59 protein-coding genes and 2 tRNA genes (2 of these 61 cut by a window edge) are annotated in these 55,246 nt (G+C 59.5%); 24 read left to right on the forward strand and 37 right to left on the reverse strand.

All coding sequences use genetic code 11. The annotated features are described in order from the left end of the window. Positions 1-1,181, forward strand: partial view of an ATP-binding protein gene (locus tag F2S13_RS12445; RefSeq protein ID WP_166361112.1) — the 3' portion only. The gene continues 133 nt to the left of window position 1, outside the view; 1,181 of the gene's 1,314 nt are visible here — the last part of the coding sequence; its start codon lies beyond the left edge, outside the window; its stop codon occupies positions 1,179-1,181. 66 nt (positions 1,182-1,247) lie between these two features. Here F2S13_RS12445 and rimK read toward each other — a convergent pair whose 3' ends face one another. Next, positions 1,248-2,153, reverse strand: coding sequence for a 30S ribosomal protein S6--L-glutamate ligase (gene rimK, locus F2S13_RS12450; protein ID WP_166361114.1), 906 nt, complete (start codon positions 2,151-2,153; stop codon positions 1,248-1,250). Beyond that, entirely contained in the window at positions 2,150-2,632 is a 483-nt protein-coding gene (gene rimB / locus F2S13_RS12455) for a retropepsin-like aspartic endopeptidase RimB (protein WP_166361116.1), read from the reverse strand. Before rimB ends, rimK begins: the two co-directional genes overlap by 4 nt. A gap of 335 nt (positions 2,633-2,967) precedes the next feature. On the opposite strand from rimB, the gene F2S13_RS12460 reads away from it, so the two are divergent. From F2S13_RS12460 to F2S13_RS12470, 3 genes are all read left to right on the forward strand, one after another. Then, positions 2,968-3,372 carry a S4 domain-containing protein gene (locus F2S13_RS12460; RefSeq protein WP_166361118.1) on the forward strand — a complete coding sequence of 135 codons (405 nt, stop codon included), beginning with the start codon at positions 2,968-2,970 and terminating at the stop codon, positions 3,370-3,372. Positions 3,373-3,504: 132 nt separating this feature from the next. Next, complete coding sequence (gene hslO, locus F2S13_RS12465) at positions 3,505-4,407, forward strand: Hsp33 family molecular chaperone HslO (protein ID WP_166361120.1); 903 nt, start codon at positions 3,505-3,507, stop codon at positions 4,405-4,407. Between the two features lie 178 nt (positions 4,408-4,585). Further along, complete coding sequence (locus F2S13_RS12470) at positions 4,586-6,127, forward strand: phosphoenolpyruvate carboxykinase (RefSeq protein ID WP_166361122.1); 1,542 nt, start codon at positions 4,586-4,588, stop codon at positions 6,125-6,127. A gap of 88 nt (positions 6,128-6,215) precedes the next feature. Here F2S13_RS12470 and F2S13_RS12475 read toward each other — a convergent pair whose 3' ends face one another. Further along, positions 6,216-6,488 (reverse strand): type II toxin-antitoxin system RelE/ParE family toxin, encoded by a 273-nt coding sequence (locus F2S13_RS12475; RefSeq protein WP_166361124.1) that lies wholly within the window; start codon positions 6,486-6,488, stop codon positions 6,216-6,218. Beyond that, entirely contained in the window at positions 6,488-6,931 is a 444-nt protein-coding gene (locus F2S13_RS12480) for an antitoxin PaaA2 family protein (protein WP_166361126.1), read from the reverse strand. The genes F2S13_RS12475 and F2S13_RS12480 overlap by 1 nt, the downstream gene beginning before the upstream one ends. A gap of 125 nt (positions 6,932-7,056) precedes the next feature. Between F2S13_RS12480 and F2S13_RS12485 the strand changes: the two genes are divergently transcribed. Then, positions 7,057-7,485, forward strand: a complete 429-nt coding sequence (locus F2S13_RS12485; RefSeq protein WP_166361128.1) for an acyl-CoA thioesterase — start codon at positions 7,057-7,059, stop codon at positions 7,483-7,485. A 51-nt stretch (positions 7,486-7,536) separates the two neighbouring features. Here F2S13_RS12485 and F2S13_RS12490 read toward each other — a convergent pair whose 3' ends face one another. The 4 genes from F2S13_RS12490 to F2S13_RS12505 all read right to left on the reverse strand — a co-directional run bounded on the left by F2S13_RS12490 (position 7,537) and on the right by F2S13_RS12505 (position 12,443). After that, positions 7,537-8,028 (reverse strand): glycine zipper domain-containing protein, encoded by a 492-nt coding sequence (locus F2S13_RS12490; RefSeq protein WP_166361130.1) that lies wholly within the window; start codon positions 8,026-8,028, stop codon positions 7,537-7,539. Positions 8,029-8,288: 260 nt separating this feature from the next. Then, complete coding sequence (locus F2S13_RS12495) at positions 8,289-10,625, reverse strand: FdhF/YdeP family oxidoreductase (protein WP_166361132.1); 2,337 nt, start codon at positions 10,623-10,625, stop codon at positions 8,289-8,291. After that, positions 10,622-11,461 carry a formate dehydrogenase accessory sulfurtransferase FdhD gene (gene fdhD / locus F2S13_RS12500; protein ID WP_166361134.1) on the reverse strand — a complete coding sequence of 280 codons (840 nt, stop codon included), beginning with the start codon at positions 11,459-11,461 and terminating at the stop codon, positions 10,622-10,624. Before fdhD ends, F2S13_RS12495 begins: the two co-directional genes overlap by 4 nt. A 94-nt stretch (positions 11,462-11,555) precedes the next feature. Continuing rightward, a complete protein-coding gene (locus F2S13_RS12505) occupies positions 11,556-12,443 on the reverse strand; it encodes a LysR family transcriptional regulator (RefSeq protein WP_166361136.1) in 888 nt (295 codons plus the stop codon). Between the two features lie 146 nt (positions 12,444-12,589). On the opposite strand from F2S13_RS12505, the gene lysM reads away from it, so the two are divergent. Next, positions 12,590-13,030, forward strand: a complete 441-nt coding sequence (gene lysM / locus F2S13_RS12510; RefSeq protein ID WP_166361138.1) for a peptidoglycan-binding protein LysM — start codon at positions 12,590-12,592, stop codon at positions 13,028-13,030. Between the two features lie 97 nt (positions 13,031-13,127). Here the strand turns inward: lysM and yrfG are convergent, their stop codons facing one another. After that, the gene (yrfG, locus tag F2S13_RS12515; protein WP_166361140.1) at positions 13,128-13,790 is read right to left on the reverse strand and encodes a GMP/IMP nucleotidase; all 663 of its coding nucleotides are present in this window, start codon (positions 13,788-13,790) and stop codon (positions 13,128-13,130) included. Positions 13,791-13,881: 91 nt separating this feature from the next. Here yrfG and nudE point away from each other — a divergent pair, with 91 nt between their 5' ends. Next, on the forward strand, positions 13,882-14,448 hold the full coding sequence (gene nudE, locus F2S13_RS12520) for an ADP compounds hydrolase NudE (protein ID WP_166361142.1): 567 nt from the start codon (positions 13,882-13,884) through the stop codon (positions 14,446-14,448). After that, the gene (gene cysQ, locus F2S13_RS12525) at positions 14,445-15,278 is read left to right on the forward strand and encodes a 3'(2'),5'-bisphosphate nucleotidase CysQ (RefSeq protein WP_166361144.1); all 834 of its coding nucleotides are present in this window, start codon (positions 14,445-14,447) and stop codon (positions 15,276-15,278) included. Before nudE ends, cysQ begins: the two co-directional genes overlap by 4 nt. A 7-nt stretch (positions 15,279-15,285) precedes the next feature. On the opposite strand, the gene F2S13_RS12530 is transcribed toward cysQ, so the two are convergent. From F2S13_RS12530 to rfbB, 7 genes are read right to left on the reverse strand one after another with little or no spacing between them, the layout of a single operon-like run. Next, the gene (locus F2S13_RS12530) at positions 15,286-15,741 is read right to left on the reverse strand and encodes a YiiD C-terminal domain-containing protein (protein ID WP_166361146.1); all 456 of its coding nucleotides are present in this window, start codon (positions 15,739-15,741) and stop codon (positions 15,286-15,288) included. 18 nt (positions 15,742-15,759) lie between these two features. Continuing rightward, the gene (locus F2S13_RS12535; RefSeq protein ID WP_166361148.1) at positions 15,760-17,148 is read right to left on the reverse strand and encodes a sigma-54-dependent transcriptional regulator; all 1,389 of its coding nucleotides are present in this window, start codon (positions 17,146-17,148) and stop codon (positions 15,760-15,762) included. After that, complete coding sequence (locus tag F2S13_RS12540) at positions 17,145-18,953, reverse strand: sensor histidine kinase (RefSeq protein ID WP_166361532.1); 1,809 nt, start codon at positions 18,951-18,953, stop codon at positions 17,145-17,147. Before F2S13_RS12540 ends, F2S13_RS12535 begins: the two co-directional genes overlap by 4 nt. 41 nt (positions 18,954-18,994) lie before the next feature. Continuing rightward, positions 18,995-19,870, reverse strand: coding sequence for a dTDP-4-dehydrorhamnose reductase (rfbD, locus tag F2S13_RS12545; protein WP_166361150.1), 876 nt, complete (start codon positions 19,868-19,870; stop codon positions 18,995-18,997). Then, positions 19,867-20,412: a dTDP-4-dehydrorhamnose 3,5-epimerase gene (gene rfbC / locus F2S13_RS12550; protein ID WP_166361152.1), complete on the reverse strand. Its 546-nt coding sequence runs from the start codon at positions 20,410-20,412 to the stop codon at positions 19,867-19,869. Before rfbC ends, rfbD begins: the two co-directional genes overlap by 4 nt. Next, positions 20,409-21,284 (reverse strand): glucose-1-phosphate thymidylyltransferase RfbA, encoded by an 876-nt coding sequence (rfbA, locus tag F2S13_RS12555; RefSeq protein WP_166361154.1) that lies wholly within the window; start codon positions 21,282-21,284, stop codon positions 20,409-20,411. Before rfbA ends, rfbC begins: the two co-directional genes overlap by 4 nt. Further along, entirely contained in the window at positions 21,281-22,363 is a 1,083-nt protein-coding gene (gene rfbB / locus F2S13_RS12560) for a dTDP-glucose 4,6-dehydratase (protein ID WP_166361156.1), read from the reverse strand. Before rfbB ends, rfbA begins: the two co-directional genes overlap by 4 nt. Positions 22,364-22,609: 246 nt before the next feature. Here rfbB and F2S13_RS12565 point away from each other — a divergent pair, with 246 nt between their 5' ends. The 9 genes from F2S13_RS12565 (at position 22,610) to F2S13_RS12605 (ending at position 31,807) form a co-directional block, all read left to right on the forward strand. Then, positions 22,610-25,519 carry an aminotransferase gene (locus F2S13_RS12565; protein ID WP_166361158.1) on the forward strand — a complete coding sequence of 970 codons (2,910 nt, stop codon included), beginning with the start codon at positions 22,610-22,612 and terminating at the stop codon, positions 25,517-25,519. Positions 25,520-25,732: 213 nt separating this feature from the next. Then, positions 25,733-26,611, forward strand: coding sequence for an N-carbamoylputrescine amidase (gene aguB / locus F2S13_RS12570; RefSeq protein WP_166361160.1), 879 nt, complete (start codon positions 25,733-25,735; stop codon positions 26,609-26,611). 89 nt (positions 26,612-26,700) lie between these two features. Next, positions 26,701-27,807 carry an agmatine deiminase gene (gene aguA / locus F2S13_RS12575; RefSeq protein ID WP_166361162.1) on the forward strand — a complete coding sequence of 369 codons (1,107 nt, stop codon included), beginning with the start codon at positions 26,701-26,703 and terminating at the stop codon, positions 27,805-27,807. Positions 27,808-27,995: 188 nt separating this feature from the next. Beyond that, entirely contained in the window at positions 27,996-28,196 is a 201-nt protein-coding gene (locus F2S13_RS12580; RefSeq protein WP_166361164.1) for a hypothetical protein, read from the forward strand. Positions 28,197-28,490: 294 nt separating this feature from the next. Then, complete coding sequence (locus tag F2S13_RS12585; protein WP_166361166.1) at positions 28,491-29,381, forward strand: glycosyltransferase family 2 protein; 891 nt, start codon at positions 28,491-28,493, stop codon at positions 29,379-29,381. Positions 29,382-29,430: 49 nt separating this feature from the next. Beyond that, positions 29,431-30,060, forward strand: coding sequence for an LbetaH domain-containing protein (locus F2S13_RS12590; protein WP_166361168.1), 630 nt, complete (start codon positions 29,431-29,433; stop codon positions 30,058-30,060). 139 nt (positions 30,061-30,199) lie between these two features. After that, on the forward strand, positions 30,200-30,418 hold the full coding sequence (locus F2S13_RS12595; protein ID WP_166361170.1) for a tautomerase family protein: 219 nt from the start codon (positions 30,200-30,202) through the stop codon (positions 30,416-30,418). After that, the gene (locus F2S13_RS12600) at positions 30,415-31,071 is read left to right on the forward strand and encodes a DsbA family oxidoreductase (RefSeq protein ID WP_166361172.1); all 657 of its coding nucleotides are present in this window, start codon (positions 30,415-30,417) and stop codon (positions 31,069-31,071) included. The genes F2S13_RS12595 and F2S13_RS12600 overlap by 4 nt, the downstream gene beginning before the upstream one ends. A gap of 424 nt (positions 31,072-31,495) precedes the next feature. Then, the gene (locus F2S13_RS12605) at positions 31,496-31,807 is read left to right on the forward strand and encodes a DUF6124 family protein (protein ID WP_166361174.1); all 312 of its coding nucleotides are present in this window, start codon (positions 31,496-31,498) and stop codon (positions 31,805-31,807) included. A 247-nt stretch (positions 31,808-32,054) separates the two neighbouring features. On the opposite strand, the gene F2S13_RS12610 is transcribed toward F2S13_RS12605, so the two are convergent. The 7 genes from F2S13_RS12610 to F2S13_RS12640 form a co-directional block, all read right to left on the reverse strand. Further along, positions 32,055-32,130 (reverse strand) — tRNA-Thr (locus F2S13_RS12610). Between the two features lie 69 nt (positions 32,131-32,199). Then, complete coding sequence (locus F2S13_RS12615; RefSeq protein WP_166361176.1) at positions 32,200-32,430, reverse strand: hypothetical protein; 231 nt, start codon at positions 32,428-32,430, stop codon at positions 32,200-32,202. Beyond that, positions 32,431-33,645, reverse strand: a complete 1,215-nt coding sequence (locus tag F2S13_RS12620) for a methyltransferase (RefSeq protein ID WP_166361178.1) — start codon at positions 33,643-33,645, stop codon at positions 32,431-32,433. 58 nt (positions 33,646-33,703) lie between these two features. Continuing rightward, positions 33,704-34,393, reverse strand: coding sequence for an ABC transporter permease (locus tag F2S13_RS12625; protein WP_166361180.1), 690 nt, complete (start codon positions 34,391-34,393; stop codon positions 33,704-33,706). Then, positions 34,390-35,085 (reverse strand): ABC transporter permease, encoded by a 696-nt coding sequence (locus tag F2S13_RS12630; RefSeq protein WP_166361182.1) that lies wholly within the window; start codon positions 35,083-35,085, stop codon positions 34,390-34,392. Before F2S13_RS12630 ends, F2S13_RS12625 begins: the two co-directional genes overlap by 4 nt. Before the next feature lie 54 nt (positions 35,086-35,139). Continuing rightward, positions 35,140-35,889, reverse strand: a complete 750-nt coding sequence (locus tag F2S13_RS12635) for an ABC transporter substrate-binding protein (protein ID WP_166361184.1) — start codon at positions 35,887-35,889, stop codon at positions 35,140-35,142. Positions 35,890-35,902: 13 nt separating this feature from the next. Further along, positions 35,903-36,676, reverse strand: a complete 774-nt coding sequence (locus tag F2S13_RS12640; protein ID WP_166361186.1) for an ABC transporter ATP-binding protein — start codon at positions 36,674-36,676, stop codon at positions 35,903-35,905. A gap of 613 nt (positions 36,677-37,289) precedes the next feature. On the opposite strand from F2S13_RS12640, the gene gabP reads away from it, so the two are divergent. Further along, positions 37,290-38,681, forward strand: coding sequence for a GABA permease (gabP, locus tag F2S13_RS12645; protein WP_166361188.1), 1,392 nt, complete (start codon positions 37,290-37,292; stop codon positions 38,679-38,681). Between the two features lie 60 nt (positions 38,682-38,741). On the opposite strand, the gene F2S13_RS12650 is transcribed toward gabP, so the two are convergent. The 10 genes from F2S13_RS12650 to panM form a co-directional block, all read right to left on the reverse strand. Then, complete coding sequence (locus tag F2S13_RS12650) at positions 38,742-39,299, reverse strand: helix-turn-helix domain-containing protein (protein WP_166361190.1); 558 nt, start codon at positions 39,297-39,299, stop codon at positions 38,742-38,744. Between the two features lie 18 nt (positions 39,300-39,317). After that, complete coding sequence (locus tag F2S13_RS12655; protein WP_166361192.1) at positions 39,318-40,607, reverse strand: NAD(P)/FAD-dependent oxidoreductase; 1,290 nt, start codon at positions 40,605-40,607, stop codon at positions 39,318-39,320. Between the two features lie 219 nt (positions 40,608-40,826). After that, positions 40,827-41,672, reverse strand: a complete 846-nt coding sequence (locus tag F2S13_RS12660) for an Abi family protein (protein ID WP_166361194.1) — start codon at positions 41,670-41,672, stop codon at positions 40,827-40,829. Positions 41,673-41,999: 327 nt separating this feature from the next. After that, positions 42,000-42,284 carry a DUF3077 domain-containing protein gene (locus F2S13_RS12665; RefSeq protein ID WP_166361196.1) on the reverse strand — a complete coding sequence of 95 codons (285 nt, stop codon included), beginning with the start codon at positions 42,282-42,284 and terminating at the stop codon, positions 42,000-42,002. A 185-nt stretch (positions 42,285-42,469) separates the two neighbouring features. Next, entirely contained in the window at positions 42,470-42,910 is a 441-nt protein-coding gene (locus tag F2S13_RS12670) for a hypothetical protein (protein WP_166361198.1), read from the reverse strand. A 104-nt stretch (positions 42,911-43,014) separates the two neighbouring features. Next, positions 43,015-43,090: transfer RNA gene (locus tag F2S13_RS12675), tRNA-Phe, on the reverse strand. Between the two features lie 92 nt (positions 43,091-43,182). Next, positions 43,183-43,455, reverse strand: coding sequence for an oxidative damage protection protein (locus F2S13_RS12680; protein ID WP_166361200.1), 273 nt, complete (start codon positions 43,453-43,455; stop codon positions 43,183-43,185). Continuing rightward, positions 43,452-44,519 (reverse strand): A/G-specific adenine glycosylase, encoded by a 1,068-nt coding sequence (mutY, locus tag F2S13_RS12685; protein ID WP_166361202.1) that lies wholly within the window; start codon positions 44,517-44,519, stop codon positions 43,452-43,454. Before mutY ends, F2S13_RS12680 begins: the two co-directional genes overlap by 4 nt. Beyond that, positions 44,516-46,753, reverse strand: a complete 2,238-nt coding sequence (locus F2S13_RS12690) for an AsmA family protein (protein ID WP_166361204.1) — start codon at positions 46,751-46,753, stop codon at positions 44,516-44,518. Before F2S13_RS12690 ends, mutY begins: the two co-directional genes overlap by 4 nt. A 124-nt stretch (positions 46,754-46,877) precedes the next feature. Then, entirely contained in the window at positions 46,878-47,279 is a 402-nt protein-coding gene (gene panM, locus F2S13_RS12695) for an aspartate 1-decarboxylase autocleavage activator PanM (protein ID WP_166361206.1), read from the reverse strand. Between the two features lie 267 nt (positions 47,280-47,546). On the opposite strand from panM, the gene hisB reads away from it, so the two are divergent. The 6 genes from hisB (at position 47,547) to F2S13_RS12725 (ending at position 51,530) form a co-directional block, all read left to right on the forward strand. Beyond that, positions 47,547-48,140: an imidazoleglycerol-phosphate dehydratase HisB gene (gene hisB / locus F2S13_RS12700; RefSeq protein ID WP_166361208.1), complete on the forward strand. Its 594-nt coding sequence runs from the start codon at positions 47,547-47,549 to the stop codon at positions 48,138-48,140. Then, positions 48,140-48,778 (forward strand): imidazole glycerol phosphate synthase subunit HisH, encoded by a 639-nt coding sequence (gene hisH, locus F2S13_RS12705; protein WP_166361210.1) that lies wholly within the window; start codon positions 48,140-48,142, stop codon positions 48,776-48,778. Before hisB ends, hisH begins: the two co-directional genes overlap by 1 nt. After that, positions 48,779-49,036, forward strand: coding sequence for a DUF2164 domain-containing protein (locus F2S13_RS12710; RefSeq protein ID WP_166361212.1), 258 nt, complete (start codon positions 48,779-48,781; stop codon positions 49,034-49,036). Between the two features lie 42 nt (positions 49,037-49,078). Beyond that, on the forward strand, positions 49,079-49,816 hold the full coding sequence (gene hisA, locus F2S13_RS12715) for a 1-(5-phosphoribosyl)-5-[(5-phosphoribosylamino)methylideneamino]imidazole-4-carboxamide isomerase (protein ID WP_166361214.1): 738 nt from the start codon (positions 49,079-49,081) through the stop codon (positions 49,814-49,816). 10 nt (positions 49,817-49,826) lie between these two features. Then, positions 49,827-50,597: an imidazole glycerol phosphate synthase subunit HisF gene (gene hisF, locus F2S13_RS12720; RefSeq protein WP_166361216.1), complete on the forward strand. Its 771-nt coding sequence runs from the start codon at positions 49,827-49,829 to the stop codon at positions 50,595-50,597. A 180-nt stretch (positions 50,598-50,777) separates the two neighbouring features. Next, positions 50,778-51,530: a substrate-binding periplasmic protein gene (locus tag F2S13_RS12725; RefSeq protein WP_166361218.1), complete on the forward strand. Its 753-nt coding sequence runs from the start codon at positions 50,778-50,780 to the stop codon at positions 51,528-51,530. Here the strand turns inward: F2S13_RS12725 and F2S13_RS12730 are convergent. The 4 genes from F2S13_RS12730 to gpmI form a co-directional block, all read right to left on the reverse strand. Further along, positions 51,521-52,315, reverse strand: a complete 795-nt coding sequence (locus F2S13_RS12730) for a divergent polysaccharide deacetylase family protein (protein ID WP_166361220.1) — start codon at positions 52,313-52,315, stop codon at positions 51,521-51,523. The genes F2S13_RS12725 and F2S13_RS12730 overlap by 10 nt on opposite strands. Positions 52,316-52,319: 4 nt before the next feature. Then, entirely contained in the window at positions 52,320-53,651 is a 1,332-nt protein-coding gene (locus tag F2S13_RS12735) for a S41 family peptidase (protein WP_166361221.1), read from the reverse strand. Between the two features lie 93 nt (positions 53,652-53,744). Further along, positions 53,745-55,046 (reverse strand): murein hydrolase activator EnvC family protein, encoded by a 1,302-nt coding sequence (locus tag F2S13_RS12740; RefSeq protein WP_218583906.1) that lies wholly within the window; start codon positions 55,044-55,046, stop codon positions 53,745-53,747. Between the two features lie 146 nt (positions 55,047-55,192). After that, positions 55,193-55,246, reverse strand: partial view of a 2,3-bisphosphoglycerate-independent phosphoglycerate mutase gene (gpmI, locus tag F2S13_RS12745; protein WP_166361225.1) — the final stretch only. It continues 1,482 nt past the right edge of the window; the window shows 54 of its 1,536 coding nt (coding positions 1,483-1,536); its start codon lies beyond the right edge, outside the window; the stop codon is at positions 55,193-55,195.

The raw sequence follows: 55,246 nt of genomic DNA on the forward strand, positions 1-55,246 counted from the left end.
AGTACAGCCATGGCGTCGCGTTGACGCTGCGTGCCTACTGGGCGGCCGATGAATCCGACCGAGAAAAAATCGCCGATGCCGCCGGTCTGATCCGGGTGGTGGGTGGCGGGGTGCCGGAAGGTGAGCATCATTGGCCCTACAGCGAAATCTATCAGCGGCAGATGCAGGCCGAGTTGGGTGCCGACACTGAAGTGCGTCTGCGCGTGCACGCGCCACCTGCGCTCTGGGTGCGGGCGCCGAGCCTGGGCGATGGCTGGCTGAAGGTGCCTTTATATCCGCATCCATTGCGCGGCCAGAAGATCTGGAGCGTACTGGGTTGGTTCCTGGCCATCGGCCTGCTGTCCACGGCTTCGGCCTGGATATTCGTGCGGCAGCTCAACCAGCCGCTCAAGCGCCTGGTCTTCGCTGCCCGGCAGTTGGGGCAGGGGCGCAGCGTGCGTCTGCCGATCAGCGATACCCCCAGTGAAATGACCGAGGTCTATCGCGCCTTCAACCAGATGGCCGAAGACGTTGAACAGGCCGGTCGCGAACGGGAATTGATGCTTGCCGGTGTCTCCCATGATCTGCGCACACCCTTGACGCGACTGCGCTTGTCGTTGGAACTGATGAGCAACGACAGCGAACTGACCGATGACATGGTCCGGGATATCGAAGATATGGACGCAATACTCGATCAGTTCCTGGCCTTCATTCGCGATGGACGCGACGAAACCATTGAAGAGGTCGATCTGAGCGACCTGGTGCAGGAAGTGGTGGCGCCGTTCAATCAGCCGGTCGAGCGAGTGCGCTTGTGCATTGAGCAGATTCCGCCGTTTCCTCTGCGACGTGTGTCAATCAAGCGCCTGCTCAACAACCTCATCGGCAACGCCTTGTATCACGCCGGCGATGGCGTTGAGGTGGCCGCCTACGTCTCCGGTGATACCAGCGCACCTTACGTGGTCCTGAGCGTGTTGGACCGTGGGGCCGGCATTGATCCGGCCGAGCTGGAGGCGATCTTCAACCCATTCACGCGCGGCGATCGGGCTCGCAGTGGCAAGGGCACCGGGTTGGGGCTGGCGATCGTCAAGCGAATTGCCGCCATGCATGGCGGCAATGTGGAGTTGCGCAATCGCTCGGGTGGCGGGCTGGAGGCGCGGGTGCGTCTGCCGTTGGGGTTGATGTTGCCCCGGGATGCGGTCTGATGTTCCCGACTTGCCAGCGATGAGGCCCGGGCGGGCACTACAAACAATCTCTGACTAAGCCGCCAATCAACCCTTCCCACGTGTCCGCGTCAAATTCGGCCCGCCATTTTTCTCCAGATGTTCAATGATCATCCCGGCCACATCCTTGCCGGTCGTCACTTCAATACCTTCCAGGCCCGGCGAAGAATTCACCTCCATCACCAGCGGCCCGTGATTGGAACGCAGGATGTCCACACCCGCCACGCTCAGCCCCATGACCTTGGCAGCGCGAATGGCCGTCATGCGTTCTTCGGGGGTGATCTTGATCAGGCTGGCAGTGCCGCCGCGGTGCAGGTTGGAACGGAACTCACCCGGCTTGGCCTGGCGTTTCATCGAAGCGATGACCTTGTCGCCAACCACGAAGCATCGGATATCGGCGCCACCGGCTTCCTTGATGTACTCCTGAACCATGATGTTCTGCTTGAGGCCCATAAAGGCTTCGATTACGGACTCGGCGGCCTTGGTCGTTTCGCACAGCACCACACCGATGCCCTGCGTACCTTCAAGCACCTTGATCACCAGCGGTGCACCGTTGACCATCTGAATCAGGTCGGGAATGTCATCGGGCGAGTGGGCGAAGCCGGTTACCGGCAAGCCGATCCCGCGACGCGACAGCAGTTGCAGCGAGCGCAGTTTGTCGCGCGAACGGGCAATGGCCACCGATTCATTGAGCGGGAAGACCCCCATCATTTCGAACTGGCGCAGTACCGCGCAGCCATAGAAAGTCACCGAGGCGCCGATACGCGGGATGACTGCATCGAAACCTTCCAGTGGCTTGCCCCGGTAGTGAATCTGCGGCTTATGACTGGCAATGTTCATATAGGCGCGCAGGGTATCGATCACCACCATTTCATGGCCCCGCGCGATGCCGGCTTCAACCATACGACGAGTGGAATACAGACGCGGATTACGCGACAGCACAGCGATCTTCATGCAACACCTGTGGGAGAGGGGAGAGTGGCCGGAAACGCCGGCTTGTCTTGAACATAGGTAAGCCCCGGATTGACGACCAGTTGGCCGTGAACCAAGGCTTTGGAACCGAGCAGCAGGCGATAGCGCATGGCCTTGCGACAGGCCAGGGTAAATTCGACTTCCCAGACCCGGTCACCCAGCGCCAGGGGTGTGCGTATCACGTAGCGAGTCTGGGCCTGGCCGTTGGAGCTCTTGATGGTTTTCATGGCTACCAGCGGTGCTTCGCAGCGGCGATGCCGAAGTTGTACCACCGAGCCCAGATGGGCATTGAAGCGCACCCATTTTTCACCGTCGCGCACAAAGGTTTCGACTTCCGTGGCGTGCAGGCTCGAGGTACTGGCTCCGGTATCGATCTTGGCTCGCAGGCCCGCCACCCCGAGGTCGGGTAACGCCACCCACTCGCGTAGGCCAATAACAGTCAAATGGTCAAATGTCTTCAAAATGCTCAACCGACGATGGAGGTCTTTGGGTCGTTGACGCGCTAACGCAGGCCTTGGCAATGTCTGGTTCGGACTGGGGTGCCAGAGCGCAAATTCAACCCAGCATAGCCCGTGCACAACGCCTCGCGAAATGTCCCCAAACCCATGGCGCGGTATTCACGCAGAATCTTGCACAATTGGCGATAGCTATCGCTGCAAGGGCGGTTAAAAGCCGCAAAATCAGACATGCCTGACACTCCTTCGACTCATGTTTGGACTGTAAGCGGGCCGTAGACTTTTTGCATCCGCCAGGTACGGTAGTACAGTTCGATTAAATTCCTGAGAGAGGTGCGACAGTGGCGCAAAAACAGGAAGAGGACGACAAAGTCCGTCTCGATAAATGGTTGTGGGCGGCTCGTTTCTATAAGACCCGCGCCCTGGCGAAGGCTGCGATCGAAAGTGGCAAGGTGCATTGCCGGGGAGAACGCTGCAAGCCTGGCAAGGAACCTCGGCTGGGCGATGAGTTCCAGATACGTACCGGGCTGGAAGAGCGTACGATTGTCGTCAAAGCGCTTTCAGCGGTTCGCCGAGGCGCGCCGGAGGCACAGCTGCTCTATGTGGAAACCGAGCAGAGCATTGCCAGGCGGGAGCAGGCAGCGGCCTTGCGCAAGGCCGGAGCTTTGGGCGTGACCACTGATGGGCGCCCGACCAAGAAGCAGCGTCGCCAGCTCTTTCAGTTTCACGATGATTCCAACGGCTAGACGAGCTTGCTTGGAACAGCGCCGGATTGTTCATAAAATACGGCCAGCGTAAGCGCCGGCCGCACTCGGTGGACGGGGTGTTTTTTATCTGGCGCTTGTAATCTTTTGTCACCAATTTAGATGCCCAAACCTATGCACGATTTTCCGGACACCGACTTCACCCAACGCTTCATCTTCGACGACAGTGATGTTCGTGGTGAGCTGGTTTCGCTGGAGCTCAGCTACGCTGAAGCCCTGGCCAAGCATGCGTACCCTGAGCCCGTGGCGCAATTGCTCGGCGAGTTGATGGCGGCTGCTTCCCTGCTGGTAGGCACACTGAAGTTCGACGGGCTGCTGATTCTGCAGGCGCGCTCGAGCGGGGCCGTGCCGTTGCTGATGGTCGAATGTTCCAGCGAGCGGGAGATCCGTGGCCTGGCGCGTTATGAAGCCGATCAGATGGTACCTGGCGCGGGCTTGCGCGAGCTGATGCCCGAAGGCGTGCTGGCCATGACCATTGACCCGACTCAGGGGCAACGTTACCAAGGCATCGTCGAACTCGATGGCGTCGACCTGGCCGAATGCTTCACCAACTATTTCGCCTTGTCCGAGCAACTGGGTTCGCGCTTCTGGCTCAAGGCTGACGGCAAGCGCGCTCGTGGCCTGCTGCTGCAACAATTGCCGGCCGATCGACTCAAGGATGACGAAGAGCGCGCGCAGAGCTGGCAGCACCTCACGACGCTGGCAGGCACCCTGAAGACCGAAGAGCTGCTGGGCCTCGACAACGAGACGATCCTGCATCGCCTGTATCATGAAGAGGCCGTGCGCCTGTTCGATATCCAGACCATCCGCTTCCAGTGCAGTTGCTCGCGTGAGCGTTCGGCTAGGGCGCTGGTCAGCCTGGGTGCCGACGATGCCCAGCAACTGGTGGTCGAACATGGCGGCACCATCGAGATCGATTGCCAGTTTTGCAATGAGCGCTACCTGTTCGATGCCACGGAAGTTGCGCAATTGTTCGCCGGTGGTGGGGTAGAGGCACCGTCAGATACTCGCCACTAAAACGGTTCAGCGCAGGTAAATTACCTGTCTGGCGCCGTAATTACGCCGTTCTGACAGGAGGGCTCTACTTTTTTTGGGCGTTTCTGGCATAATCCGGGCCACCTTTTTGCTGTAGTAGTATGAAAGTTTCTACTACAAAACGTTTGGAGCACTCGGCCTCTGGCCGACGGGGACATTCATGACGCAAGCCAATAACGCCGTGTACACCGACCTGAGCATCGACGATCTGGTCAAAGAAGCCCTGAACCGCGGTGAAGGCGAGCTTGCCGATACCGGCGCTCTGGTAGTGCGCACTGGTCACCGTACCGGCCGTTCGCCAGTCGACCGTTTCATTGTTGAAGAGCCGACCACTCAGGACGCCATCGCCTGGGGCCCGATCAACCGCAAGTTCCCGGCCGACAAGTTCGACGCCCTGTGGGCTCGCGTCGAGGCGTTCAACAACGCGCAAGAGCATTTCGTTTCCCACGTGCATGTAGGTGCGTCTGCCGATCACTACCTGGCCGTGAAGATGACCACTCAGACTGCCTGGCAGAACCTGTTTGGCCGTTGCCTGTTCATCAATCCGGCTCAGTACAACCCGGCTGGCCGTCAAGAGTGGCAGATCCTCAACGTCGCCAACTTCGAATGCGTTCCAGAACGTGACGGCACCAACTCCGACGGTTGCGTGATCATCAACTTCGCTCAGAAGAAAGTGCTGATCGCTGGCATGCGCTACGCCGGTGAAATGAAGAAAGCCATGTTCTCCGTGCAGAACTTCCTGCTGCCAGCCGCCGACGTGCTGCCAATGCACTGCGCCGCAAACATCGGCGAAGACGGCGACGTGACCCTGTTCTTCGGTTTGTCCGGCACCGGCAAGACCACCCTGTCTGCCGACGAAAGCCGTTACCTGATCGGTGACGACGAGCACGGTTGGGGCGAGGGTGTGGTGTTCAACATCGAAGGCGGTTGCTATGCCAAGTGCATCGACCTGTCCGAGAAGAACGAGCCGGTCATCTGGAAAGCCATCAAGCACGGCGCAGTCCTGGAAAACGTTGTCCTGGATGACGCCAAGAAGGCCGACTACGCCGACGGCAGCCTGACCCAGAACAGCCGCGCCGCCTACCCGCTGGAGCACGTCGAAAAGCGCTCCGAGAAGAACCTCGGTGGCGAGCCAAACGCGGTGATCTTCCTGACCTGCGACCTGACCGGCGTACTGCCGCCAGTGTCGATCCTCAGCGAAGAACAAGCGGCCTACCACTTCCTGTCGGGTTACACCGCACTGGTCGGCTCGACCGAAATGGGTTCAGGCAGCGGCATCAAGTCGACCTTCTCTACCTGCTTCGGCGCACCGTTCTTCCCTCGTCCGGCTGGCGAATACGCTGAGCTGCTGATCAAGCGCATCCGCGGTTTCGGCTCCAAGGTCTACCTGGTCAACACCGGCTGGACCGGCGGTGGCTACGGCGTTGGCAAGCGTTTCAACATCCCGACCACTCGTGGCGTGATTGCAGCCATCCAGAGCGGCGCTCTGATCGGCGCAGAAACCGAACACCTGGACACCATCAACCTCGATGTGCCGACGTCGGTACCCGGCGTTGAAAGCGGCCTGCTCAACCCACGCAACACCTGGGCTGACAAAGCTGCCTACGATGAAGCTGCCAAGGCCCTGGCCGGTCTGTTCATCGAGAACTTCAAGAAGTTCGACGTTTCCGATGCCATCAAGAACGCCGGTCCGAAGCTGTAATTTTCGGATAGCCGTTTGAAAAGAAGCCGCCCTTTGGGGCGGTTTTTTTTGTGTATTCATTTCAGTTGATCCCGCACAAGGTCCCCATTCAGGGCCATTGCTGCCTGGCATGCAGGATTCGCAGAATTTCCAGGGCGTCGGGCTTGATGCGGTAAACCATTACGTAATTTGGCAACACTACAATTTCCCGGGTGCCAGTCACTCGACCTATTTTGTAGAGCGTTGGGCGGTTGGTTGCGTATTGGGCTTTTGCCTCGAAGGTTTCATCAAGCGCAAGTGCAGCAGCCGGGTTGTCGTGGCTTATGTGTTCCATGATCTTGGCGCGATCATCGAGCGCCATGGGGCGCCACAGCAGCTGCATCAAAGCGCCCGTTTCTTGAGAGCGTCTCGTTTGGCGGCAAACAGGCGACGGGCTTCATCGTCAGGGATGCTAGGGGCCGGGTCATCGAGGCTTGCCTGTACCTGAGTCCTGAACCACTGTTCGTATGCAGCTGCTTCGTGAGCGTGCTTCAAGGCTGTGGCACGATCCGGGCGGTTGTAGGTCTTGACCGTCAGGGGGTCGTACCCGGAGGCGTCTACGTCGAAATGTTTGATACCAACGTCTTGTAGATAAGTCACCAGCGTTTCCAGTTTCTTGAACAGCCGTACTTGTCTGCTGCGTTGAGCCGTCAGTAAATGTTCCAGGGAGTCGAAGGTGATTTGAATGGCCCAACCGCCTTTTTGTCCTACGACGTGAGTCGCGAGGTTCTTGCCAGCTTCCACCATTTGGGCGAGCTTGCTGTGATCAATGGTTTGGGTTGTCATGGATGGCAATCTGTTTTATTACGATGAGGTCATCGTTCAGCAATCAACTATAGATTGCAAGTCCGCTAGTCGTTCCGATTGTTTCAAGAACTGAATGTAGCCAATTAAAACGGGGAAGAACTCTTATGACCGACCGCATGTCGCAACGTGTCGACTATCGCCACTTTCAACCGATCCTGACGCGTTGGCACGACAACGACGTGTACGGTCATGTGAACAATGTCACCTACTACAGCTTCTTCGACACGGCGGTGAATACCTACCTGATCGAACACGGTGGGCTGGATATTCATGACGGTGAAGTGGTGGGCTTTGTCGTGAGTTCGGCCTGTGACTACTTTGCGTCGATAGCCTTTCCGGAGCGGATCGAGATCGGCCTTCGGGTGGGCAAGCTGGGCAATAGTTCGGTGCAGTACGAGTTGGCGGTGTTCAAGGCAGGCGAAGAGGATGCCTGCGCGGCAGGGCGTTTCGTGCATGTGTTCGTGGATCGGTCGAGCAATCAGCCTGTGGCGATTCCTGCGACGTTGCGCGGAGCGCTGGAGGTATTGGTCTAGCTGGCCGCGACTGCTGCGGCCAGCCCTTCCAATGGGCCTGTAACGCGGGGGTTAGTCGCGCCAGTGTTTGTGATGCTTGCGCCAGCCATAGTGATGGCCACGGTCGTGGTGGTGGCGATGACGCCAGCCGCGGTCGTCATCGTCATAGTCACGACCGCTGTAGCGATGACCACTTTCCTCATCGTATTCTCTGCCCATGTGGTTGCCCAGGGCGCCGCCCACGCCGCCACCGGCTGCCGCGCCGATCAGGCTGCCAGTGGTGCCGCCCATCTGACGACCAACCACGTTACCGCCGGCTGCGCCCAGTGCACCGCCAATGGCCGCTTCGCCACGGCTGTGCTTGTTGGCACCCACTGCACCACCAGCCGCGCCGCCAAGGCCTGCGCCGATTGCCGAGCCGGTGCTGCCGCCGATCGATTGGCCGACCACTGAGCCCAATACCCCGCCCAATGCGCCGCCTATACCTGCTTCGGTATTGCCGCCTGCCGACGCAACGCCGCTTAGCAGGCCAAGTGACAACAAGAGAATCGAGGAGTACTTCATTTATGAAAGCCTCAAAGGGATGACGAGGCGATCCTGAGGCTCTGGACGGGGGCTTACAATTGAAATCCGACGAGTAACACGACTTGTGCACAATTCTCTAAATTGCTGTTTTTTCAGTGAAACTTAAAGGATTTTCGGCGGTCTTAGGCTAATTACGGCAGGCCTTTTCAGAGATGGAAAGGCCTTTTTTGTGGGCGTTTGGCGGAGGAAGGCTACGTTACGCGCTTTGCACGCAGCAGCCAACCGAATCGTTTCACAGTTTAAAGAATTCGACCTGTTTCACTGGCCGCTTCAAGGCGGATGGCGACGAACTTCGAGGTCGGGGTATGGCTACCGTCGCCGACGCTTTCCAGCGGCACCAGTGGGTTCACCTCCGGGTAATAGGCCGCCGCCTGGCCCGCTGGAATATCGAAGGCCAGCAGGGTGAAACCCTTCACTCGACGCTCGCGCCCATCGCTCCAGATCGACACGATATCGGCCTTCTGGCCTGGCTTGAAGCCCAGGCGAATGATGTCGGCTTCGTTGACGAAGAGGACATCACGTTGCCCCTTGACCCCACGGTAACGGTCATCCAGGCCATAGATGGTGGTGTTGTACTGATCGTGGGAGCGCATCGACTGCATGATCAGGTCAGGTATTTGCCCGGTGGCGCGTACGCTTTCATGGATCAGGTCGGCAGGCAGCACGTTGGGTTTGAAGTTGGCTCGACCGCTGCTGGTGTTCCAGCGTCGCTCACCCGCGCTGCTGCCCAGATAGAAGCCGCCCGGGTTCTCCAGCCGTTGATTGAAATCTTCGAAGCCTGGAATGGTGTCGGCAATCAGATCGCGGATACGCGAGTAGTCGGCGATCAACCAGTTCCAGTCCATCGGATGAGCACCCAGAGTGGCCGCGGCAATGCCGGCGATCACGGCCGGCTCCGAGCGCATCTGGCGCGATAGCGGCTGTAACTGGCCGTGGGACTCATGGACCATGCTGAAGGAATCTTCCACCGTCACTGCCTGCGGGCCTTCGACTTGCAGGTCGATATCGGTCCGTCCGAAACAAGGCAGTATCAACGCTTCCTTGCCATGGATCAGATGGCTGCGATTGAGCTTGGTGCTGATTTGGACGGTCAGTTCGCAGTTGCGCAAGGCCTCGGCGGTGCGCGAGCTATCGGGGGTGGCCTGGGCAAAGTTGCCGCCCAGGCCGATGAAGATTTTGGCCTCACCCTTGAGCATCGCGTGGATGGCTTCGACGGTGTTGTGGCCGTTATGCCGCGGTACCTTGAACTTGAAGCGCTTTTCCAGTGCGTCGAGCAGCGCCACGGGCGGGCGTTCGTTGATGCCCATGGTGCGGTCGCCCTGAACGTTACTGTGGCCGCGCACTGGGCACAAACCTGCGCCAGGTTTGCCCAGGTTGCCGCGCAACAGCATAAGGTTGGCGATTTCCTGGATGGTCGGCACCGAATGGCGGTGCTGCGTAATGCCCATGGCCCAGCACATGATGACATTCTCGGCCGAGCGGTACATCTGCGCGGCCCGTTCGATATCGGCCAGGCTCAGCCCGGACTGTTCGACGATGTGCTCCCAGGATGTCGCGTCGATGGCAGCCAGGTACTCCAATACACCGCCGGTATGTTCGTTGAGAAAGTCATGGTCGAACACCGACGGGGCGTCATTGGCCTGGGCTTCGCGTTCCCACTGCAACAGGAATTTGGCCATGCCGCGCATCAGGGCCATATCGCCCCCCAGGGCCGGGCGCAGGTAGGCGGTGTTGGTCGGGCGGTCGCCGTTGGTGAGCATCTCAATCGGGTTTTGCGGATGCTGGAAGCGTTCCAGGCCACGCTCCTTGAGCGGGTTGATACAGATCACCTGGGCGCCGCGCTTGACCGCCTCGCGTAGTGGCTCGAGCATCCGTGGGTGATTGGTGCCGGGGTTCTGGCCCCAGACGAAAATGGCATCGGCGTGCTCGAAGTCGTCGAAGGTGACGGTGCCTTTGCCGACCCCGACGCTTTGCGCCATGGCGACGCCGCTGGCCTCATGGCACATGTTCGAGCAGTCGGGGAAGTTGTTGGTGCCATAGGCGCGTACGAACAGCTGGTAAAGGTAGGCTGCTTCGTTGCTAGCTCGGCCGGAGGTATAGAACTCGGCCTGGTCGGGGCTTTTCAGTTTCAACAGGTGCTTGGCGACCAGATTGAAGGCACCCTCCCAGCTGATGGGCTGGTAGCGGTCGCTGGCGGCGTCATAAACCATTGGGTGGGTCAGGCGGCCCTGGTATTCGAGCCAGTAGTCACTCTGCTCGAGCAGTGCACTGACGCTGTACCTGGCGAAGAATGCCGGATCGACGCGGCGCTTGGTAGCCTCCCAGTTCACCGCCTTGGCCCCATTCTCGCAGAATTTGACCATGCCGCTTTCTGGCGAGTCACCCCAGGCGCAGCCCGGGCAGTCTAGCCCGCCATTCTGGTTGGTCTTGAGCAGGGCGCGGATGTTTTTCAAGGCATTGTTGCTGCCGAGCCAGGCCTGGGCCACGCTGCGTAGAGCGCCCCAGCCGCCGGCGGCACCGCGGTAGGGTTTGTAGCGAGGGGTTGGGGTCTGATCGGCTTGATGTTGCGTGCTCACGCAGTACTCTCCGTCGCGGGACTGTAAACCCGCGGCGCACTGTGTTGCGGCAGGTGAATGAGGTTGAGGTTGTGTTGGCGTGCCCACTGCAATGCAAGGCCCGTGGGCGAGGACAGGCTGACCAGTGTCTGGATGCCCGCGCGCAGAACCTTCTGGATCAGTTCCAGGCTGCAGCGGCTGGTGACGATGGCCACGCCACCGGTCAGCGAAATGTGTTGGCGGATCAGGGCTCCGATCAGCTTGTCCAATGCGTTGTGCCGGCCGATGTCTTCACGCCCCAGCAGCAGTTCCCCCTGGTCGTTCATGAACAGCGCTGCGTGCACGGCGCCGCAGTGCTGGCCCAGCGGTTGAAATTCCCCGATGCGCTGGCGCAGTCCTTCAAGCCAGTGCGCGGGTGGCAGGGGCGCGCCGGGCAGCACCGCCAGTTCAGGCAGCGCCTGCTCTACGGCTTCTACGCCGCACAACCCACAGCCACTGGTTCCGGCCAGTTGCCGACGCTGAGTCTTGAGGTTCCAGAAGGCGCGGCTGGCGATCTGTACCTCGGCCTGTTGGGCCGAGCCATTGCCGCTGAATTTGACATCATAGATTTCATCTGCCGAGGCAATGATGCCGCTGCCGATACTGAAGCCGACGATAAAGTCTTCAAGGTCCGTGGGGCTGACCAGCATCACGGCCTGGCTGATGCCGTTATAGGCAATCGCCAGGGCGACTTCTTCGGCCAGTGCAGTGCTGCTCGAGCTTTGCAGGTCGAGATCGCTGTAGCAGTAACTCTGGCTGGCGGCGGGTGCTGGGGGCGACGATGCAGGCGCCGCGCAGGTTGGGCGCTTGGGATTCATGGGGTAGTACCGGCAGGACGTCCAGTCTTAAGCCTAGGCTTGCTGCCCGGTATCGTCTAATTGGTAGTACTGATGCCTTGATAGATGGCGTCGATCAAGAATCTGCCATGGATTGCTGATAGAGAGCAAAACAGGCTTCGGCCAGGGCCGATCGCGGGGCGCTGCGGCGCATGATCAGGCCCAGTGGGGCCAAGGTGCTGGCCTGTTCGATCGGTTGCAGGCGCAAATGTTCGGTCAGCGCGTCGAGGCCGCCTTCCAGCGGCATGATCGCGCAGCACATCCCGCCATGTACCGCCTGGACTAATTGATGAACGGCGTCGGTCTGTAACAGTGGTTTCGGGTTCAGGCCACGACTATGGAAGTTGTGATCGATGGACTGGCGAAAGTGCATGCCGCTGGTGAGCAATCCCAGTGGCAGTTCGGTCAAGGTTTCCCAGCTGAGCGCCTGCTCGCCGAATTCGAAATGGCGCTGGTCAAACAACAGGCCCATGTGGGTTTCGCTCAGGGTCAGAGACTCGAAGCGTTCGCTGTCCAACTGCTCCAGGTATGAAACCCCGATATCCAGGCGATTGCTCCCCAGTTGTTCGAGGATCTGTTCCGAGCTCAGCGAGCTCAACTCGAATCGCAGGTTGGGGTGCTGCTGGTGCAGGCGCTGCAGCATGGGAAGTGGATCGAAGCTCGAGAGAGGGACCACGCCCAATCGCAGAGTACCGACCAGGTGCCCGCGACAGGCTGCAGCTTCTGCATGCAGCCCGTCATAAGCCGCCAGCACCGAACGGGCCCAGGCCAGCACACGCTCCCCTGGCGCGGTGAAACCCTCGAAGCGTTGCCCACGATTGACCAGCGGCAATTCGAGTTCTTCTTCAAGGTTGCGCAGGCGCATCGACAGCGTCGGCTGGGTTACATGGCAACGAGCGGCGGCACGGCCGAAATGACGGGTTTCGTCCAGGGCGATGAGGAATTTCAGTTGTTTGATGTCCATCTACGCTCCGGGTGTGCTGGCTGGCGGCGGATTCTAGCGCGCCCGCTGTCACATCGGGTAAAGCGTCGTTGGTCGGGTGGCAGGAGGATTGCTCGAGGCTTGGCTAGACTTTTCTCTCCGGACATTGATAACCAAGGAGAGTGGGTATGAGTCTTTTAAGTTTTGTGAAGGAAGCTGGAGAGAAATTGCTGGATTTGCTGACGCCAGGCAATGCCAACGCCAGTGAGCAACTCAAGGATCATATCGCCAAGGTCGGGCTGGGTAATCCGAATGTGCAGGCTACCGTCGACGGCGACAAGGTCACCGTAACCGGAGAAGTCGCCAGCCAGGAGGAAAAGGAGAAGATTCTGTTGGCAGTGGGCAATATCGCTGGCGTCGGCACGGTCGATGACCAGATCACCGTAACTGGCCCGGCTGCACCGGCAGCGCGTTTCGTCACGGTGAAAAAGGGCGACACCCTGAGTGCCATTTCCAAGGCCGAGTACGGCGACGCCAACAAGTACAACAAGATATTCGAGGCCAACAAGCCGATGCTTTCGCATCCGGACAAGATTTATCCGGGGCAGGTTCTGCGGATTCCTGAATAGCGGGCCTTCGGCCTATCGCTGGCAAGCCAGCTCCCACAGGGGTAACGCTATAATTTACCTGTGGGAGCGGGCTTGCCCGCGATAGGGCCATCAAATCCTACAACCCTTCAAGCAACGCCCGATAATCCTCCAGCGCCTCGAACTCCTGCGTGTCCTTCGGCCCCTGACGACTATCCGGCTCACGCACCGCCAGCAAATGCCCAACACCAAAGGCGCGGGCACTGCGCAAAATCGGCAAGGTATCGTCGATAAACAGGCTGCGTGCGGGATCGAATCCGATATCGTCCTTCAATGCGCTCCAGAACTGCGGGTTTTCCTTGGGGAACCCATAGTCATGCGAGCTGATCAACCGTTCGAAATACGGCGCCAGTTCGACGCGTTCCAGTTTCAGCGAAAGCGAATCACGGTGGGCATTGGTGATCAGGATCACCCGCTTGCCTGCCTGTTTGATTGCTGCCAGGAAGGTGTCGGCGTCCGGGCGCAGGGCGATCAGATGAGCAGTTTCAAGTTTCAACTCGCGAACCGGCAACTTGAGTTCCGTGCTCCAGAAATCCAGGCAGTACCAGCTGAGTTTGCCAGCATTCCTTTCGAACAGCGGTTGCAGTTCCATTTCGGCCATGGCCCGGCTGACGCCATGCAATTCGGCGTAGCGCTGGGGCAGATGCTCCAGCCAGAAATGGTTGTCGTAGTGCAGATCGAGCAAGGTCCCGTCCATATCCAGTAGAACGGTGTCGATATCGCGCCAGGCAATGGAGGGCATACGAAAGATTCTCAAGCAGTAATGGAGCAACAGTGGCCAGTGCATGGGTAAGCCACGGTATAGTAACCCGTTCACGCCAAGGAGCCGCCCCATGCGCCAGAAACCTACCGTCCTTGCTCGCGAGATTGTCGCCAGCAGTCGTCTATTTCGCGTCGAAGAAGTGCAATTGCGCTTCTCTAACGGAGCCGAGCGCACCTATGAGCGCCTCGTCGGACGAGGGGCCGGGTATGGCGCGGTGATGATCGTGGCCCTGATCGATGCCGAGCATGCACTCTTGGTAGAAGAGTATTGCGGGGGCACTGATGAATATGAACTGTCGCTGCCCAAGGGGCTGATCGAGCCCGGCGAAGATGTGTTGGCGGCGGCCAACCGTGAATTGAAAGAAGAAGCCGGCTTCGGAGCACGGCAGCTGGAGCATCTGACCGAGTTGTCGCTTTCGCCCGGCTACATGAGCCAGAAGATCCAGGTGGTGCTGGCCACCGATCTGTATGAGGAGCACCTGGAAGGCGATGAGCCTGAGCCCATGCGCGTAGATCGGGTCAATCTGCGTGAGTTGGCCGCTTTGGCCCAGCATCCGCAATTCTCCGAGGGCCGTGCCTTGGCGGCGCTGTACCTGGCCCGGGATCTGCTGATTCAGCGTGGGGCGTTCAGCCTATGAGCCTGGCCACCGTTCATCCATTGTTGCCCGGCGTGATCGAGCTGGCACGTCGCGCTGGCGAAGCGATCCTGCCCTTCTGGCGCGCCAATGTGGCGGTCACCGCCAAGGCCGACGACTCACCCGTGACGGCAGCCGATCTGGCGGCTCATCACGTGATCGTGGCAGGCCTGAAGGCACTTGACGCAAATATCCCGATTCTTTCTGAAGAAGATTGCGGCATCGCGCTCAGTGAGCGTCAGAACTGGCAGCGCTGGTGGCTGGTCGATCCGCTCGATGGCACCAAGGAGTTCATTGCCGGCAGTGAAGAATTCACGGTCAACATCGCCTTGATCGAGCAAGGGCGGGTAGTTTTCGGTGTTGTCACGATGCCGACCAACGGCCGCTGTTATTTCGGCGGGGCAGGCTTGGGTGCCTGGCGCTCCGAAACCGGTGGTGAAGCCCTGCCTATACGTGTGAGGACGACACCTGCCTCGGGCGAATCCTTTACTGTTGTCGCCAGTCGCCGCCATTCAAGCCCCGAGCAAGAGCGATTGCTGGCAGGCTTGAGTGCCGGGCTTGGCGAATTGAAGCTGGCCAATATTGGCAGCTCGCTGAAGTTCTGCCTGTTGGCCGAGGGTTCGGCCGATTGCTATCCGCGTCTGGCGCCGACCTCGCAATGGGACACCGCCGCTGCACAAGGTGTGCTCGAAGGGGCCGGAGGCGAGGTGCTGGAGGTCAATGGCCAGCCGTTCAGATATCCAGCGCGTGAGTCACTGCTCAACCCCTTCTTCCTGGCGCTACCGGCGGCGGCGCCATGGCGTGCCAGGCTGCTGGAACTGGCCAAGGGATAGTATCTGTTCAGCGGTGCAGTACGTACTGTCCGCTGAACTTCACCGCATCCTCGTCACTGTCGATGTTGGTCACCCGTGTCTGCAAAATCAGGCGTGCCCGGCCATAGCGTTCATAGGTCGCAACAAACTTGCGCCAGACTTTCTCATCTGGTGCATCGCACAGGGCTATGGCATCGCCGGTCACCGGCAGTGGATAACTGATCTGCCCTTCCTGAATGACAATGTGCCCGTCCTCGATCGCCGCCTCGCGCAGGCGCAGGCACAGCCAGCCCCAGCCTGCCAGGACCGCCGCGCAATAAAGGCTGCCACCGAACATGGTGCTCTTGTGGTTGACGTTGGGGGCGAGCGGTAGCTGCAAACGCAGCTGTTGTTCATGCCAGCTCAGCACTTTCACGCCCATTTCCTGGGTCAGGGGTATGTCGGTATGCAGGAGCGACTCCAGGTAGCGACTGTCGCGATTCATGCCCAGGTCTCCAAAGGTTTATTCCAGATCGTCGCCTGAAGTGAAGTTCAGACCGTGTTTGCGCAGTTTATCGTGCAGTGTCTTGCGTGGTATGCCCAGGGCTTCGGCCAGGCTGCGCATGGAACTGTGCGAGCGCGCGAGTTCTGCTGCGATCAACGCTCGTTCGAAGTTTTCAACTTGCTCGCTCAGGCCAGCATTTGCGCTCGGCAGCTGGATTTCCGGTCCTCTGGTCGCCTCCTGATTGTCCAGCTCAAGTTCCAGGCCCAGAGCAAATCGTTCGGCGGCATTCTGCAACTCGCGCACGTTCCCAGGCCACGCATGGCGCAGCAACATTGCCCGTTGCGCTGGTTGCAGCGCATGGCCCGGCAGACCGTGGCGAGTGCTGGCGGCATCGGCGAAATGCTGGAACAGCATCAGGATGTCTTCGCCACGTTCTCTGAGCGGCGGGATGCGCAGGGGTGCAACATTGAGGCGGTAATACAGGTCGGCGCGAAAGCGTCCCTGGTCGGCGGCCTGGCGCAAGTCTTCCTTGGTCGCGGCAATGATGCGGATATCCAGGGCGATCTGTTGGTTACCGCCCAGGCGCTCGACCACGCGCTCCTGGAGCAGACGCAGCAGTTTGACCTGCACCTCCATGCTCATGCTCTCGATTTCATCGAGAAACAGCGTGCCACCATTGGCGAATTCGAACTTGCCGATGCGCCGCTTCTGCGCACCGGTAAAGGCGCCAGGCTCATGGCCGAACAATTCGCTTTCGACGACTGATTCAGCCAGGGCGCCGGCATTGATGGCAACAAAGGGGCCGTTGCGTCGGGCTGAAAGGTCATGCAGGGCGCGGGCCACCACTTCCTTGCCTGCGCCGGTTTCACCCAGGATGAGCACATCGGCCCTGGTTGCGGCCAGGGCGCCGATTTGTTCGCGCAGTCGCTGCATGGGGGGCGATTGCCCCACCAGTCGTGTACTCAGTTCCTGACGATCACTCAAGGCAAGGCGCAGGCTGCGGTTTTCCAGGACCAGCTTTCGTAGCGCCAGGGCCCGGCGCACGCTGTCGAGCAAGGCATCGCTGGCGAAGGGTTTTTCGAGAAAGTCATAGGCGCCGGCGCGCATGGCCTGGACCGCCAGCGGGACATCACCATGGCCGGTGATCAACAGTACGGGTAGATCCGTGTCCTGGGCGTGCAATTGCTCCAGCAACTGCAGGCCATCGATACCCGGCATGCGGATATCGCTGACCACGACTCCGGGCCAGTCGCGCTCGATGCGCGTTGCCAGACCCTGGGCCTGTGCCAGCGACAGGACTTTGAGCCCGGCCAGGTCCAGGGTCTGGCTCAGTGCCTGACGCAGATGCGGGTCGTCGTCGATCAGCACGACCTGGATCTTGCTGTCGATGGCGTGGTCCGTACTCATGCGGTTGGATCCTCTGGAGGTTGAAGGTTGGCTCCGGGTGTTGCGGCGCGCAGGTGCAATGTCAGCAGGGCGCCGCCCTGGGGATGGTTGGTCAGGATCAGTTCGCCGCCCAGGGCCCGCATCAAGGTATCGCAGATCGCCAGCCCCAGGCCAAGGCCCTGGGTGCGAGTCTTGGTGGTGAAGAAAGGCTCGCGGGCCCTGCTCAAGGCTTCGCTGGAAAAGCCTGGACCGTTATCGCGGATGTACAGGTTGACGCCGTCACCAACGCGTTCGGCACTTAACCAGAGTGTACGGGGTGTGGCCTTCTCGGTCAGGGCATCGAGCGCGTTGGCCAGCAGGTTGCCCAGGACCTGACGCAGGCGGGTCTCGCCGGCCTGCACCCAGAGCGTTGCATCCGGCATGTCACGCACCAGCTCGACAGCCATGGCCCGCCGTCGTTGGGACACCAACGCCAGGGCGTCCTCGAGGGCCGGCTGCAAGGCGACGCTCTCGGGAGCATGTCGATCGCGGCGCGCGAAGGCACGCAGGTGGGCAATGATCGAGGCCATGCGCCCGGTCAGCTCGCCGATCAATTTGAGGTTGCCGCGGGCGTCTTCCGTGCGCTCGTGGTCCAGCAGGATTTCCGCGTTCTCGGCGTAGCTGCGGATGGCTGCCAGTGGCTGGTTGAGTTCGTGGCTGATACTCGCCGACATGGTCCCGAGCGCCGACAGTTTGCCGGCCTGGACCAATTCGTCCTGGGCACGCACCAACTCTTGTTGTGCCTGTTCACGTTCGAGCACTTCGGTCTTGAGCCGGCGGTTCAGCCCTTCGAGATCGCTGGTGCGCTCGATCACGCGCTTTTCCAGTTCTTGCCGGCCATGGGCTTCGAGGTCGATGCGATCCAGGTAATGCCGGCGCCGCTGCATCATCAATCCAAGCAGCAACATCAGTACCAGCAAGGTGGCGCCACCCACTGCCACTACGGTACGTACTGGGCGATCGATCAAGGTGCGGGGGGCCAGGATGCTGACGTGCCAGCCGGTCTCCTGCATGCTCTGGGTCTGCGTCAGCCAGGCGCTGGGGTCCAGCTTCAGAAGCTGAGGGTCGCGGGTCGGGTAGGGCTGGACAGCTACGATTGCGCTGCGTTCTTCGTCGCTCAGCGGGCGGGTCGCGCGAAAACGCCACTCGGGACGCGAGGTCAGGACGACCACGCCATTGTGGTCGGTGACCAGCAATTGCTCCGGGGTCTTGCCCCAAAGGGTTTCGGTATGGTCCAGATCGACCTTGACCACCAGCACTCCAATGATTTTTTCGCCATCGTGCACGGCAGCTGCGAAGAAATATCCGCGCTTGCCCGAGGTGGTACCCAGGCCGAAGAAGCGCCCGAGACGACCGGCGACAGCCTCCTTGAAGTAGGGGCGGAACGTGAAGTTGCGACCGATGAATCTGTCGGGTTTGTCCCAATTGGAAGCGGCCAGGGTGTTGCCCTTCACGTCCATCAGGTACATGACTTCAGCGCCGGTCTGGGCGGCGATATCCTGCAGCAGGCGGTTGGCGTTGGTCAGCGTCTCGATCTTGAAAGGATCTGCCAGCACCGCACGCAAGGCCGGCAGGTCACCGAGGATCTGCGGCAGTATTTCGTAGCGATGCAGGGTACCGAGCAGGTTGGCGACGTAGAGGTCGAGCGTCTGGCGGTTCTGGTCGGTGAGCTGGCTGCGGTAATAGCGCTCGGCGAGGTGTTGCAGTGGCCAGAGCAACGGCGCCAGGCACAGGGCCAGCAAGGCCAGGCTGCGCCAGCGGGGACGCCGGGGAACGGTTTGGGTCATGGTCATTGCAAATGCGCCGGGTTGATCCGCCGCATTATGCGCTAGGCGAGGCACTCACGCAGCGCTTCGCACCAGTCTGGCTGGCTGACATGCCATTCACGCTGCAAACGGCTGCAGTCCAGGCGCGAGTTCAGCGGTCGCTTGGCCGGAGTTGGATAGGCACTCGAGGGTATCGGCTCAATGTATGCGCAGGGTTTGCCTTGAGCTTGCAGGTGCCGGCCGATTTCCTCGGCAAAACCGAACCAGGAGGTTTCACCCTGGGCGGTCAGGTGGTAAGTCCCCCAGGCGCCCGGCTTGCCTTCGCGCCAGCGTTTGATAAGGGCGCAAGTGCTGTTGGCTATGGTGCCGGCCCAGGTCGGTGCACCGATCTGGTCGGCAACCACGCGCAGTTCCGGTTTCTCCTGCAGCAGACGTTGCATGGTCAACAGGAAGTTGCGCCCGTGCAGGGAGTAGACCCAACTGGTGCGCAGAATCAGGTGTTGCCCGCCGACGGCGCCGATGGCCCGTTCCCCGGCCAGCTTGCTGCTGCCGTAGACGCCAAGCGGGTGGGGCTCGTCGGCCTCGGTGTAGGGGGTCGATTTGCTGCCGTCGAAGACATAGTCGGTGGAGTAATGAATCAATGGCACCCCAAGGCGTGCAGCCTCCTCAGCAAAGATGCCGGGGGCGGTAGCGTTGATGGCGAATGCCAACTCTGGTTCGCTCTCGGCCTGGTCGACTGCGGTATGGGCGGCGGCATTGATGATCAGATCCGGCTTGATCGCCCGGACGTGCTCGCGAATGGATTCAGGCTGGCTCAGGTCGAGCTGCTCGCGGCCCAGGACATGCAGTTGGGCTGTAGAACCCAAACGCTGCTGCAGCTCGCGGGAGACCTGGCCGTATTGGCCGCTGATCAATATCTTCAAGGGAGTCTGGTTCATGGAAACAGATCGGCCTCTTTCAGGAACTTGCCCGTTTGATCCTTGGCGGAAAGTTGCGGTGGCTCATTGAGTTGCCAGTCGATTGCCAGGTCCGGATCGTCCCAGCGGATGCAGCGTTCGGCGCTGGGGGTGTAGTAATCCGTCGTCTTGTAGAGGAATTCGGCGAAATCGCTCAATACGACGAAGCCGTGGGCGAATCCTTTGGGTATCCAAACCTGACGATTATTCTGCGCCGAAAGTCGTACTCCGACCCAACGGCCGAAGTTCGGGGAGCTGCGCCGAATGTCCACTGCGACATCCAGCACTTCGCCTGCCGTGACCCGCACCAGCTTGCCTTGAGTATGTGTAATTTGATAATGCAGACCGCGTAGCACGCCCTTCTGTGAGCGGGAGTGGTTGTCCTGTACGAACTGTACATGGATGCCCGTGGCTTCGTCGAAAGCCCGTGCATTGAAGCTTTCGTAGAAGAAGCCGCGGTCGTCGCCAAATACCTTGGGTTCGATAATCAGCACTTCAGGGAGGTCAGCGGCGATGATATTCATCGGGTTTCTCCCGCAAGGGTGTACAGGTACTGGCCATAGCCGGTCTTGCCGAATGCCTTGGCTCGGGCCAGGAGCTGTTCGCGGTCGATCCAGTTGTTCTGGTAGGCAATTTCTTCAAGGCACGCCACTTTCAGGCCCTGACGATGTTCAATCGTTTGCACGTATTGCGAGGCATCCAGCAGGCTGTCGTGCGTGCCCGTGTCGAGCCAGGCAAAGCCTCGTCCAAAGCGTTCGACGCGTAGATCGCCGCGTTGTAGATAGGCGTTGTTGACGTCGGTGATTTCCAGTTCACCGCGTGGCGAAGGTTTTACGCGCTTGGCGATCTGGACCACATCGTTGTCATAGAAATACAGCCCCGTAACGGCATAGCTGGATTTGGGTTGGGCTGGTTTTTCTTCGATCGACAGGGCGCGGCCCTGGTCATCGAAATCGATCACGCCAAAACGTTCCGGGTCCTTGACCCAGTAACCAAACACGGTAGCGCCCTTGTCTTGCGCCGTTGCGCGCATGAGTTGGCTGCTGAATCCCTGGCCGTGGAAAATGTTGTCACCGAGTATCAGGCACACCGGGTCATCGCCGATAAACTCTTCACCAATCAAAAAGGCCTGAGCCAGGCCATCAGGTGAAGGTTGTTCGGCGTAAGTGAACCGGACACCGAACTGGCTGCCATTGCCTAGCAATTGACGATAATGGGGGAGATCCTGCGGCGTGGAGATCAACAGGATCTCGCGGATTCCAGCCAGCATCAGCACCGAGATCGGGTAATAGATCATCGGTTTGTCATAAATAGGCAGGAGTTGCTTGGATATGCCCAGAGTGATCGGATGCAGGCGTGTACCTGATCCGCCAGCCAATACAATACCCTTCATCATGCGATCAATTCCTTGGTGTCAGTGAAACCCAATCGTTCGCCTTGATAGCTGCCATCCTGAACTCGACGGCACCACTCCAGGTTATCCAGATACCATTGCACAGTCTTGCGCAAGCCAGTTTCAAAAGTTTCCTTTGGTACCCAGCCTAGCTCATGTTCGATTTTGCTTGCATCGATAGCATATCGAAGGTCATGTCCCGGTCGGTCCTGGACGAAGGTGATCAGATCAGCGTAATGAGCGACCCCGGCAGGACGTTGTGGAGCCAATTCTTCCAGCAGAGTGCAGATACCCCGAACCACATCGATGTTTTTCTGCTCATTGTGGCCGCCAATGTTGTAGGTCTCGCCGACCTTGCCTTCGGTCACGACTTTGAACAGTGCGCGCGCATGGTCCTCGACAAACAGCCAGTCACGTATCTGCAGACCGTTGCCATACACCGGTAACGGTTTTCCAGCCAATGCATTGAGGATCACCAGAGGGATCAACTTCTCGGGGAAGTGGAATGGCCCATAGTTGTTCGAACAGTTGGTGATCAGTACCGGCAAACCATAAGTCCGCTGCCAGGCCCGGACCAGATGGTCGGAGGCTGCCTTGCTGGCCGAGTAAGGCGAGCTGGGCGCATAGGGTGTGGTTTCGGTGAACAGGTCGTCGACGCCATGCAGGTCGCCATAGACCTCGTCGGTGGAAATATGATGAAAGCGGAACGCGGCGCGCCGTTCCTGCGGCAATGACTGCCAGTAGGCGCGACTGGCCTCGAGCAGACTGTAGGTACCGACGATGTTGGTCTGAATGAAGGCCGAAGGACCATCGATCGAGCGGTCCACATGGGACTCGGCGGCCAGGTGCATGATTGCGTCGGGTTCGAAGCGTGCCAGCACGGCGCTGACAGTGGGCTGATCGACGATATCGGCCTGGACGAACTCGTAGCGGGTGTTGGTCGCAATGCTGGCCAGTGATTCCAGATTCCCGGCATAGGTCAGCTTGTCGAGGTTCAGTACTTCGTGCTCGGTGTTTTCGATCAGGTGGCGAACCAGAGCCGAGCCGATGAAACCGGCGCCGCCAGTGATAAGAATTCGCATGTGTATGCCTTTCTTCCAAAACGGACAAATATCGAATTACGCCTGGTAATCAGATCGACGTGGGCTGGATGTCGGCCTACGGCGTCGAAGGTCCAGAATAGAGCGGTTGTGGAAGATGCACACAGTCCCGAGCGGTGATTTTATCGTCATCCTCCGTCGGCTACTGCATCTTTTTCCAACCAATCCACTTGCTTAAAGCCTTGGCCAGTGGCGATATAGCCTCAAAAAAACCATCGAGGCTGTTGTATGTTGCTCTCCACGCTGATCCATCGTTGCAGTTTGCCAGGCCCTGAAGTGAGTATCGACCAGGCACGGGCGCTGCTTGAGGAACATTATGGCCGAAGCGGCTCATTGTGCTCGTTGGGCAGTCAGCAGGACCTCAATTTCCGCGTCGACAGCGACGACGGGCGCTTTGTCCTGAAAATCTGTCATGGCGACTACGCGGCGGTGGAGCTCGAGGCGCAACATGCGGCCCTCGTGCACCTGGCGGGCAAAGGGTTGCCGGTGCCATCAGTCATTACGGCACGGTCGGGTCGTCAACTCCTGCCATTGGCAGTGAATGGGCAGTCCGTTCAGGTACGCCTGCTTGACTATATCGACGGCCAATCGCTTACTCAGTTGAAACACATGGGGCCTGAACTGATGGCCGCGCTGGGGCAAATTTGCGCCAAGGTCGATCAGGCGCTGGCCGATTTCGATCACCCGGGCCTCGAGCGTACCCTGCAATGGGACCCGCGCCATGCGCAGGCACTGATCGACCATCTGCTGCCGGTCATCACCGACGCCCAGCGCAATGCCCGCATCGCCGATGCCGCCGTGCAAGCAGAAGGGCGGCTGCAGCCATTGCTGGCGCATCTGCCGGTGCAAGCGGTTCACCTGGATATCACCGATGACAACGCCGTCTGGCAGCGTGACGCCCAGCGCCATTGGCAATTGCAGGGAATTATCGACTTTGGCGACCTGGTACGCACCTGGCGTATCGCCGATCTGTCCGTGACCTGCGCCGCGCTGCTGCATCATGCCGAGGGCGATCCGCTGCGCATCCTCCCGGCAGTCCAGGCATATCACGCGATCAATCCACTCACCCGGGAAGAATTGCAGGCGCTGTGGCCTCTGATCGTTGCGCGTGCGGCCGTGCTGGTGCTCAGTGGTGAGCAGCAGGTCAGCATTGACCCGAATAATAGCTACAGCCGTGACAACCTGACCCATGAATGGGAAATCTTCGATGTCGCGACCTCTGTACCTTTCGAGCTGATGGAAGCCGCCATCCTGGAAAGCGTTGGTATGGCGCTCCCACCACTGAAACTGGAAGGCGCAGCACCGCTGTTGCCGGAGTTGGCAGGAAAGGACTTCGCTCGCGTCGACCTGGGTGTGCTCAGCCCATTTTTCGAAGCCGGGAACTGGCAGCAGGAAGGTATCGATCAGTCCCTGCTTTGCGAGCAAGCCGGGAAAACTGGCCTGGCAACTTCGCTGTATGGCCAGTACCGCCTGTCGCGTACACGCATAGACACTGCGCAGGAGCCCGAGACCTGCGCCCTGCATGTTGAGTTGCATGTGCCTTCTAACACCCTGGTTCAGGCGCCGTTTGCCGGGACTTGGCAGCAAACCGCCGATGGTGCGCTGGTGTTGACCAGTGAACACGCCACTTTACGACTGTGGGGCGTGACCGTCGAAACGCCAACCGAGGTATCGGTCAATCAAGGCCGGCGGCTGGGTTACAGCAACGGTCCGCTCCTGGTGCAGTTGTGCCGCGACGCCGACATATGCCCACCACTGTTCACGACCCCATCACGCGCCGCTGCATGGTTGGCCTTGTGCCCTTCACCACGGGAACTGCTCGGTTTCGACTGCGATGCCGAACCGCTCGTCGACCCGGCCGATCTGCTTGCCCGCCGTGACGCCAGCTTTGCCCGCTCGCAGAAGCACTACTACGAAGCTCCACCGCAGATCGAACGCGGCTGGCGCAACCACCTCATCGACATGCAGGGTCGTTCCTACCTGGATATGCTCAACAACGTCGCAGTGCTGGGTCACGGCCATCCACGCATGGCCGCCGAGTCGGCTCGCCAGTGGTCGCTGCTCAATACCAACTCACGTTTCCACTATGCCGCCATCGCCGAGTTCTCCGAGCGCTTGCTGGAGCTGGCACCAGAGGGTATGGACCGGGTTTTCCTGGTCAACAGCGGCACCGAGGCCAATGACCTGGCCATTCGCCTGGCCTGGGCCTACAGCGGCGGTCGTGATGTGCTCAGCGTGCTCGAGGCTTACCATGGCTGGTCGGTGGCCACCGATGCCATTTCCACCTCCATCGCCGATAACCCGCAGGCCTTGAGCACCCGGCCTGAGTGGGTGCACCCGGTAACTGCTCCGAACACCTATCGCGGTGCGTTCCGCGGTACCGACAGCACTGCGGACTATGTGCGCAGCGTCGACGAGACCCTTGCGCGCCTGGATGAACAGAAACGCCAGGTCGCGGGTTTCATCTGTGAGCCGGTCTATGGCAATGCCGGCGGGATTTCCTTGCCGCCGGGCTACCTGCAACAGGTCTATGCCAAGGTCCGCGAGCGTGGCGGTGCGTGTATCGCGGACGAAGTCCAGGTGGGTTACGGTCGTCTGGGCGAGTACTTCTGGGGCTTCGAAGAGCAAGGCGTGGTGCCGGATATCATTACCATGGCCAAGGGCATGGGCAACGGGCAGCCACTGGGTGCGGTCATCACTCGCCGGGAAATTGCCGAAGCGCTGGAAGCCGAGGGTTACTTTTTCTCCTCGGCTGGCGGCAGCCCGGTCAGTTGCCGGATCGGCATGGCCGTGCTCGATGTCATGGAAGAGGAGGGCCTGTGGGAAAACACTCGGGTCGTCGGCGGCTACTTCAAGGAGCGCCTGCAGGCGCTGGTCGATCAATATCCATTGGCGGGTGCGGTGCACGGCTCCGGCTTTTACCTGGGCCTTGAGCTGATTCGCGACCGCGCCACCCTGGAGCCGGCCACTGAAGAGACCGCGGCCTTGTGCAACCGCCTGCGTGAATTGGGGATTTTCATGCAGCCGACCGGCGATTACCTCAACATTCTCAAGATCAAGCCGCCGATGTGCACCACCCGCCAGAGTGTGGACCACTTCGTCGACAGCGTGGCAAAAGTGCTGTCAGAGGACTTGTAACACTCCACGGAAAAGCCGGTTAAGTCGATTGTTATCGGTTTAATCGGCTTTTTTACGCCTGCACATTTTGTTTTTCGCCTTTCAATGTCGATTTTTATCGAGTATAAAGGCGTCATCGTCGAGATCGAAGTCCAGCGCCACCGGGTCGATCCGATTTTGTAATCGGTCGTCTGCCAGGGTCAGTCGACCCAGCAATCCGTTCAGGAGGTTTTCATGAGCCGCACCGTAACAGTCGCCGCCACGCAGATGGCCTGTTCCTGGGATCGCCAGGGCAATATCGAAGTCGCCGAGAGGCTGGTCCGCGAAGCGGCCGCCAAGGGCGCGCAGATCATCCTGATTCAGGAACTGTTCGAAACCCCGTACTTCTGTCAGAAGCCGAACCCGGACTACCTGCAGCTGGCCACGCCGACTGAAACCAACGCCGCCATCGTGCACTTCCAGAAGCTCGCCAAAGAGCTGCAAGTGGTGCTGCCAATCAGCTTCTTCGAGCTGGCAGGGCGCGCGCGCTTCAACAGTATTGCGATCATCGATGCCGACGGCAGCAACCTCGGGGTTTATCGCAAATCGCATATCCCGGATGGCCCTGGCTACCACGAAAAGTACTACTTCAATCCGGGCGATACCGGCTTCAAGGTCTGGCAGACCCGCTACGCCAGGATCGGCGTCGGCATCTGCTGGGACCAGTGGTTCCCTGAGTGTGCGCGCAGCATGGCGCTGCAAGGCGCGGAAATCCTGTTCTACCCGACCGCAATCGGCAGCGAACCACACGACAAGACCATCAGCTCGCGTGATCACTGGCAACGTGTACAACAAGGCCATGCCGGCGCCAACCTGATGCCGCTGGTCGCCAGCAACCGCATCGGCAACGAAGAGCAGGACGGTTACGACATAACCTTCTACGGCTCGTCCTTCATTGCCAACCAGTTCGGTGAGAAAGTAGAGGAACTGAACGAGACCGAAGAGGGCGTGTTGGTGCACACTTTCGACCTGGACAAACTCGAGCACACCCGCAGTGCCTGGGGCTCATTCCGCGATCGCCGTCCCAACCTGTACGGCGCGCTGAAGACCCTCGACGGCTCGCTGGAATCCTGAAAACGGTACTGGGCGCTTGCCCGGTGCTTAACGAGTTCGGCCAACGGATTGCTCAGGCAGCCCGTTGGCATGATTGAAAAGGCTTAATCATGACTACCCTGACCACTACCCCGCGTGCCGACGGCTTTCATATGCCAGCCGAATGGGCGCCACAAACCCAGATCTGGATGGTCTGGCCTGAGCGTCCGGATAACTGGCGCCTGGGCGGCAAGCCCGTACAAGCGGCGCATGTTGCCCTGGCCAAGGCCATCGCTCGTTTCGAACCAGTAACCGTGGCGGTCTCCGCTGCACAGTACGACAACGCTCGCGCCCGCCTGGATGCGCCGAACATTCGTGTGGTGGAAATCAGCAACGACGACGCTTGGGTTCGCGATACCGGTCCAACCTTTGTGATCAACGATGCCGGCGAAGTCCGTGGCGTCGACTGGGGATTCAACGCCTGGGGTGGTTTCGACGGCGGCCTGTACTCGCCGTGGAACCGTGACGAACAGTTGGCCAGCAAGGTGCTTGAAATTGAACGTTGCGATCGTTATCACACTGAAGGCTTTGTCCTTGAAGGCGGCTCGATCCACGTCGACGGCGAAGGTACGCTGATCACCACCGAAGAGTGCCTGCTCAACCGCAACCGCAACCCACACCTGTCCCGGGCGGAAATCGAAGAGATTCTCAGCGCACACCTGGCTGTGGATAGGATCGTTTGGCTGCCGGACGGTCTGTTCAACGATGAAACTGACGGCCATGTGGATAACTTCTGTTGTTACGTTCGCCCGGGCGAAGTGTTACTGGCCTGGACGGATGATCCTCAAGACCCCAACTATTCGCGCTGCCACGCGGCATTGAAGGTGTTGGAAAGCAGTCGGGATGCCAAGGGTCGCTCCTTCGTGGTGCATAAAATGCCGATTCCTGGTCCTTTGTATGCGACTGAAGAAGAGTGTGCCGGCGTCGATCCGGTGGCCGGAACCCAGGAACGCAACCCGTCGGTGCGACTGGCTGGTTCCTATGTCAACTTCCTGATCGTCAATGGCGGGATCATAGCGCCGAGCTTCGACGATCCTCGGGATGCGCAGGCTAGAGAGGTTCTGCAGCAATTGTTCCCGCAACATGAAGTGGTCATGGTGCCGGGCCGTGAGTTGCTCCTGGGGGGGGGGAACATTCACTGCCTGACCCAGCAGCAGCCAGCACCGGCCAAGCGCTGAAAAATAGCGATACTAAAAGCCCGTCTTGTACGGGCTTTTTTGTACCTGCACGACGACCGGTTGCTCCTTGTGGCACAGCTCTTGTATTCAGTTGAAACTGATTCTCAAGGTAGCGGGGCAGTGCAGTACTGTCACATAACTTGGGTAACGTGCACAGCTCACGAAAAGTGGGGGGAGAAAGGGTCAAAATGAATGTAGTCAGTGAGCTGGCTTCGCACCCATCAGCAGTCAATCGCGAATCGCTTCAGGTTCTGGCGCAATGGTTGAAGAATAATGGAGCAACCCGGGTCAGGCAGACCGATCCGCGTCGAGCAATTATTGAGCGTTATCCGGCGGGTTTGATCAACGACGCGGAGCTGGAAGCTCTGCTTGGGATCTGGCACGGCTGAGCAGGTTTCGAAAGGCATACGAAAAAGGCGCCCTCGTGCATAACGACGGCGCCTTTTTCGTATGCCTGTGCCCTGAATAAATGTATCCAGATATCTGAAAAAAGGGGCGGCAACGGCCAAGGGGCAGCAGCAGGTCATGACAAAGGGGGAGCCGTTGACGCATGATGTGCCAACTCAAAATTTGCGGTTGTGCTTTCAATCCATGTAGAAGACTTAGATGACGACGCGATAGCCGTCGTTGACCAGGATTTCCAACCACTTCATGTGGGCTCAGCCGAGAGGCGATCAAGGACAATGGGCGAACAACTTAATCATGCCGATTCTCAGGCAACGAGCGTGCCGCTCGTTTCGGTTGTTGCGCCTTGTTACAACGCGGAGAAGTATCTTCAAGTCGCGATAGAAAGCATCTTTGCCCAGGATTATGAAAATTTCGAAGTCATCATCGTTGACGATGGTTCCACCGACAACAGTGTGGCCATGCTGCGCGAGTTGCAGAAGACTTACGATTTTCAACTGTATACCCAGGCCAACCAGGGTGTCAGTGCTACGCTCAATAATGGTCTGAAGCATGCCAAAGGGGTCTATGTTTCAACGCCCGATCTCGACGATATCATGCTCCCGGGGTCCATCAGCCTGAGGGCAAGGTACCTCGATGAGCACCCTGAAGTGGGGTGCGTCGGCGCACTGATCATCTATATGGACAGCGAAGGCAACGACACCAAGAAGCAGCGGCCCACTGATATCAAACGTTTCGATTTCGATGAAATCCTCAGCAGTGCAGTGGTGATCGGTGCACCGGTATCGCTCTACCGTATGGACGCCTTGAAAGCTGCCGGGTTCTACGACCCTTGCATCAAGGTCCAGGATTTCCAGATGACTTTGAAGATTGCCAAACATGGCTACGAAATCCACGAACTGCCGGTGCATGTCACCCGATATCGACGCCACCCCAACAACTTGTCTCGCAAGTTCAAGGTGTTGCTGGATGCGGATATGCTGGCGATCGCCCCTTACCACGCTCATCCTGGCTACGAAAAAGGCAGGACGGTGCTCGTTCATAAAGCGCTGAAATATGCTGTCGTGTCGGACAAAAAATACGCCTGGCGTCTGTTGCGTTCGATACCCTTGCGCCACTTCAATAAAACGACGCTTCGACGTCTGAGACGCCTGGTTATGCATCACTGATTCAAGGCACTAGTCGCCTGATACAAAGAACCTTGGGCAAGGATACTGTGTGAAGTTTCTGGAAAACCTGAAGAACAGAAAAGAGCGAAAGCGCCTTCGCGCGCTGAGCAAACTTGAGCGCAGTGCCGAGAAAATCAGGCTGCGCTACCCACGTTATACCGTGGGTGTTGGCACTTACGGCATCCCGGAAGTCACCGAGTTTGGTGACGACACGGTATTGAAAGTCGGCAATTACACCTCGATCGCCGCAGGTGTCCAGATCCTGCTGGGTGGCGAGCATCGCACCGACTGGATCACCACCTACCCATTCCCGGCCATGATCGACGAGGTCAAGGACATCAAGGACTACGCCCCGAGCAAGGGCGACGTGGTCATTGGCAGCGACTGCTGGATCTGCACCAACGCGGTTATCCTTTCCGGCGTGACCATCGGCCACGGTGCAATCGTTGCCGCAGGCGCAACGGTCACCCGCGATGTGCCTCCGTTTGCCGTGGTTGGTGGCAACCCCTGCAAGTTCATCCGATGGCGTTTCGAGGAAGAAATCCGTGAATTGCTGCTCGAGGCGGCCTGGTGGGACTGGCCGGTGGATGAAGTCAAGGCAGTCGCCCGCACGCTGTGCAGTTCGGACATGGACAGCTTTATTGCTTACATCAAGGCGCGCAAGGCGCCGGTGAACTGAGCAGGTCAGGTACCAGCATTCATTACATCACTTAACAAATGATGTTCCCGCACGGGGCTTTTTCCGTCCGGAGCAACGGCCTACATTTCTTCTCACTCACCTACCCATCATGCCGATGGGAGGCCACAGGAGAAATGTCATGCCTTTCGTCAGCGTACGCATTACCCGTGATGGTGTTACCTCGGAGCAGAAAGCTCAGGTGATCAGTGAAATCACTGAAACCCTGGAACGGGTTCTCAACAAACGCCCGGACCTGACCCATATCGTAATCGAAGAAGTCGATACCGATAACTGGGGCTATGCCGGAATGACCACCACCCAGTACCGAAAACAACTCGCGGAGGAAGGACAGTCATGACCCCGTCCGTCACCATCGATTTTGTCTCCGATGTAGTGTGCCCTTGGTGCGCCTTGGGCGCCAAGGCACTGGAGCAGGCTATCGCGAACCTGGCCGGTGAAGTCCCGGTGGAACTGACCTACAAACCCTTCGAATTGAACCCGGACATGCCGGCCGACGGCGAAAACGCTGTCCGGCACATCATGCGCAAGTACGGGCGCAGTGCTGAGGAAGTTGCATCCTCTCAGGAAACGCTGATGGCCCGTGGCGAGGCCATCGGGTTCCAGTTCGATCTGGAGAAGCGCAGTCACTTCTACAACACTTTTGATGCCCACCGTTTGTTGCAGTGGGCGTTGCAGGAAGGGCGTCAGCTTGAACTGAAGAAAGTGCTTTTGCGCGCTTATTTCACCGACGGCCAGAATCCGAGTAATCGCGAGACGCTGGTCCGCCTGGCCGCTGAAGCGGGATTGGACGCGGCGGCCGCGCGTGAGGTGCTGAAGTCCGGAGCGTTTGGTAACGAGGTGCGTGAGCTGGAGGCGTTCTACCGCGAGCGTGGTATCAATTCAGTACCAGCTCTGGTGCTTAACGGTCGTCACTTGGTGTCGGGGTCGCAATCGGTTGAGTACTATGAACAGGTGATCAGGCAAATGGCGCAAGCTTCAGGAGAAGCCTGATCAGCCATATCTGAGCCAAAGCGCGACCTTCAGTGCCCTAATTCGCTCAATAGGTGGCTGCGTGCGGGAGGCATTCGTGCCTGCCGGGATCCTTTCGCCCCCGGTCTTGCAGATCTGCACGTAGTCGCCAACCACCATCTACATTCACCATTGCCCTCAGCTACCTAATGAGGCTAACCTTCCCCGGTCACTATCCAAATAGTGACTGGGCGTCGCGGCCCGTTCAGCAGAAGGCGCAACAGCGCCCCATACACATTTGCAGGCGCTATTTTTACGCCCGCTTTTTGTGCAATGGCTGCTGTGCGTGGGAGACCTTCGGGTCTGCCGAGTTCCTTTTGCCTCGGTCCGCGAACCCGCGTACGGCTGCCACCCAATCGTTTCGCGGCGATGGATGACAGCTTCACTGTGCAGAAGGAGATTTGCCATGATGAAGATCGTCCCCGATCCACCCGCTTTACCCCCTGGAACCATCCTTAAAACGGCCGAGACAGCCTTTGGCTGTTGCGATGCCGTGCACGATCCGATGTTTACCGTGCGTGGCGGTATCGGTGCTGAAGATGCCTTGGTGCACATCTCGCTGTTCCTGCAATCTGTCTATGCGACGGCCAACGCCGCCTGCAATCAGGCGTCGATGGAAGAGCGGGGACTGCATTGGGCAACCATGCACTCGGTCGAGATAGCCAAGGCATTGGTCGATGCGTTGCTGGATGGGGCTGAGGGATTGGCGCCGAAGTAACAGGATCGCGCCGAACATGTAGCCGCTGCCGCCAGGCTGCGCTCGCCTGCGGAGCAGGCGCAGGATCTCAGGACCGCCGGGGAGCCCTTCGGGACTCCAGCGCAGCCTGGCGGCAGCGGCTACAGACTGCGTTCGGCTCGGGTCGAGCGGCGAGCCGTCCGGCCTGCAGTGCTCGGCTTGCCAATAATCCCAATCGCCCTGGAAACAAAAAAGGCCCACATCGCTGTGAGCCTTTCTTGTCGAACTATGGTGCCGGCACCAGGAATCGAACCCGGGACCTACTGATTACAAGTCAGTTGCTCTACCATCTGAGCTATACCGGCATGTGAGGGCGCTGATTATAGCTATTCGTCCTGTCGAGTAAACCCCCCAGGCAAAGATTTTTAGCGGCTTTAGATACTTTGGCTCCAGCGCTTATGCACAAGGCGCATGCCAATCCTCCCTGCTACACCTCCATTTTCAGAACCTTTCCCATCTTTTCGCAAGGTGCTGTTTTTACTGACTTTTAGAATATGAACAAAAAATGACCAAGCCGTTATATGGCTTGGATCCATGATTTTCACTGGAGTTGGCGAAACCTTGTCAACAGAGTTATCCACAGGCTGTTGGATAAATCCGATCATCTATTTTTGTTCGGCGAGCAGCATCAGGTTGCGTGGGGTGAGGTGGTGTCCGCAAAAAACGCCCAGCTCCACCACGTAGCCATGCTCTTGCAGAAAGAGTGCACGGTCGAGTACCAGCCATAGTTCCAATGGGCGGCGGAACAGGTTTCGGACCAGTTCGAGGTTGCGCACTTCGGCCAGGCGTTGCTGGCCCGCGGCTTCGAGTGCGTGCCAGTCGTGCTCCTCGTTTGTGGATAACCCTTTGAGTGCGGCGAGGTCGCGGCAGTAGTCGGCGAAAGGTTTTTCCAGCCAGGCGCTGGGGAGCGAAGGGGTTGGCAGGTATTCGTCTTCCTGGCGCAGGCGGCGTTGCAGCAAGTCGAAGCCCAGGCGGCGGGCCATGGAGGTGTCGCGTTGGCGGCGTACACGGGCACCGGCGGTGACGGTCTCGCTCAGGGGCAGGCCGAGGTCGTCCAGGGAGAGCGAAAGGGTCGATGCTGCTGCCGCGGTGGACAGGGGCTGGTAGGTCGGGGTGGCGGTGCGGTTGTAGCAGCAGGGGGCGATTGCGAGCTGGCGACAGCCGACGCTGCTGGCCAGTTGCATCAGGCGCACGTGCAGGTCACCACAGGCGTGCAGGGCGACGGCGGTGTGGCCGGGCTGCAGTTGTGCGGCGGCGTCGGCGGCCATGACATCCTGCAAGCGGTGGTCAGCAAGCAGATGGTGGTGTTGGCTGAGTTGTTGTCCGGCGTCTACCAGCTGAGGGTCGAACTCCAGGCAGGTCAGGGTTTGGTCTTGCTGCAATAGGCGCCTGCCCAGGTGGCCCTTGCCAGCGCACCAGTCGAGCCAGTGCCGGGGCGTGCGAATGAAGTTCAGATGTTGGCCGAAGGCTTCGATTTGCTGCCACTTGCGCCCGGGTACGTCGACGTTGAGGCGGGCGGGGGCGGGCTTGAGTTCGACTGTGGATAACTCGCCGACGGCACTCAGCCTGGTCGCTTCGCTGGCGATCTGAGGATAAGGGGAGGGTGCCGGCAGGGCTTCCGGCTGGTTGTGCGCGTCCGCATCACTGAGCGAGCGTTGCCGCAGCCAGCGGGCCAGTTCCGGGTGCCGGGCTTCCCAGGGCAGGTGCTGGTGGTTGAACGGGCGCGGGCGCCAGAGTGTCTGGTGTTCGAGCAGGAAGCTGTCGAGCGCCTTGAAGCGGGCCAGCAGTTGTTCGCCCTTGAGGGTGTTTGCCTGGGTCATGTCTTGAACTTGAGAGAATCGGGGCTGGCCTAGCGTGCGCCAAGCCCCGCATGGACGTCTAGCGGCCCTGACAGGCGTCCACGCGCAACCAGCGCTCGAGGAGCTTGAAGGCACGTACCATCAGGAAGGAGATCAGCAGGTAGAACAGGCCGGCGGCAAAGAAGATCTCTACCGGCAGGTAAGTGCGGGCAATGATCGTGCGGGCCATGCCGGTCAGTTCCAGCAAAGTCACGGTACTGGCCAGGGCACTGGCCTTGAGCATCAGGATCACTTCGTTACTGTAGGCCGGCAGGCCGATGCGCGCGGCGCGCGGCAGCATGATGTAGAACAGCGCCTTGGCCCTGGACATGCCCAGCGCCCGCGCCGCTTCGATCTCGCCGCGTGGGATGGCCTGCAGTGCGCCGCGCAGGATCTCGGCGATATACGCGGCGGTATGCAGGGTCATGGTGATGACGGTGCACCAGAACGGATCGCGCAGGTACGGCCACAGCGAACTTGTGCGGATGGCATCGAACTGGGCCAGGCCGTAGTAGACCAGGAACAGTTGCACCAGCAGTGGTGTGCCACGGAAGAAGAAAATGTAGCCGTAGGGCAGAGCGCGCACGTACCAGTGCCGCGAGGAGCGGGCGATGCCCAGCGGGATGGCCAGGATCAACCCGGCGAGCACGGCGATGGCGACCAGTTCCAGGGTCAGGGTGGCACCCTGGGCCAGGCGCGGCAGCCATTTGATGATGACTTCCCAATTCATGAGGTAGCCCTCGCAAAGCCGCGAGCGGCGCGTTTTTCCATGAAGTGCATGCCGATCATGGCGAGGATGGTCAGGCCCAGGTAGATGAAGGCGGCGACCATGTAGAAGGTGAAGGGCTGCTTGGTCACGGTCACGGCGATTTGCGAGTGACGCATGATTTCTTCCAGGCCGATTACCGACACCAGCGCGGTGTCTTTCATCAGGATCATGAACAGGTTGCCCAGGCCTGGCAGGGCGATACGCCACATTTGCGGCAGAATCAGCCTGGAGAAGATCCGCGCCTTGGACATGCCCAGGGCAATACCGGCTTCACGGTGCCCCTTGGGGATGGCCAGGATCGCCCCGCGGAACACTTCCGTGGCGTAGGCGCCGAAGCACAAGCCCAGAGCGATGACGCCCGCAGCGAAGGCATTGAGCTCCAGGTCGGGAATGTTCAGCAGTTCGCCAAGCCGGTTCATCAGGCTGACGGTGCCGAAGTAGATCAGCAGAACCCAGAGCAGTTCGGGAACGCCGCGCACCAGGGTCGAGTAGGTCCCGCCCAGCCACTGCAGGGGTTTGTAGGGGGAGGTCTTGGCCAATGCGCCAAGCAGACCGAGTACCAGGCCCAGGCACAGTGCCGAGAGCGCCAGCTTGACGGTCATCAACGCGCCAGCGGCCAGGGCCGGGCCGAATCCGTAGAGATCAATATTCATGGGCAGGCTTAGCTAGGACCGGCACCGCCTCGAAGGCGATGCCGGTGGGGCAGATCAATAGATGCTGAACGGGAAGTACTTGTCGTTGATCTTCTTGTACGTACCGTCGGCAACGATTTCTTTCAGGGCGGCGTTCAGCTTCTCGCGAATCGGATCGCCTTTGCGCACGGCAATACCGATCTTGTCGCTTTCTTCGACCGGGTCGCCCTTGAACTCGTAAGCCTTTCCGGCGTCACTTTTCAGCCACTCGTAGTTGACGTACTTGTCGGCCAGGATGCCGTCGAGGCGGCCGGAAGTCAGGTCCAGGAAGGCGTTTTCCTGGGTGTCATACAGCTTGATCTCGATGTCGCTACCCAGGTTATCTTCCAGCCAGGTGCCGGCCAGGGTCGACCGTTGTGCGCCGATGACCTTACCCTTGAGCGAGTCCTTGTCGGTCTTGAACTCGACGTTTTTCGGGGCAATGAACTGCAGCTTGTTCGAGTAGTACGGGTCAGTGAAATCAACCGCCTGCTTGCGTTCGTCGGTGATCGACATCGACGAGATCAGGAAGTCGAATTTCTTGGCGTTCAGCGCGGGGATGATGCCGTCCCAGTCGGAAGTGACGACTGTGCACTCGACTTTCATCTTGGCGCACAGGGCGTCGCCGATCTCTTTGTCAAAACCGACGACCTGGCCACTGGCATCTTTATTGTTGAAGGGTGGGTAGGCCGCTTCGATGCCCATCTTCAGCGTTTCGGCCATGGCGTTCGCCGAAAGCACCAGAGAGGCGGCAGCGGCCAGGAGAAATTTCTTGTAGGTCTGCATGCGTGTTGCTCCGTTAGCGGTTGCTGGACATGAACTGTTTACAACGCGCCGAAAGCGGGTTTTCAAATACCTGCTGCGGCGATCCTTGCTCTTCAACGAGCCCCTGGTGAAGGAAGACCACTTCACTGGAAACCTGGCGGGCGAAGCTCATTTCATGGGTGACCAGTAGCATGGTTCGGCCTTCTTCGGCCAGTGCACGGATGACGTTGAGCACTTCTTGAACCATTTCCGGATCGAGTGCCGAAGTCGGCTCATCGAACAGGATGACTTTAGGCTGCATGGCCAGCGTGCGGGCAATGGCCGCCCGTTGCTGCTGGCCACCGGAGAGCTGTGCGGGATAGGCGTGGCGTTTGTCGCCGATGCCGACCTTGGCCAGCAATGCTTCGGCAACTTCAATGGCTTCGGCCTTGCTTTGGCCGAGGACGCGACGCGGGGCCTCGATGATGTTGTCGAGGATGGTCATGTGCGGCCACAGGTTGAAGTTCTGGAAAACGAAGCCGATCTCGCTGCGCATGCGATTGATCTGCTTGTTGTCGGCGGCGATCAGCTCACCGTTCTTGGCAGCTTTCAGCTTGAGTTCTTCGCCGGCCACCAGGATTTGCCCCTGATGCGGACTTTCCAGCAGGTTGATGCAACGTAGCAGTGTGGACTTGCCCGAACCGGAAGAGCCCAGGATCGAGATCACATCGCCGTCACGAGCGGTCAGCGAGATGCCTTTAAGTACCTCCAGTTCCCCGTAGCGTTTGTGCAGGTTACGGATTTCCAGAGCGGGCGTGGCCTCGGCCATGTGCGGTCCTCATGATGTCTGATGCGTTCCTGCTGTTGGTGGCCTTCCTGGCGAGGCGCCAAGCTAGCATAGCGGTTGGACGTCAGCCAACAACGCGGCGGCGGCAAATTACTACCGGGCGAGCGGGTGTCGCATCGCTGCAGTTGGCTGTCGCGCGGATGTCAACCGAGCCTGCCTGGCCTGCACTTTGCCGTGACTTTCCAGCGCGGGAGTCGCGTAAAAAAAGGCGCGATGGTGCCAGCTTTGGCGGGGTGTTGGAAGCGGCGTCTCTGTTCACCAGCACGAGGTGCGACAGATGGAGTGCTTGGTTGTACCGACGGTTGCTCCTTTGTGTGCGCACTTTTTGCGTGAAGGTGTTACCTCGGCAGTGAAATGGTGCAACTCATACAACGTGTAACTGGGTATTTCTGTAATGGAAATCCTCGCTTGATGGCAAAAAGCTATTATTTTCAAGGGGTTGATGTAAAAGCATCAGCCTCTCTGGGGCGGATGTGCCAGCGTTTTTGGCAAAAAGTGGCTCGGTTATTGCTAAAAAATCGCAACGGAATGTTACGGCCCTCACGAGGGGCACATTCCAGGCTCTGTACAGAACGTCTTTTACAAAGGTAGCTTTATGAGCAGTTCGCAAAACAATGACCTGGGCCAGGGGCTCAAGCAGCGGCATGTCACCATGCTGTCCATCGCCGGGGTGATTGGCGCAGGTTTGTTCGTCGGCTCCGGCCATGCCATCGCCCAGGCGGGTCCCGCCGTGCTGTTGGCTTATCTCGGGGCGGGTACCCTGGTAGTACTGGTCATGCGCATGCTGGCGGAAATGGCTGTGGCCTCGCCTGACACCGGTTCCTTCTCCACTTACGCCGACAAGGCCATCGGTCACTGGGCCGGTTTTACCATCGGCTGGCTGTACTGGTGGTTCTGGGTATTGGTGATTCCGCTGGAAGCCAATGCCGCCGCCACCATTCTGCACGCCTGGTTCCCTGGCATTGCAATCTGGGTCTTCACCTTGGTCATCACTTTGTTGCTGACTATTACCAACCTGTTCAGCGTGAAGAATTATGGCGAGTTCGAATTCTGGTTCGCCTTGATCAAGGTTCTGGCGATCCTGGGCTTCATCGCTCTGGGCGTGCTGGCGATCTTCGGCTTGTTGCCGACCAGCCAGGTCAGTGGTGTCAGCCATCTGGCCGATACCCAGGGCTTCATGCCAAATGGCATGGGCGCGGTGGTGGCCGCGATGCTGACCACCATGTTCTCTTTCATGGGTACTGAAATCGTCACCATTGCTGCCGCCGAGTCCAAGGACCCGGGCCAGCAGATCACCAAGGCAACCAACTCGGTTATCTGGCGGATCTTCCTGTTCTACCTCGTATCGATCTTTGTCGTGGTTGCCCTGGTGCCTTGGAACGACAGCCGTCTGGCCGAAGTCGGTTCCTACCAGACCGTTCTGGACCTGATGGGTATCCCGAACGCCAAGCTGATCGTCGACCTGGTGGTTCTGGTTGCCGTGACCAGCTGCCTGAACTCGGCCCTGTACACCGCTTCGCGCATGCTGTTCTCCCTGAGCAAGCGTGGTGATGCACCGGCCGTGGCTCAACGCACTACCTCCAGCGGCACTCCTTACTGGGCGGTCATGCTGTCCACCGCGGCAGCGTTCCTGGCGGTATTCGCCAACTATGTAGCGCCAGCCCAGGTGTTTGAGTTCCTGCTGGCAAGCTCGGGTGCAATCGCCCTGCTGGTTTACCTGGTGATCGCTTTCTCGCAATTGCGCATGCGCCGTCAGCGCATGGCGCGTGGTGAGAAGATTGCCTTCAAGATGTGGCTGTTCCCAGGTCTGACCTGGGCCACCATTGTCTTCATCGTTGGCATTCTGACCCTGATGCTGATTCGCGAGCAGAATCGCGCCGAAGTGCTTTCGACCGCGCTGCTGGCCATCGTGGTCGTCGCTGCCGGCATGCTGGTGGCTCGTCGTCGCAAGAGCGAGCAACTGGGCGCTGCGGTGTTGAGCCGCTGACAGCCGTTCGCTTGAGATAAAAGAAGGCCGCAGTCAGTAATGACTGCGGCTTTTTTTATTTCAGTTGAAAACCCAAAGCACGCGCGTGGCTTTGTCGGTGAGGTTGGCATAGCGGAACTGGGCATGGGGTGGTAGCTGAAAGCTGTCGTTGGGGCCGAGGGTGACTGGCTCTTCGTCGTTTTCCAGCCACAGGGTCAGTTCGCCTTCGAGCACGAAGCCGCCCTGTTCCGAGCTGTCGTTCAGGTGCCCCTCGCCACTGGTGGCGCCGGGTGCCAGGTGGCTTTCGAGCATGGAGAAGCCGCCGGAGATGGTCGGTGAGGCCAGCATGTCGGTAATGCCGCCCGCGTAGTACAGGGTGCGGCGCTCACCGGGGCGAGTGACCCAGCGCAGCGCGCGGGGCTTGTTCAGGTTGTAGAAGTAGGTGGTCGGTACGCCCAGGGTTTCGCTGATGGCCGTGAGGTCGGCAACGGTCGGGCGCGACAGCCCGCGCTCGACCTGTGACAGAAAGCCCACCGAACGATCGATCTTCTGGGCCAGGTCACCCAAAGTCATGTTCTTGTGTTTGCGCAGGTCGCGAATCAGGATCGCCAGGCCTTCGACTTCTTCTTGCATGTTCATGGGTGTACGTCCTTCGAATCAGATGACATCGCGCAGTCGGTACCAGGCCTTGCCTGCGGCTTCCAGTGGGGCAGCCAGTAAAGCGCCACCGGGAAAGCGCGGGTTGTCGATGCCCTGGTACAGCGCCAGCAGTGTTTCATCGCCCAGAATGGCATCGGCCACCGCACGTGCACCGGCCAGGGTGGGAAGTACACCATGCCCGGAGAAACCTTGCAGCCAGTAACGCTGGCCCTGGCGGCCGATATCCGGTGTGCGCTTCATGCTGACATCGATATGACCGCCCCAGGCGTATTCGAATTCGACACCGCGCAATTGCGGGAAGGCACGTTCCAGGTAAGGGCGAGTGGCGCTGGCCACGTCCTTCGGAATGCCGCCCAGGTAGGTGCAACCGCCGCCGAACAGCAGGCGGTGGTCCGGGGTCAGGCGGAAATAGTCGGGGACGAACTGGTTATCGATCACGCAGCTGTTACGCGGCAGCAGCGAGCGGGCGAAGTCGGGGGCCAGCGGTACCGTCGCGATCTGATAGGAGCCCACCGGCAGCAAGCGGCTGGAAAGCTGAGGGTCGAGACGATCGACATAGGCATTGCAGGCCAGCACCAGCTGATCACTGTGCACTTCACCCTTGTCGGTGCGGGCAATGAAGCCGTCGGCGGTTTCGCGGTAGTCCAGCACCTGGCTCTGCTCGAAAATCCGGCCACCGGCTTTCTCGATGGCGTTGGCCAGCCCTTGGGCTAGTTTCAATGGGTTGAGATGGCCGGCCTGGGGGTCGTACAGCGCTGCGAGGTAGCGTGGGCTGTCGATCCACTCGCGAATTTCGTCCTGCTCGATGACGCGCATTTCGCTGTAGCCCCATTTCTCTTCGGCTTCGCGCCTCGCTTCGTGCAATTGGCCGACCCGACGCTGCTGCACGGCGGCCCACAGACTGCCGGGGCGGTAGTCGATATCGAAGCCATGCCGCTCAGGCAGCTCGCGAATCTCTTCGGCCGCCCAACGCATGCTGTTCCACAACTCAAGGGTGCGCCCGTGCCCCAACGCCTTCTCCAGCGGCGGCATATCGCACGACCAGCCCAGCAGCGCCTGCCCGCCATTACGCCCGGATGCGGCCCAGGCCAGTCGGCTGGCCTCGAGCACTACCACGCGCTTGCCAGCCAGGCTCAGGCGCAGAGCCGTATGCAGCCCGCTGAAGCCACCGCCGATAATCAGTACGTCGCAGTGCAGACTGCCGGGCAGCGATGGTCTTAGCGGGATCTGACCTGGGTAGGTGCCGGCGTAGTAGGTTGCGATGTGCTGGGCGGACTGCTTGAACATGGGCGGGCCTTATGAAATTTTGTATTTGTTATTTCATGAATAAATAGCATGTAAATTTCACGCGGCCAAGTGGGATTTTCTTGTGGAGTGTTGGGGGAGGGGGGCGGTTCCGTTCGCGTATCAGGAAAGGGTATGGGAGCAGTTGCGCGTTGATGGGATATGAAGGTGTGCGCGAAGTGCCTAGGGGGCAAGAGTATGCAATTTGACGGCATCGAAACCTCACCAGCCGACGGCGTTGGATTTCCAGTCTTGGGTGAATCCCATTATCTGGAAAAAGCCGGCACCGTATTTGGTCTCTAGATCTATAATGCGTTGCTTGAAAGTGCCATTGAAATTAATTGATTCGAGCAAAACATGAATCATCGTTAGCGCTGAATAAACGGATTTGTTGTCGGTGAATTGTATTTTCTTTAGTTTGAAATTCGTGGGGCTGACACCAAGCTTGCTGTCCAGGAAGCGGTCATGGTGCGCCGCCATATTTCGGAGTACCGTTAGTGTGTGTAACCAACTCTCGAAAACTTCTGTTTGGGTGATACCAAACTTTGTTGAAATGGCTTTTTTGTCCGCCGGATCGCGTAGGATTGAGAAGGTCCTAGACCACATTCCCAGTGTCATGCATTCGCTCATGGCCCAGCTGGGTGGGAGGTAGGGGTCGTTATACTTTGTATAGTACGACGCGATGAACCCTTTTTGTCTAGAGCGTTCGACCTCTTGCTCAATTTTAGAGAGCATTTGCCCCATGCCAAATTTTCTATTTGGCAAGAAAATGTTTAGGTCCAAGTACCAGTGTGGTGAGTATTTTAGGCAAAGGTGATTACATATCGTTGTGCGCACTGCTACTTCTAATCGCTCAACGGACTCCAGGATTATGGATCTAATTTCTCGATCACATTCGTAGCGGTTTGCAATATGGTCAAACGTTGTTCCGTGTGTGAAGTTTCCTGTTGTGTTGTCGAGTAGCTGATGCCAATTACCTTTTAAGCGGTAATGGCCGACGTAGGAGATGTACTTCAGCGCTACGGAGTCGTCGGTAACTGTCAGGCCCTGTGATTTGAGCTTTGCCAAAAGTGCTTGAGGAGGTAGGGCTGGTTTGCCAAAGGGGGCTGATGTGCTTCCTGCTATTCACGGATTCCGGGCATAAAAAACTCGCCTGTTGCACGCCTGCTTCTGAAGCAGGACCCTACCCGGTGGGTAAGACGTGTGGCGAGTGTGTTGAGTTCAGGTTATTGAAGGTTGACACCAGCGTCAACCAAAAAAGATTAACTGGCTTGTGGTTTTGGGGTTGTCGCATCCGAGAGCGCCGTTTGGGAGAGGAGTTTTCAGCCAAACTGGAACGCTCAGAAAGCATTCTCCTCGGCCATGGGCTGCCGGGATGTTGATGGGTTGCCGTCTTTAGGAAGGTGCGCTGAAATTACAGTTCATTGCGTGATTCGCGGCATTCACCAGTGCCTTGGCAGATTCGAGCACATGACACGCCATCATCGCGTGGCTGCTTTTGAATGAGACCTCATCCAGCGCAAGGGCCTCCATTGCATCCAGGGCAGTAGCCAGCATGTCGGAAGCGTTCTGCAATGCATTCGTTGCAGTTACGCCAGCACGCACTGCCAGAAGCTTGTCAGGAGCTGTAGCGATGTTCAGGAATCCGGTCTCTTCGGTAACAGGTATATGAGTGATCATAAAGGGCCTCATCGCGAATCTTGAAGGCGTCTGCAATGGGGATGTAGACGCTGTTGCGCCTAGCATGGTCGGACCGCCAAGTCCGGTCGCTGAATTTGCAGCGACCAGGGAACCTTAACGTCGAGCCATGGAGGGCGCAATGATGAAGGCGCTGGTGAAACTCTAAGAATCTTCTGTTGTAAATGTCAGTTCTGAGAGCTCTCAAGTGCCATCGTTTTTGCCTCAATCGCTGCGGCGAAATCCGCTACGAACTCAGGGCTGTCCAGCCACGCGTCGATTGCTTGTAGATCTGCTCCATCCCATGCGCGATAGGTATACAGAAGAGCCATCATGTATCGCGTGCCAAACCGCATGTCTCCAGGGTATGCGGCCAATTCCAGCAATGGGCTTTGCACGAAAACGTTGAGCATCGACCTCTGATCGATTGCTTCGGCCTCTTTCATGGTGCTGAACAAATCGTCATATGCACCGTGAGCCATTGCTGTGGCGACGATATCTTCAGCGCTCAACTCGGGAGGCTGGGCGTACCTCAGAGGCTCTCGCATATGGCTGCGAGCCACTCGATTCTGCTTTGCCTTGGTTGCAGCGCGCTTTGTGCGCTTCTGCTGTTTGCATGTAGATGCCATGCGCTCAGTTCCTTGTGCGGGCAGAAGGGGTGGTGAGGGGGTATTAAATCGCAGGCAATAAAAAACCCCAAGGAATCACTTCGCTTGGGGTTTTTCGGTATTAGTGGTGCCCAGAGACGGAATCGAACCGCCGACACGGGGATTTTCAATCCCCTGCTCTACCGACTGAGCTATCTGGGCAACGGGGCGCATTAAAAGGCTTTTTCGAGGAAGCGTCAAGCAAGTTTTTAAAAATTTTTTGAATTAATACCGAAGCTTACGAATTTGCTCAATTATTGAGCAGGTGGAACGTAGCCTTCGGCCTTGGCGTAATCTTCGCCCGAAAAGAACTTGTCCATTTCGCCCTGGAGGTATTTGCGGTCCTCGGCGTTCATCATGTTCAGGCGCTTTTCGTTGATCAGCAGGGTCTGGTGTTTTTGCCAGTCGGCCCAGGCTTTCTGCGAGACGTGTTCGAAAATGTCCTGGCCCTTGGCGCCCGGGTACGGAGGGCGCTCCAGGCCTGGCAGTTCTTCTTTGTACTTGCGGCACATTACGGTGCGGGTCATGACAACTCTCCTGCGTTCAAGGCGTCGGCCGCGCGCTTCAGCAGTTTTTTCACCGGGGCAGCAAGGCCCAGGCGCGGCGGGGTGGCGAGGTTATACCAGAGCCAGTCGGCCTCGGCCACGTGATGGCCGGACTCCTCGACCTGGACCAGCCAGGGTTCGATCGCCAACTGGAAGTGGCTGAAGGTGTGGGTCAGCTCGGGCAGCCCGTGAGGCGTGCCCAGGGCGAGCGAGTGCTGCGCGGCAAGATGTTCGAGGTCATCCAGGCCGTCGAGCTCCGGAAGGCTCCACAGGCCGCCCCAGAGACCGCTGGAGGGGCGCCGATAAAGCAGTATGGCGCCATCGCGGTTGGCTAGCATGGGCATCAGAGTGCGCTTTTGCGGCAGGGCCTTGCGCGGCTTGGGGACCGGGTAGCGGGCCTCGAGGCCGAGCAGGTGGGCCTGGCAGCCTTTTTCCAGTGGGCAAAGCAGGCAGCTGGGCTTGCTGCGGGTGCACAGGGTCGCGCCCAGGTCCATCATCGCCTGGGTGTAGTGGTTGACCCGAGTCTGCGGGGTAAACAGTTCGGCATTGGCCCACAGCGCCTTGGCCACTTTCGGCTCGCCCGGGTAACCTTCCTGGGCGGTGTAGCGAGCCAGTACGCGTTTCACATTGCCGTCGAGGATCGGTGCGCGCAGGCCCATGCTGATGCTGGCGATGGCGCCCGCGGTGGAAAGACCAATGCCCGGCAGCTCGGTCAGTTTCTCGACGTCGCGCGGAAATTCGCCGCCATATTGCTCGACGACGATCTTTGCGGTCTTCTGCAGGTTGCGCGCACGGGTGTAGTAACCCAGACCGGTCCACAGATGCAGCACCTCGTCTTCCGGTGCCGAGGCCAGGGCTTCGACCGTCGGCAGGGCTGCCATGAAGCGGTCGAAGTAGTTGAGCACGGTGCTGACCTGGGTCTGTTGCAGCATGATCTCCGAAACCCACACCCGATACGGCGTGATGCCTTGTTGCCAGGGCAGGTCATGCCGACCGTTGTGGTCGTACCAGTTCAGGACGGCTGTTGAAAATTGCTCGGGGCTCATCGCTTGAACAGCCCCTTGAGTGCGTCTTTCAATTCCGGGCTGACCTTGTCGCCGATTTTCTCTTCGAGTTTTTCGTTGAGCTTGTCGCCAGCCACTTTGCCGGCAATCTTGCCCAGGCCGTCCCTGTCGACACGACAGGCCTTGGCGCCCAGTTCCATTGGCCCACGGCACCGCAGCGGCCACTCCAGGCCGACAAAGCGCTCGTTGACCTGGCAGGCCGGGTCGGGCATCTCGCTCTTGTCGCCTTCGATGATTACGCCGACGCGGTAATCCATGCCGAGCACGCGCAGGTCAATGTCACCCTCGCCGTTGACCGTCAGGCCGGGAATACGCGCCTTCAGGTCCGGGTTGCTGGCCACGCCGTTGCGAAACACCAGGTTGCCCTTGAGCTCCTCGAACGGCGTGTCCTTGCCGCGCGGCTGGCCACTGAGGGACTTGCGATTGAGGGTGGCGATGCCTTGGCAGAGCTGTTGCTCCAGGTTGGCATTGACCAGCACGCCATCATCGATGGTGAAGTTGGCGTTGCCGTTGAGGGTATCGATCAGGGCCTTCTGGCTATTGCCGCTGGCAGTCAGGTCGCTGTCGAGGCTCAGCAGGCCTTTGACTGGAGGCGTCTGGTCCTGGGCTTTGATGAAGTGTTCGACCGGCACCTGCTTGATTCGCGTTTGCAGACCGATCAGCGGCACGGCAGGGCGCACATCGAGCGTGCCCCGGGTTTCGAATTCGCCATTGTAGAGGCCGCCGCTCAGGCTCTCGAGCTTGATCAGCCCGTCCAGGCCCTGGGTCTTGAGCACGGCGTTGTCGATCGGCAGTTTGTCCAGGGTCAGCACGCCGAAGCTCAGGTCCGCCTGCAGGTCGAGCTTGCGCAGGCGATCGACCGGCAGCAGTTTGTCATCACTCCAGGCGGCCTTGGTGGGTGCGTTGGGTAGCGGCGAGTCGCCGGCTCCGGCCAATGCGCTGCTTTCGCTTGCCTTGACTTCCGACTGGCGTGCGGCCTTTGCGCTGGCCGCCGCTTCGCTCTTGGGCGGCAGATAACGGTCGGCATCGAACTTGTCGCCCTTGAGCTGTACGCGCAGCGATTGCTTGGCGAAATCCTCGACTGCAATGCGGCCGCTGAACAGGCTGTCGTCCACTTTGAGGTTGAGGTCTTCAAGGGCCAGGCTGTTCTTGCTGCCTTCCAGGCGGCTGACCAGCTCGAACTTGCTCAAGCTGCCGGCAGCCATCGGTGGCAGGGTCTGGCCGATACTGTCGAGGAAGGTGCGCAGGTCCAGCTGGGCGATGGACAGGCCGCCGGAGAGTTTTGGCTCCTTGTTCAGGTCGCGGAAATTGAGCTCGCCGAGGGCGCGCAGCTGGTTGGCGGAAAGTTTGAGGCCATTCCATTCGGCGATGTTGGCAGCCAGGTCGACCAGCAATTGGCCTTGCGCGGCGAAGGTCATGCTCTTGCCTTGCAGCGGCTCGCCGGAAGCCTCGCCGGAGAGTTTCATGTCTTCGAACTGGTAACGCTTGAGCGCACGATCAAAGCGCAGCTCGCCATTGAGCTCGGTGCGGGCGCGCAGAACGGGCTGGCTGCTGCCGAAGAACGCTGTCAGCTTGACCGGGATGTTGATGCCTTCATGCACGGCGCCGGTGCTCAATTGAATGCTTTCGGCACTCAGCTGCTGACCGCTCTTGGCATCAGTGAACTCAACACGTGCGTTGTTGACGGTCAGGCTGTCGATGTCCAGCTTGAGCGGACGCTGGGCGGCAACGTCCTTGGTCGGGGCAGGGGCCTCGGGAACGGGTGCATTGGCGTCGGTGGCCGCGGTGGTCGGCGCCGGGGTGGCGACCGGCAGCGGGCGCCCGATGTCTTCCCAGTTGCCGTGGCCGTTCTCATCGCGGCTCAGGGTCAGGTTCAGGCCTTCTACCCGTACATCGCTCATTTGCACTTCGCGGCGCAGCAGCGGCAGCACGCGTACCGAAAGCCCGAGCATCTGCAGGTCGGCGAACGGCACCTTGGGATTGTTCAGCGTGGCAATGCTGGCTTCATGCAGCTCCAGGCCGAGCCAGGGGAACAGGCTCCAGCCAATATCACCGTTGAGGGTGAGTTCCAGGTGCGCCTTGTCACGTGCCAGCTGGCGGATCTCGTCTTTGTAGTCGTTGGGATCGAATAGATGGGTCAGGGCAAAGCCCAGAGCCACAATGATCAGCAACAACCCGAGAAGCACCAGTCCCAGGATTTTGCCGAACGCTTTCATGGGCGAGTCCTTGTTGTCTGAATTCCAAATTTAGCCCGAGAGTATAGCGCGCAAGACTTGGCCGAAGGGTCAAGTGGCGGCGGGGCCGAAGGTGATGCGTTTTGTTGCTCAAAAAATGTTCTGTTCAGTCCGCAGTATCCAGCGGCAAATGCAGCTTGGCGGCCAGCGCCTGCGCTTCCAGGTGGCCTGCCGGTGCCAGCAGACGTAGCTGCGTGCCGGACTGTTCGGCGATTTTTCTGGCCTCGCTGACCAGTCGTTCAGCTACGCCACGACGTCGGGTTATTGTTCTTACGCAAATGTGGGAGAGGTAAGACACCGACTCCTGTCGTTGCAGACGCGCAGCCCCAAGAAGGCGGTCGTTGAAGCGGGCGCCAATCAGGGTCGAGTCGCGCAGGCAGGCATCGATCAGATCCTGGCTGTCCTGGTAAGGCTCAAAAAGCCAATGCGGGGCATCGTGATAGACCTTCTGCAGATCGACCCGGTCTTGTTGGGTCGGTTCGGTCAGGATTTCGACAACGACGGGCATGGCAATTCCTCGATGAGCCAGAGAAAGCAGTTAGTGCAACAGTGAAAACACCGGCTTGCGACCGCTGCGGACGGTGAATGGTACCCTTTCGTACTTCGTCGGTGCTGCCGCGTTCCACCGACGGACCGCTCTATCACGCAATCTACTGGCACGCAGCCGCATGTGCGCCAGTGAAATTCCCTTCCGTGCATCTTGTTTGCTTCATGCCGACGGCTTCTGGCCCTATACTATCTGCCTTTTTCGCCCAATGATTTTGCGGAGCTGGTGATGGCCGAACGTAAGGCGTCCGTCGAGCGCAACACTCTGGAAACCCAGATCAAAGCCTCGATCAACCTGGATGGCACCGGAAAGGCCCGATTCGATATCGGGGTTCCCTTCCTTGAGCACATGCTTGACCAGATCGCCCGGCACGGGCTGATCGACCTGGATATCGAGTGCAAGGGCGACCTGCATATCGACGATCACCACACGGTGGAAGACGTCGGTATCACCTTGGGTCAGGCATTCGCACAAGCGATCGGCGACAAGAAAGGCATACGTCGCTACGGTCATTCCTATGTGCCGCTGGACGAAGCGCTGTCGCGCGTGGTCATCGACTTCTCCGGTCGCCCGGGGCTGCAGATGCATGTGCCGTACACTCGAGCCTCGGTCGGTGGCTTCGATGTCGACCTGTTCCAGGAGTTCTTCCAGGGCTTCGTCAACCACGCCCTGGTCAGCCTGCACATCGACAATCTGCGTGGGCACAACACCCACCACCAGATCGAGACCGTGTTCAAGGCCTTCGGTCGTGCCCTGCGCATGGCTGTCGAACTCGATGAGCGCATGGCCGGGCAGATGCCTTCGACAAAAGGTTGCCTGTAATGCAGACGGTCGCGGTTATCGACTACGGCATGGGTAACCTGCACTCGGTGGCCAAGGCCCTCGAGCATGTCGGCGCAGGCCGGGTGCAGATCACCAGTGATGCCAACGTGATTCGTGAGGCCGACCGGGTCGTGTTCCCGGGCGTCGGCGCCATTCGCGATTGCATGGCCGAGATTCGCCGGCTGGGCTTCGACGCGCTGGTGCGCGAAGTCAGCCAGGATCGGCCATTCCTCGGCATTTGCGTGGGCATGCAAGCCTTGCTCGACCACAGCGAGGAGAACGACGGCGTCGATTGCATCGGCCTGTTCCCTGGCAATGTGCGCTTTTTCGGCAAGGACCTGCATGAAGATGGCGAGCACCTGAAGGTGCCGCACATGGGCTGGAACGAAGTGTCGCAGACAATCGATCACCCGCTGTGGCACAACATCCCGGACATGGCGCGCTTCTACTTCGTGCACAGCTACTACGTTGCCGCGGCCAAGGCCGTTCAGGTAGTTGGTCGTGGCCACTATGGCGCCGATTTCGCCGCCGCATTGGCCGAGGGCTCGCGCTTTGCCGTGCAGTTCCACCCGGAGAAGAGCCATACCCATGGCCTGCAGCTGCTGCAGAACTTCGCGGCATGGGATGGTCGCTGGTAAATGGCCAAGAAGACCAAGCCGCCTATTCTCACGCTCACGCCAGAGCAGGAGAATGAAGCCAACAGCAAGATCAAGCGGTTCATGGAAGATCGCTTCGAGCTGAACCTGGGCTCGTTCGAGGCGGCTGAAATCCTCGATCTGTTTACCCGCGAAATTGCTCCGCACTATTACAACAGGGCGATTTTCGATGTGCAGGCGCACCTCAAGGAGAGGTTCGACAGCATCGAAAGCGACCTGTGGGCGCTCGAGAAAAACTGATTTTCGAGTGAAGCTGAATATTCGTTCTTGAAGGTTTGCCAGATGCTGATTATCCCCGCTATCGATCTCAAAGACGGTGCCTGCGTTCGTCTGCGCCAGGGCCGCATGGAAGATTCCACAGTGTTCTCCGATGACCCGGTGAGCATGGCTGCCAAGTGGGTGGAGGGCGGTTGCCGCCGTCTGCATCTGGTCGATCTCAATGGCGCCTTCGAAGGCCAGCCGGTCAACGGTGAAGTGGTCACCGCGATTGCCAAGCGCTACCCGAACCTGCCGATCCAGATCGGTGGCGGCATCCGCTCGCTGGAAACCATCGAGCACTACGTCAAGGCCGGCGTCAGCTACGTGATCATCGGTACCAAGGCGGTCAAGGAGCCCGAGTTCGTAGCTGAGGCCTGCCGCGCCTTCCCGGGCAAGGTGATCGTTGGCCTGGACGCCAAGGACGGTTTCGTCGCCACCGACGGCTGGGCAGAAGTGAGCACCGTGCAGGTGATCGACCTGGCCAAGCGTTTTGAAGCCGACGGCGTATCGGCCATCGTTTACACCGACATCGCCAAAGACGGCATGATGCAGGGTTGCAACGTACCGTTCACCGCTGCACTGGCTGCGGCCACGCGGATTCCGGTGATCGCGTCCGGTGGTATCCACAACCTCGGCGACATCAAGTCGCTGCTCGATGCCAAGGCACCCGGGATCATCGGCGCGATCACCGGCCGGGCGATCTACGAAGGCACTCTCGATGTCGCCGAGGCGCAAGCCTTCTGCGATTCGTACAAAGGCTGAGGACTGACCCATGGCGCTGGCCAAACGCATCATCCCTTGCCTGGACGTCGACAACGGTCGGGTGGTCAAGGGCGTCAAGTTCGAGAACATCCGCGATGCGGGCGATCCGGTGGAAATCGCGCGGCGTTACGATGAGCAGGGTGCCGACGAAATCACCTTTCTCGACATCACCGCCAGTGTCGACGGCCGCGACACCACGCTGCACACTGTCGAGCGCATGGCCAGTCAGGTGTTCATCCCGCTTACCGTGGGCGGTGGCGTGCGTACCGTGCAGGACATCCGCAACCTGCTCAATGCCGGCGCCGACAAGGTGTCGATCAACACTGCAGCGGTGTTCAACCCGGAATTCGTCGGCGAAGCGGCGCAGCACTTCGGTTCGCAGTGCATCGTGGTCGCCATCGACGCCAAGAAGGTATCCGCTCCGGGCGAGGCGCCGCGCTGGGAGATCTTCACCCACGGCGGACGCAAACCTACCGGGCTGGATGCCGTGGCCTGGGCCAAAAAGATGGAAGATCTGGGTGCGGGCGAAATCCTGCTGACCAGCATGGACCAGGATGGCATGAAAAACGGTTTCGACCTGGGCGTGACCCGGGCGATCAGTGATGCCCTGGGCATTCCGGTGATTGCTTCTGGTGGCGTCGGCAACCTGCAGCATTTGGCCGATGGTGTGCTGGAAGGGCATGCCAGTGCGGTACTGGCGGCGAGTATTTTCCACTTTGGCGAGTACACGGTGCCGGAGGCCAAGGCTTATATGGCGCAGCGGGGGATTGTGGTGCGCTGACGGGCCTCATCGCTGGCAAGCCAGCTCCCACAGGAGAAAGTTTGCGCTGCTTACTCTGTGGGAGCTGGCTTGCCAGCGATAGCGATCTTGAATAATGCCAAATTGCCATCAAGGCTTCACTGGACAGTTGGCCCCACTTCCCGGCAATCTGGAAGCTGCCAAGGATTTCGGGGCTCAACCATGTTCAAGCGCTTGCTGATTCTGACCTGCACCTGCCTGCTCTTCACCAGCGCCGCCCGCGCCGCTGGCACGAATGACAACTCAATGGTGCTGCTCACCGAAAACTTCCCGCCTTACAACATGGCGATCAACGGCAAGAACTTCGCCCAGGAAGAAAACATCGAGGGCATCGCGGCGGATATCGTTCGCGAGATGTTCAAGCGTGCCGGCATTTCCTACAGCATGACCCTGCGTTTCCCTTGGGAGCGTATCTACAAGATCACCCTGGAACAGCCCGGGCACGGCGTTTTTGTCATGGCGCGCCTGGCCGAGCGCGAGAAACTCTTCAAGTGGGTTGGTCCGATCGGGCCGGATGACTGGATTCTCCTGGCCAAGCCCAACAGCCGCATCAAGCTGGACAGCATCGAGCAGGCCCGACGCTACAAGATCGGCGCCTATAAGGGCGATGCCATCGCCGTGCACTTGAACAAGCAAGGGCTCAAGCCTGTCGTTGCCTTGCGTGATCAGGACAACGCCAAAAAGCTCATGGATGGGCAAATCGACCTGTGGGCAACGGGTGATCCCGCCGGTCGCTACCTGGCGCGCCAGGAGGGGGTCACCGGGCTGAAAACCGTATTGCGGTTCAACAGTGCCGAACTCTACCTGGCCTTGAACAAGGACGTACCGGACGAGATTGTCAGCAAACTACAGCATGAGCTCGATCAGATGCGCGCCGAAGGCTTTGTCGAAGAAGCGATGGGTCGTTACCTGTAGACACCATTTTTGCCGTGCCCGGCCATCGCGCGATTGCCCCGCTCGGCAATCATCTGGCGAATCTCGATCCACTCGATGCCCTGGGCCTTGAGGCGCGGCAGTTCACGTTCCAGCACATCCAGTGTCTGAGGATAGGGGTGGCCGATCACCACGGCCGAGCCTTGTTTGCGTGCCAGTGAAATAGCGCTCTGCAGCTGAGCGCCAATCGCTTCTGTGGTGCGTACATCGTCGAGAAACACATCCCGCGAAACACTGGCCAGTTGAGCTTCCTGGGCCTTGGCGGCGGCAACCGTGCCGGCGCTGGTACGGCTGTCGACGAAGAACAGATGGCGACGCTGCAGTTCCGCCATCAACCAGGCCATGGCCACAGGCTCGGCGGTCATGCGGCTGCCCATGTGATTGTTGATGCCGGCGGCGTAAGGCACTTTGGCCAGTGCGGCGTTCAGTCGGCTTTCCAGTTCCGTCAATGGCAGTTCCGGGTGCCAGGCGTAGGGTCCGGTTGCCGGGTCCATGGGCATGTGCAGGATCACCGTCTTGCCGGCGCGGTGGGCTTCGCGGGCGAATTCGCTGGCATGCGGGGTGTCGGGCATTACTGCAAGTGTGACCGGGCCGGGCAGGGCAAGGGCGCGGCGATCGCGCGGCAGGTTCTGCCCGAGGTCGTCGATGATCAGGCTCAGATAGGCCTTGTGGAGAACGGCTGGTGCCGCCGCAGGCCCGGCCGGTGCTGCCAGGGCGGCACCGGCCAGGCAGCAAAGCAGCGCAAGCAGCGTGTTGCGAAGCCTCACGCCCTTAGTTGCCGCGAGTGATACTCAGGCCCTTGAGCAGGCTCAGGGCCTGGCTCAGCTGGAAGTCGTCGTCCTGAGGGTGATCCTTCTTGCTGCCGGTAATGGTCAGGCCGGCCTTGCGAGACGGTCTGTCGGCACCACCATTGCCATTGCCCAGATGGCCTTGCAGATCGGCTTCCTTGAAGTTTTCACCGTCCTGTTCGGCGGTGAGCTTGCCTCGGCGTACTTCGATGTCAGGCACGATGCCCTGGGCCTGGATCGAGCGCCCGTTCGGGGTGTAGTACAGCGCCGTGGTGATCTTCAGGGCACGATCATTGTTCAGTGGCAGGACGGTTTGCACCGAGCCTTTGCCGAAGCTATCGGTACCCATCAGCACGCCGCGTTTCTGGTCCTGCAGGGCGCCGGCGACGATTTCCGATGCCGAAGCACTGCCGCCGTTGATCAGCACCACCAATGGCACGCCTTCACTGGCGTCGGCCGGGTCAGCGGAGAAGCGCAGTTCGGAGTTGGCGATACGGCCTTTGGTGTAGACGATCAGGCCCTTGGTCAGAAAGTGGTCGGCCACTTCCACGGCAGACTGCAGTACGCCGCCGGGGTTGTTGCGCAGATCGAGAATGATGCCGCGCAATTTATTGCCGTTTTCCTTGCGCAGCTTGGCCAGGGCCTTGCCGACTTCTTCGCCGGTCTTGACCTGGAACTGGGTGATGCGAATGTAGCCGTAGTCATGCTCGAGCAGTTGGCTCTTGACGCTCTTGACCTGGATGATCGCGCGGGCCAGGGTCACGTCGAAGGGGTTGCCGCCGTTGCGCACCAGGGTCAGGGTGATCTTCTCGCCAACCTTGCCACGCATCTTGTCGACGGCTTCGGTCATGGTCTGTCCGCGAGTCGGCTGGCCGTTGATCTTGACGATCAGGTCGCCGGCCTCGATGCCGGCCTTGGACGCCGGTGTGTCATCGATTGGCGAGACGACCTTGATGAAACCGTCCTCGGCACCCACCTCGATGCCCAGGCCGCCGAATTCGCCGCTGGTGCTTTCCTGCAGTTCCTGGAAGTCTTCCGGGCCCAGGTAGGCAGAATGCGGATCGAGATTGCTGAGCATGCCCTTGATGGCGTTTTCCAGCAGGGTCTTGTCATCGACAGGTTCGACATACGCCGCCTTGATCCGGTCCATGACCTCGGCGAAGGTGCGCAGCTCGTCGAGCGGCAGCGGTGCCTTGGCAGCGGCAGCCGCGGTTGTGGTTGCCGAGCGGGCAGGCTCTGCAGCCCAGGCCAGAGGGGCACCGATGACTACCGCGAGCGCCAGGGCCAGCGTAGTAAGGCGGGAGAAATGCAGCATGTCGAACGAACTCCTAATCCTGTTTTTGCGCCTTGCGGGGCATCGGCGCGACCGTCGGTGACAGTTCGAACGCCGTGAAATATTGGTCGCGCCCTATCCCTGGGAGCGGCACCATTGCGCAGGGTCGCTCGGACGGCCCTGCTGACGAATTGCGAAGTACAACGCTGGCGTATCCTGCCCACCACTGCTGCCGACGGTCGAGATGGCCTCACCGGCCTTGACGATGTCGCCGGCCTCCTTGAGCAGGGTCTGGTTGTGCCCGTACAGGCTCAGATAACCATTTCCATGATCGAGAATGACCAGAAGCCCGGCGCCGCGCAACCAGTCGGCGAAAACCACTCGGCCACCATGTACAGCATGCACCTGGCTGCCGGCGGATGCACTGATCATCACCCCATCCCACTTGGTCCGGGCGTCGTCGCCACGGGTTTCACCGAAGTGTGCCAGCAGTCGACCATCGACGGGCCAGGGAAGCTTGCCGCGGGCTGAAACGAAGGGGCCGCCATAAGAGGCGCCACTGCTTGAGACCAGTTCCCCGGCCACAGGTTTCACTTTGCGTGGTGTATCGCTGGCATTGGCCTGGGCCTGAGCCTGAGCCTCTGCTTCGCGTTGGCGTTGCTTTTCGGCTTCCTGCTGGGCAAGCAGTGCCTTCTGGCGTGCCTCTTCGGCTTCCCGGGCCTGGCGGGCGAGGGCTTCCTCGATGGTCTTGAGCACTTTGGTCAGGTCGGCCTGATCTTGCTGGCGGGCCTGCAGTTTCTGATCGCGCTCTTTCACGTCGTTGTTCAGCTTGGCCAATACCTGCTGGCGTTGGTCGCGAACCACTTCGAGTTCATGGCGCTGGCTGTCGAGGCTGCCTTGCTGGGTCAGTAGCTGGGCCTGCTGCAGGGCGATTTCTTTTTCGACGTTGGCCAGTTGGCGCAGGGTTTCGTTGAAGCTGCGCAATTGCTCCAGGCGCGCCTGGCTCATGTAGTCATAGTAAGTCAGGGTGCGGGCGAACTGTTCCGGGTTCTGCTGATTGAGCAGCAGTTTCAGGTATTCCTGGCGCCCACTTTGATAAGCGGCTCGCGCCTGGATGGCGATCAGTCGCTGTTGTTCAATGCGCGCGCTCTGGAGTTTTTTTTTCTCAGTGTCCAGGCGCTCCAGTTCGCCCTCGGTCTTTTTTAGTTCTTTTTGCAGGGCCTCCACCTGCTTCTCCAGCTTGCCTATTTCAGTTTCGGTGCCGCGCAGGTCTTTCTGCACGCCGGATTTCTCCTGCTGCAGTTGGCCGAGGAGCTTTTTCAGCTCGGCAATATCCTGACGCGTGGCGTCCAACTGTTGTTGGGTTTGGGCGCGCTCATCGGCAAACGCCGGATTGAGCAGGCAAGTCAGGGCTAAAACGATCAGGGCGCGAAGCATGGGGCGGGCGACACCAGAGTAAGAGACGGGGAGGCGTATCATTACCCTAGTATGCCCGCCGCGCGATGCAAAAAAAACGCCTCAAAGCTATCTGCTTTGAGGCGTTTGTCTGGAAAAAGGGCCGAATGGCCCTTTTTAAGGGGTTTTCAACCTTCGGTCAGGATCGAGGTGCCGGTCATCTCGGCCGGCTTCTCCAGGCC

The organism is Pseudomonas akapageensis (assembly GCF_011355085.1).
Taxonomy (GTDB): Bacteria; Pseudomonadota; Gammaproteobacteria; order Pseudomonadales; family Pseudomonadaceae; genus Aquipseudomonas; species Aquipseudomonas akapageensis.

Coding starts and splice junctions, on each gene's coding strand:
- F2S13_RS12625 (WP_166361180.1), bottom strand. CDS start 34,393: ATGAATTGGGAAGTCATCATCAAATGGCTGCCGCGCCTGGCCCAGGGT.
- F2S13_RS12480 (WP_166361126.1), bottom strand. CDS start 6,931: ATGACAACCCAAACCATTGATCACAGCAAGCTCGCCCAAATGGTGGAA.
- aguA (WP_166361162.1), top strand. CDS start 26,701: ATGACTACCCTGACCACTACCCCGCGTGCCGACGGCTTTCATATGCCA.
- F2S13_RS12580 (WP_166361164.1), top strand. CDS start 27,996: ATGAATGTAGTCAGTGAGCTGGCTTCGCACCCATCAGCAGTCAATCGC.
- gabP (WP_166361188.1), top strand. CDS start 37,290: ATGAGCAGTTCGCAAAACAATGACCTGGGCCAGGGGCTCAAGCAGCGG.
- rfbD (WP_166361150.1), bottom strand. CDS start 19,870: ATGAACCAGACTCCCTTGAAGATATTGATCAGCGGCCAATACGGCCAG.
- F2S13_RS12505 (WP_166361136.1), bottom strand. CDS start 12,443: ATGGACATCAAACAACTGAAATTCCTCATCGCCCTGGACGAAACCCGT.
- F2S13_RS12665 (WP_166361196.1), bottom strand. CDS start 42,284: ATGATCACTCATATACCTGTTACCGAAGAGACCGGATTCCTGAACATC.
- F2S13_RS12710 (WP_166361212.1), top strand. CDS start 48,779: ATGGCCAAGAAGACCAAGCCGCCTATTCTCACGCTCACGCCAGAGCAG.
- aguB (WP_166361160.1), top strand. CDS start 25,733: ATGAGCCGCACCGTAACAGTCGCCGCCACGCAGATGGCCTGTTCCTGG.
- F2S13_RS12740 (WP_218583906.1), bottom strand. CDS start 55,046: ATGCTTCGCGCCCTGATCGTTTTAGCCCTGACTTGCCTGCTCAATCCG.
- F2S13_RS12680 (WP_166361200.1), bottom strand. CDS start 43,455: ATGACCCGCACCGTAATGTGCCGCAAGTACAAAGAAGAACTGCCAGGC.
- F2S13_RS12600 (WP_166361172.1), top strand. CDS start 30,415: ATGACCCCGTCCGTCACCATCGATTTTGTCTCCGATGTAGTGTGCCCT.
- panM (WP_166361206.1), bottom strand. CDS start 47,279: ATGCCCGTCGTTGTCGAAATCCTGACCGAACCGACCCAACAAGACCGG.
- lysM (WP_166361138.1), top strand. CDS start 12,590: ATGAGTCTTTTAAGTTTTGTGAAGGAAGCTGGAGAGAAATTGCTGGAT.
- F2S13_RS12605 (WP_166361174.1), top strand. CDS start 31,496: ATGATGAAGATCGTCCCCGATCCACCCGCTTTACCCCCTGGAACCATC.
- F2S13_RS12595 (WP_166361170.1), top strand. CDS start 30,200: ATGCCTTTCGTCAGCGTACGCATTACCCGTGATGGTGTTACCTCGGAG.
- F2S13_RS12475 (WP_166361124.1), bottom strand. CDS start 6,488: ATGCAGCTGCTGTGGCGCCCCATGGCGCTCGATGATCGCGCCAAGATC.
- hisB (WP_166361208.1), top strand. CDS start 47,547: ATGGCCGAACGTAAGGCGTCCGTCGAGCGCAACACTCTGGAAACCCAG.
- F2S13_RS12530 (WP_166361146.1), bottom strand. CDS start 15,741: ATGAATCGCGACAGTCGCTACCTGGAGTCGCTCCTGCATACCGACATA.
- hisF (WP_166361216.1), top strand. CDS start 49,827: ATGGCGCTGGCCAAACGCATCATCCCTTGCCTGGACGTCGACAACGGT.
- hisA (WP_166361214.1), top strand. CDS start 49,079: ATGCTGATTATCCCCGCTATCGATCTCAAAGACGGTGCCTGCGTTCGT.
- F2S13_RS12540 (WP_166361532.1), bottom strand. CDS start 18,953: ATGACCCAAACCGTTCCCCGGCGTCCCCGCTGGCGCAGCCTGGCCTTG.
- hslO (WP_166361120.1), top strand. CDS start 3,505: ATGCACGATTTTCCGGACACCGACTTCACCCAACGCTTCATCTTCGAC.
- F2S13_RS12640 (WP_166361186.1), bottom strand. CDS start 36,676: ATGGCCGAGGCCACGCCCGCTCTGGAAATCCGTAACCTGCACAAACGC.
- F2S13_RS12650 (WP_166361190.1), bottom strand. CDS start 39,299: ATGAACATGCAAGAAGAAGTCGAAGGCCTGGCGATCCTGATTCGCGAC.
- rfbA (WP_166361154.1), bottom strand. CDS start 21,284: ATGATGAAGGGTATTGTATTGGCTGGCGGATCAGGTACACGCCTGCAT.
- nudE (WP_166361142.1), top strand. CDS start 13,882: ATGCGCCAGAAACCTACCGTCCTTGCTCGCGAGATTGTCGCCAGCAGT.
- fdhD (WP_166361134.1), bottom strand. CDS start 11,461: ATGAATCCCAAGCGCCCAACCTGCGCGGCGCCTGCATCGTCGCCCCCA.
- cysQ (WP_166361144.1), top strand. CDS start 14,445: ATGAGCCTGGCCACCGTTCATCCATTGTTGCCCGGCGTGATCGAGCTG.
- rfbC (WP_166361152.1), bottom strand. CDS start 20,412: ATGAATATCATCGCCGCTGACCTCCCTGAAGTGCTGATTATCGAACCC.
- hisH (WP_166361210.1), top strand. CDS start 48,140: ATGCAGACGGTCGCGGTTATCGACTACGGCATGGGTAACCTGCACTCG.
- F2S13_RS12490 (WP_166361130.1), bottom strand. CDS start 8,028: ATGAAGTACTCCTCGATTCTCTTGTTGTCACTTGGCCTGCTAAGCGGC.
- F2S13_RS12485 (WP_166361128.1), top strand. CDS start 7,057: ATGACCGACCGCATGTCGCAACGTGTCGACTATCGCCACTTTCAACCG.
- F2S13_RS12585 (WP_166361166.1), top strand. CDS start 28,491: ATGGGCGAACAACTTAATCATGCCGATTCTCAGGCAACGAGCGTGCCG.
- F2S13_RS12735 (WP_166361221.1), bottom strand. CDS start 53,651: ATGCTGCATTTCTCCCGCCTTACTACGCTGGCCCTGGCGCTCGCGGTA.
- F2S13_RS12670 (WP_166361198.1), bottom strand. CDS start 42,910: ATGGCATCTACATGCAAACAGCAGAAGCGCACAAAGCGCGCTGCAACC.
- mutY (WP_166361202.1), bottom strand. CDS start 44,519: ATGAGCCCCGAGCAATTTTCAACAGCCGTCCTGAACTGGTACGACCAC.
- F2S13_RS12565 (WP_166361158.1), top strand. CDS start 22,610: ATGTTGCTCTCCACGCTGATCCATCGTTGCAGTTTGCCAGGCCCTGAA.
- F2S13_RS12470 (WP_166361122.1), top strand. CDS start 4,586: ATGACGCAAGCCAATAACGCCGTGTACACCGACCTGAGCATCGACGAT.
- F2S13_RS12615 (WP_166361176.1), bottom strand. CDS start 32,430: ATGATCGGATTTATCCAACAGCCTGTGGATAACTCTGTTGACAAGGTT.
- F2S13_RS12635 (WP_166361184.1), bottom strand. CDS start 35,889: ATGCAGACCTACAAGAAATTTCTCCTGGCCGCTGCCGCCTCTCTGGTG.
- F2S13_RS12690 (WP_166361204.1), bottom strand. CDS start 46,753: ATGAAAGCGTTCGGCAAAATCCTGGGACTGGTGCTTCTCGGGTTGTTG.
- F2S13_RS12655 (WP_166361192.1), bottom strand. CDS start 40,607: ATGTTCAAGCAGTCCGCCCAGCACATCGCAACCTACTACGCCGGCACC.
- F2S13_RS12620 (WP_166361178.1), bottom strand. CDS start 33,645: ATGACCCAGGCAAACACCCTCAAGGGCGAACAACTGCTGGCCCGCTTC.
- yrfG (WP_166361140.1), bottom strand. CDS start 13,790: ATGCCCTCCATTGCCTGGCGCGATATCGACACCGTTCTACTGGATATG.
- rfbB (WP_166361156.1), bottom strand. CDS start 22,363: ATGCGAATTCTTATCACTGGCGGCGCCGGTTTCATCGGCTCGGCTCTG.
- F2S13_RS12725 (WP_166361218.1), top strand. CDS start 50,778: ATGTTCAAGCGCTTGCTGATTCTGACCTGCACCTGCCTGCTCTTCACC.
- F2S13_RS12630 (WP_166361182.1), bottom strand. CDS start 35,085: ATGAATATTGATCTCTACGGATTCGGCCCGGCCCTGGCCGCTGGCGCG.
- rimK (WP_166361114.1), bottom strand. CDS start 2,153: ATGAAGATCGCTGTGCTGTCGCGTAATCCGCGTCTGTATTCCACTCGT.
- F2S13_RS12535 (WP_166361148.1), bottom strand. CDS start 17,148: ATGAGTACGGACCACGCCATCGACAGCAAGATCCAGGTCGTGCTGATC.